At 39.6% G+C, this 57,131-nt stretch carries 50 protein-coding genes; all 50 read left to right on the forward strand.

The window, feature by feature from the left end; genetic code table 11:
* The first annotated feature begins 38 nt into the window (after positions 1-38).
* The 50 genes from pyrH to BSO02S_RS14945 all read left to right on the forward strand — a co-directional run bounded on the left by pyrH (position 39) and on the right by BSO02S_RS14945 (position 57,130).
* Entirely contained in the window at positions 39-764 is a 726-nt protein-coding gene (gene pyrH, locus BSO02S_RS14700; RefSeq protein ID WP_066068786.1) for a UMP kinase, read from the forward strand.
* Positions 764-1,321 carry a ribosome recycling factor gene (gene frr / locus BSO02S_RS14705; RefSeq protein ID WP_066068632.1) on the forward strand — a complete coding sequence of 186 codons (558 nt, stop codon included), beginning with the start codon at positions 764-766 and terminating at the stop codon, positions 1,319-1,321. The genes pyrH and frr overlap by 1 nt, the downstream gene beginning before the upstream one ends.
* 278 nt (positions 1,322-1,599) lie before the next feature.
* Positions 1,600-2,376: an undecaprenyl pyrophosphate synthase gene (uppS, locus tag BSO02S_RS14710; RefSeq protein WP_066068635.1), complete on the forward strand. Its 777-nt coding sequence runs from the start codon at positions 1,600-1,602 to the stop codon at positions 2,374-2,376.
* 25 nt (positions 2,377-2,401) lie between these two features.
* A complete protein-coding gene (locus BSO02S_RS14715; RefSeq protein WP_066068638.1) occupies positions 2,402-3,187 on the forward strand; it encodes a phosphatidate cytidylyltransferase in 786 nt (261 codons plus the stop codon).
* A 35-nt stretch (positions 3,188-3,222) separates the two neighbouring features.
* Positions 3,223-4,365, forward strand: coding sequence for a 1-deoxy-D-xylulose-5-phosphate reductoisomerase (gene dxr / locus BSO02S_RS14720; RefSeq protein WP_066068643.1), 1,143 nt, complete (start codon positions 3,223-3,225; stop codon positions 4,363-4,365).
* Positions 4,366-4,457: 92 nt separating this feature from the next.
* Positions 4,458-5,717, forward strand: a complete 1,260-nt coding sequence (gene rseP / locus BSO02S_RS14725; RefSeq protein WP_066068645.1) for an RIP metalloprotease RseP — start codon at positions 4,458-4,460, stop codon at positions 5,715-5,717.
* A 169-nt stretch (positions 5,718-5,886) separates the two neighbouring features.
* Positions 5,887-10,206 (forward strand): PolC-type DNA polymerase III, encoded by a 4,320-nt coding sequence (locus BSO02S_RS14730; protein ID WP_066068649.1) that lies wholly within the window; start codon positions 5,887-5,889, stop codon positions 10,204-10,206.
* A 214-nt stretch (positions 10,207-10,420) separates the two neighbouring features.
* Positions 10,421-10,891, forward strand: coding sequence for a ribosome maturation factor RimP (rimP, locus tag BSO02S_RS14735; RefSeq protein WP_066068650.1), 471 nt, complete (start codon positions 10,421-10,423; stop codon positions 10,889-10,891).
* A 36-nt stretch (positions 10,892-10,927) separates the two neighbouring features.
* On the forward strand, positions 10,928-12,049 hold the full coding sequence (gene nusA, locus BSO02S_RS14740) for a transcription termination factor NusA (RefSeq protein ID WP_066068653.1): 1,122 nt from the start codon (positions 10,928-10,930) through the stop codon (positions 12,047-12,049).
* A 19-nt stretch (positions 12,050-12,068) separates the two neighbouring features.
* Positions 12,069-12,341: an RNase P modulator RnpM gene (rnpM, locus tag BSO02S_RS14745; protein ID WP_066068656.1), complete on the forward strand. Its 273-nt coding sequence runs from the start codon at positions 12,069-12,071 to the stop codon at positions 12,339-12,341.
* A gap of 8 nt (positions 12,342-12,349) precedes the next feature.
* On the forward strand, positions 12,350-12,652 hold the full coding sequence (locus BSO02S_RS14750) for a YlxQ family RNA-binding protein (protein ID WP_066068659.1): 303 nt from the start codon (positions 12,350-12,352) through the stop codon (positions 12,650-12,652).
* Positions 12,653-12,671: 19 nt separating this feature from the next.
* Entirely contained in the window at positions 12,672-14,963 is a 2,292-nt protein-coding gene (infB, locus tag BSO02S_RS14755; protein WP_066068662.1) for a translation initiation factor IF-2, read from the forward strand.
* Positions 14,964-15,050: 87 nt separating this feature from the next.
* Positions 15,051-15,422, forward strand: coding sequence for a 30S ribosome-binding factor RbfA (gene rbfA, locus BSO02S_RS14760; protein ID WP_066068665.1), 372 nt, complete (start codon positions 15,051-15,053; stop codon positions 15,420-15,422).
* 60 nt (positions 15,423-15,482) lie between these two features.
* On the forward strand, positions 15,483-16,403 hold the full coding sequence (gene truB / locus BSO02S_RS14765; RefSeq protein ID WP_066068788.1) for a tRNA pseudouridine(55) synthase TruB: 921 nt from the start codon (positions 15,483-15,485) through the stop codon (positions 16,401-16,403).
* Positions 16,404-16,432: 29 nt separating this feature from the next.
* Positions 16,433-17,371 (forward strand): bifunctional riboflavin kinase/FAD synthetase, encoded by a 939-nt coding sequence (gene ribF, locus BSO02S_RS14770; protein ID WP_066068668.1) that lies wholly within the window; start codon positions 16,433-16,435, stop codon positions 17,369-17,371.
* A gap of 326 nt (positions 17,372-17,697) precedes the next feature.
* Positions 17,698-17,967 (forward strand): 30S ribosomal protein S15, encoded by a 270-nt coding sequence (rpsO, locus tag BSO02S_RS14775; protein ID WP_066068670.1) that lies wholly within the window; start codon positions 17,698-17,700, stop codon positions 17,965-17,967.
* 202 nt (positions 17,968-18,169) lie between these two features.
* A complete protein-coding gene (gene pnp, locus BSO02S_RS14780) occupies positions 18,170-20,287 on the forward strand; it encodes a polyribonucleotide nucleotidyltransferase (RefSeq protein WP_066068673.1) in 2,118 nt (705 codons plus the stop codon).
* 138 nt (positions 20,288-20,425) lie between these two features.
* Positions 20,426-21,373 carry a polysaccharide deacetylase family protein gene (locus BSO02S_RS14785; protein ID WP_066068675.1) on the forward strand — a complete coding sequence of 316 codons (948 nt, stop codon included), beginning with the start codon at positions 20,426-20,428 and terminating at the stop codon, positions 21,371-21,373.
* A 98-nt stretch (positions 21,374-21,471) separates the two neighbouring features.
* Complete coding sequence (locus tag BSO02S_RS14790) at positions 21,472-22,710, forward strand: M16 family metallopeptidase (protein WP_066068677.1); 1,239 nt, start codon at positions 21,472-21,474, stop codon at positions 22,708-22,710.
* A gap of 100 nt (positions 22,711-22,810) precedes the next feature.
* Complete coding sequence (locus tag BSO02S_RS14795) at positions 22,811-23,053, forward strand: YlmC/YmxH family sporulation protein (protein ID WP_066068680.1); 243 nt, start codon at positions 22,811-22,813, stop codon at positions 23,051-23,053.
* A 207-nt stretch (positions 23,054-23,260) separates the two neighbouring features.
* Positions 23,261-24,163 (forward strand): dipicolinic acid synthetase subunit A, encoded by a 903-nt coding sequence (dpaA, locus tag BSO02S_RS14800; protein ID WP_066068684.1) that lies wholly within the window; start codon positions 23,261-23,263, stop codon positions 24,161-24,163.
* Positions 24,160-24,759 (forward strand): dipicolinate synthase subunit B, encoded by a 600-nt coding sequence (gene dpaB, locus BSO02S_RS14805; protein WP_066068688.1) that lies wholly within the window; start codon positions 24,160-24,162, stop codon positions 24,757-24,759. The genes dpaA and dpaB overlap by 4 nt, the downstream gene beginning before the upstream one ends.
* Before the next feature lie 201 nt (positions 24,760-24,960).
* Positions 24,961-26,010 (forward strand): aspartate-semialdehyde dehydrogenase, encoded by a 1,050-nt coding sequence (gene asd / locus BSO02S_RS14810; protein ID WP_066068691.1) that lies wholly within the window; start codon positions 24,961-24,963, stop codon positions 26,008-26,010.
* Positions 26,011-26,043: 33 nt separating this feature from the next.
* Positions 26,044-27,288: an aspartate kinase gene (dapG, locus tag BSO02S_RS14815; protein ID WP_066068694.1), complete on the forward strand. Its 1,245-nt coding sequence runs from the start codon at positions 26,044-26,046 to the stop codon at positions 27,286-27,288.
* A 93-nt stretch (positions 27,289-27,381) separates the two neighbouring features.
* Positions 27,382-28,254 (forward strand): 4-hydroxy-tetrahydrodipicolinate synthase, encoded by an 873-nt coding sequence (gene dapA, locus BSO02S_RS14820; RefSeq protein WP_066068698.1) that lies wholly within the window; start codon positions 27,382-27,384, stop codon positions 28,252-28,254.
* A 137-nt stretch (positions 28,255-28,391) separates the two neighbouring features.
* Positions 28,392-30,059: a ribonuclease J gene (locus BSO02S_RS14825; RefSeq protein WP_066068704.1), complete on the forward strand. Its 1,668-nt coding sequence runs from the start codon at positions 28,392-28,394 to the stop codon at positions 30,057-30,059.
* Positions 30,060-30,162: 103 nt separating this feature from the next.
* Positions 30,163-30,918, forward strand: a complete 756-nt coding sequence (locus BSO02S_RS14830) for a ClpP family protease (protein WP_066068708.1) — start codon at positions 30,163-30,165, stop codon at positions 30,916-30,918.
* Positions 30,915-31,154, forward strand: coding sequence for a YlzJ-like family protein (locus BSO02S_RS14835; RefSeq protein ID WP_066068710.1), 240 nt, complete (start codon positions 30,915-30,917; stop codon positions 31,152-31,154). Before BSO02S_RS14830 ends, BSO02S_RS14835 begins: the two co-directional genes overlap by 4 nt.
* A gap of 133 nt (positions 31,155-31,287) precedes the next feature.
* Positions 31,288-33,642, forward strand: coding sequence for a DNA translocase FtsK (locus tag BSO02S_RS14840; protein WP_066068712.1), 2,355 nt, complete (start codon positions 31,288-31,290; stop codon positions 33,640-33,642).
* A gap of 370 nt (positions 33,643-34,012) precedes the next feature.
* The gene (locus BSO02S_RS14845; protein WP_066068715.1) at positions 34,013-34,738 is read left to right on the forward strand and encodes a GntR family transcriptional regulator; all 726 of its coding nucleotides are present in this window, start codon (positions 34,013-34,015) and stop codon (positions 34,736-34,738) included.
* Between the two features lie 87 nt (positions 34,739-34,825).
* A complete protein-coding gene (locus BSO02S_RS14850; protein WP_066068718.1) occupies positions 34,826-35,911 on the forward strand; it encodes a BMP family lipoprotein in 1,086 nt (361 codons plus the stop codon).
* Between the two features lie 205 nt (positions 35,912-36,116).
* Entirely contained in the window at positions 36,117-37,652 is a 1,536-nt protein-coding gene (locus BSO02S_RS14855) for an ABC transporter ATP-binding protein (protein ID WP_066068721.1), read from the forward strand.
* Positions 37,645-38,688: an ABC transporter permease gene (locus BSO02S_RS14860; protein WP_066068727.1), complete on the forward strand. Its 1,044-nt coding sequence runs from the start codon at positions 37,645-37,647 to the stop codon at positions 38,686-38,688. The genes BSO02S_RS14855 and BSO02S_RS14860 overlap by 8 nt, the downstream gene beginning before the upstream one ends.
* Positions 38,689-38,761: 73 nt before the next feature.
* A complete protein-coding gene (locus tag BSO02S_RS14865; protein ID WP_066068794.1) occupies positions 38,762-39,712 on the forward strand; it encodes an ABC transporter permease in 951 nt (316 codons plus the stop codon).
* A 186-nt stretch (positions 39,713-39,898) separates the two neighbouring features.
* Positions 39,899-41,179, forward strand: coding sequence for an EF-P 5-aminopentanol modification-associated protein YfmF (gene yfmF, locus BSO02S_RS14870; protein ID WP_066068728.1), 1,281 nt, complete (start codon positions 39,899-39,901; stop codon positions 41,177-41,179).
* On the forward strand, positions 41,179-42,468 hold the full coding sequence (yfmH, locus tag BSO02S_RS14875) for an EF-P 5-aminopentanol modification-associated protein YfmH (protein WP_066068731.1): 1,290 nt from the start codon (positions 41,179-41,181) through the stop codon (positions 42,466-42,468). The genes yfmF and yfmH overlap by 1 nt, the downstream gene beginning before the upstream one ends.
* A gap of 74 nt (positions 42,469-42,542) precedes the next feature.
* Positions 42,543-43,265: an elongation factor P 5-aminopentanone reductase gene (gene ymfI, locus BSO02S_RS14880; protein WP_066068734.1), complete on the forward strand. Its 723-nt coding sequence runs from the start codon at positions 42,543-42,545 to the stop codon at positions 43,263-43,265.
* A gap of 77 nt (positions 43,266-43,342) precedes the next feature.
* A complete protein-coding gene (locus BSO02S_RS14885; protein ID WP_066068736.1) occupies positions 43,343-43,600 on the forward strand; it encodes a DUF3243 domain-containing protein in 258 nt (85 codons plus the stop codon).
* A 162-nt stretch (positions 43,601-43,762) separates the two neighbouring features.
* Complete coding sequence (locus BSO02S_RS14890; protein WP_066068739.1) at positions 43,763-44,554, forward strand: DUF3388 domain-containing protein; 792 nt, start codon at positions 43,763-43,765, stop codon at positions 44,552-44,554.
* A 20-nt stretch (positions 44,555-44,574) separates the two neighbouring features.
* A complete protein-coding gene (locus tag BSO02S_RS14895) occupies positions 44,575-45,474 on the forward strand; it encodes a helix-turn-helix domain-containing protein (RefSeq protein ID WP_066068744.1) in 900 nt (299 codons plus the stop codon).
* 50 nt (positions 45,475-45,524) lie between these two features.
* Positions 45,525-46,109 (forward strand): CDP-diacylglycerol--glycerol-3-phosphate 3-phosphatidyltransferase, encoded by a 585-nt coding sequence (pgsA, locus tag BSO02S_RS14900; protein WP_066068748.1) that lies wholly within the window; start codon positions 45,525-45,527, stop codon positions 46,107-46,109.
* 38 nt (positions 46,110-46,147) lie between these two features.
* Complete coding sequence (locus BSO02S_RS14905; protein ID WP_066068751.1) at positions 46,148-47,401, forward strand: competence/damage-inducible protein A; 1,254 nt, start codon at positions 46,148-46,150, stop codon at positions 47,399-47,401.
* Between the two features lie 259 nt (positions 47,402-47,660).
* Complete coding sequence (gene recA, locus BSO02S_RS14910) at positions 47,661-48,701, forward strand: recombinase RecA (RefSeq protein WP_066068754.1); 1,041 nt, start codon at positions 47,661-47,663, stop codon at positions 48,699-48,701.
* A gap of 310 nt (positions 48,702-49,011) precedes the next feature.
* Positions 49,012-50,571, forward strand: a complete 1,560-nt coding sequence (gene rny, locus BSO02S_RS14915) for a ribonuclease Y (RefSeq protein WP_066068755.1) — start codon at positions 49,012-49,014, stop codon at positions 50,569-50,571.
* A 110-nt stretch (positions 50,572-50,681) separates the two neighbouring features.
* Positions 50,682-51,479, forward strand: coding sequence for a TIGR00282 family metallophosphoesterase (locus BSO02S_RS14920; RefSeq protein ID WP_066068758.1), 798 nt, complete (start codon positions 50,682-50,684; stop codon positions 51,477-51,479).
* A 150-nt stretch (positions 51,480-51,629) separates the two neighbouring features.
* Positions 51,630-51,890 (forward strand): stage V sporulation protein SpoVS, encoded by a 261-nt coding sequence (spoVS, locus tag BSO02S_RS14925; RefSeq protein ID WP_066068761.1) that lies wholly within the window; start codon positions 51,630-51,632, stop codon positions 51,888-51,890.
* A gap of 441 nt (positions 51,891-52,331) precedes the next feature.
* Positions 52,332-54,068 (forward strand): 2-oxoacid:acceptor oxidoreductase subunit alpha, encoded by a 1,737-nt coding sequence (locus BSO02S_RS14930; RefSeq protein WP_066068766.1) that lies wholly within the window; start codon positions 52,332-52,334, stop codon positions 54,066-54,068.
* A complete protein-coding gene (locus BSO02S_RS14935) occupies positions 54,069-54,935 on the forward strand; it encodes a 2-oxoacid:ferredoxin oxidoreductase subunit beta (protein ID WP_066068769.1) in 867 nt (288 codons plus the stop codon). It abuts the gene before it with no gap.
* 196 nt (positions 54,936-55,131) lie between these two features.
* The gene (miaB, locus tag BSO02S_RS14940) at positions 55,132-56,676 is read left to right on the forward strand and encodes a tRNA (N6-isopentenyl adenosine(37)-C2)-methylthiotransferase MiaB (RefSeq protein ID WP_066068773.1); all 1,545 of its coding nucleotides are present in this window, start codon (positions 55,132-55,134) and stop codon (positions 56,674-56,676) included.
* Position 56,677: 1 nt separating this feature from the next.
* Positions 56,678-57,130: a YlbF/YmcA family competence regulator gene (locus BSO02S_RS14945; RefSeq protein WP_066068776.1), complete on the forward strand. Its 453-nt coding sequence runs from the start codon at positions 56,678-56,680 to the stop codon at positions 57,128-57,130.
* Position 57,131 lies beyond the last annotated feature (1 nt).

The following is a 57,131-nucleotide window of genomic DNA, read 5'->3' on the forward strand; positions in this document are numbered from 1 at the left end:
TATTTTTAAAGATTAAATTTACATATCCGGAGGTTTATATGAGCGATCCTAAGTACAAACGCGTTGTATTAAAATTGAGCGGCGAAGCACTTGCTGGTGAATCGAGCTTTGGAATTAAACCTTCTGTCATCAAATCCATCGCCATCCAAGTGAAAGAAATAGCGGAGCTTGGAGTAGAGGTTGCCGTTGTTGTCGGTGGCGGTAATATTTGGCGTGGCAAAATTGGCAGCGAAATGGGTATGGACCGAGCAACAGCCGATTATATGGGAATGCTTGCAACAGTTATGAATTCCTTAGCCCTGCAGGATAGTTTAGAGCACTTAGGGATTGAATCCCGTGTGCAAACATCTATTGAAATGCGTCAGGTGGCGGAACCATATATTAGACGTCGGGCCATTAGGCATTTAGAGAAAAAACGGGTTGTCATTTTTGCGGCGGGTACGGGTAATCCCTATTTCTCAACTGATACAACGGCTGCATTAAGAGCAGCTGAAATTGATGCTGAAGTCATTCTAATGGCAAAAAATAATGTCGATGGCGTTTATTCTGCTGACCCAAGAATAGATCCAAACGCTACTAAATATGAAGATTTATCTTTCCTTGATGTTTTGAAAGAGGGATTAGCAGTCATGGATTCTACTGCCTCTTCGTTATGTATGGATAATGATATTCCGTTGATTGTGTTTTCGATTATGGAACAGGGCAATATTAAACGTGCCGTTTTGGGTGAAAAAATTGGAACGATTGTTAGGGGGAAAAATTAATGCCAAAACAAGTCATTACGAATACAAAAGAACGTATGATAAAAGCAATTCAGTCTTATTCACGTGAACTTGCGAGCATTCGTGCTGGAAGAGCAAGTGCTTCATTGCTGGACAGAATTACCATTGAATATTATGGTGCACCTACTCCTGTGAATCAACTGGCAGGAATTTCAACACCGGAAGCAAGACTACTTGTCATACAACCATATGATAAATCCATTCTTGGTGCTATTGAAAAAGCAATCTTGAAGTCTGATTTAGGGTTAAATCCGACGAACGATGGTCTAGTCATTCGACTTTCCATTCCACAATTGACCGAAGAGCGCCGTAAAGAGCTAGTGAAAGTAGTAAGAAAAGAATCAGAAGAGGCAAAAGTTGCCATTCGGAACATTCGCCGTGATGCCAATGATGATTTGAAAAAGTTGGAGAAAAATGGTGAAATTACGGAAGATGCGCTTCGCGGCTATTCTGATGATATTCAAAAGCTGACGGACGAGAATATTCAAAAAGTTGACCAAGTCACTAAGGACAAAGAAAAAGAAATTTTAGAGGTGTAAGGCACGGTGCATTTCTATGAAAGAACCCTCTTTTCAGGGGGTTTTTTCACTATTTTATAACACATATTTTAATATGAGTGATTGTCCGAGAAAGTAGTCTGAATATTATTCTTAATTCCTTTTATTTTACATAAGTTATAAATAAGAGATATATACTCATTTTTTTGGTATGATAAAAACAACTACCCGAAATCCTCATAACAATGGCACTGGCTCAAAGGGAATATTTTATGATTTATTTTCGGAGGAAACGATTACCTAATTGGAGGAGCAATGTCATGTTTAATAAAATAAGGCTTTGGAAGAACAAAAATAACTCTTCCACACTCCGAGATAAAATAGAAAAAATAAAAAAATTGCCTGTTCCTGAACATGTGGCGATTATTATGGATGGCAACGGGCGTTGGGCGAAGAAACGGGCTTTACCACGGATAGCTGGACACCATGAGGGAATGAAAGTGGTCCGAAAAACAACGAAGCTGGCAAATGAGCTGGGATTAAAAGCCATAACATTATATGCTTTTTCGACGGAAAACTGGAAAAGACCAAAAAATGAAGTGGATTACATTATGAAATTGCCTGATGAATTTTTAGGGACCTTCCTGCCCGAATTAATTGAGGAAAATGTTCAAGTAAAAATGATGGGATATAAAAGTCAGCTTCCAGTACATACACTGAGCGCAATAGAAAAAGCTATAGAAGAAACAAAAAATAATGATGGGCTTGTTTTAAACTTTGCACTGAACTATGGAAGTAGGGCGGAAATTCTCGATGCGGTCAAGCAAGTCGTCAATGATTGCAATAGTGGTAAATTATTGGAGGACCAGCTCGATGAAAAAGTCTTTTCTTCCTATTTAATGACCACCGAATTCACCGATCCGGACCTGTTAATCCGTACTAGTGGAGAAATTCGCTTAAGCAACTTTATGCTTTGGCAATTGGCATACTCGGAGCTTTGGTTTACGGATGTCCTATGGCCTGATTTTAATGAAGAACATTTGCTTGAAGCGGTTGAAGCCTTCCAAAAACGCCAGCGTCGTTTTGGCGGGGTATAGAACATCAAAGGTGTTGAAATATTATATGAAGCAGAGAATCCTAACAGCAGTCGTAGCTGCGGCATTATTTTTGCCAATTGTTTATTATGGTGGTATTCCACTTGTTTTATTAACTTATTTTTTAGCGACCATTGGCTTATATGAACTATTGAAAATGAAAAACCTTAGCCTTTTTTCTGTACATGGAATGCTATCGGTCTTGTTTCTTTGGGTTCTTATTTTTCCCGAGAAGTATAACGATGTATTGGGTACCTTCAATTATTCAAAAACAGAACTGTGTATTGCGTTTATTCTTTTGTTATTAGCCTATACCGTAATTACTAAGAATCAATTTACATTTGAAGATATTTCCTTTACCATCTTGTCCGCCATTTATGTAGGAATTGGTTTTTACTATTTCTATGAGACAAGAGTGGAGGGTGGACTAGTCTATATTTTATATTCTTTATTTATGATTTGGGCGACTGATTCAGGCGCTTATTTCATAGGAAAAGCCTTTGGAAAAAGAAAGCTTTGGCCAGAAATTAGTCCTAATAAGACAATTGAAGGATCATTGGGCGGTGTTGTATGTGCTGTCATTGTGGCCATATTATTTGTATTCCTTACTGATATAAACCGTTCAATTATCGCAATAACTGTTGTGCTTTCTGTTTTTGGACAAATTGGTGATTTAGTCGAATCAGCCTTTAAGCGTCACTTTAATGTGAAAGACTCGGGTAAAATCTTACCAGGGCACGGGGGAATCCTTGATCGATTTGACAGTCTCTTATTTGTTTGGCCGTTATTACATTTTTTTCACCTTTGGGCATAGAGCACATGCGTTGCATTTTTAGGAGTTGACATCTATTGAAAACAATTAGCTTATTGGGAGCAACAGGGTCGATTGGCACCCAAACGTTAGATATTATGCGTGAGCACCCTTCTGAATTTACATTAGCCGCATTTTCTTTTGGTAAGAATATTGATTTGGCCCGAAAAATGATTGTTGAATTTAAACCAGAGCTTGTTTCCGTCCAAGACTATCATGACTGTAATATATTAAAAGCTGAATTTCCACATACAAAATTCACTTTTGGTCATGAAGGACTCATTGAGGTTGCTGTTTATGAAAAGGCAGACATTCTTGTCAATGCTGTTATTGGCAGTGTAGGCTTAAATCCAACTTTACAAGCAATTGAATGCGGAAAAATAATTGCCCTTGCCAATAAAGAAACGCTTGTAACGGCAGGGCATTTAGTCATGGATGCTGCACAAAGGAATAATGTTCCACTTCTTCCCGTCGACAGCGAGCATTCTGCTATTTTCCAGGCCCTGCAGGGGGAAAAGGAAAAAAATATAGAAAGATTAATTTTAACTGCTTCAGGAGGGAGCTTTCGTGATCGCTCGCGGCAAGAGTTAGAAAATGTTACAGTGGAAGAGGCTCTTAACCACCCGAATTGGTCGATGGGGGCAAAAATTACGATTGATTCTGCAACCATGATGAATAAAGGGTTGGAAGTGATTGAGGCACATTGGCTTTTTAAGATGCCTTATGAAAAAATTGATGTACTTCTCCATAAGGAAAGCATCATTCATTCAATGGTAGAATTTCATGATAGCAGTATTATCGCCCAACTAGGAACGCCAGATATGAGAGTACCGATCCAATATGCACTCACCTATCCCGATCGTCTGCCGCTGCCCTCATCGAATCGGTTGAATTTAGCCGAAATTGGAAAATTACATTTCAAGGAAATGGATGTCGAAAGATTCCGTTGCCTCAAGTTTGCATACGAGGCAGGGAAAAAAGGCGGAACGATGCCAACTGTTTTGAATGCCGCGAATGAGGCAGCCGTAGCAGCGTTTTTGGAGGGGAAAATTCGTTTCCTGCAGATTGAAGATTTGATTGAAAAAGCATTAACTACTCACCAAACAGTGGAACACCCCAGCTTAAGCGTAATACAAGAGGTAGATAAAGAAACGAGACAATATGTACATTCACTTCTATAAAGAAAAGCGGAAGCATTCGTAAGGCTGCTAAAAGCTGGATAGTTATTGAAGTTAATAGATACATCCCAATCCTGAAAAAAGGTGGTTTTATTTTGACTACAGTTATTGCCTTTATTGTGATTTTCGGCGCGCTCGTCTTCTTTCATGAATTAGGCCATTTGATTTTTGCGAAAAGAGCTGGAATTTTATGCCGCGAATTTGCAATTGGTTTTGGTCCAAAAGTATTCTCTTATAAAAAGGCAGAGACCACGTATACTATTCGGTTACTTCCGATTGGCGGATTTGTCCGCATGGCCGGTGAAGACCCGGAAATGATTGAAATTAAGCCTGGACATCGGATTGGACTATTGTTTGATAAAAATGAATCAGTAAACAAGATCATTTTAAACAATAAAGAAAAGTATCCTAATTGTCGAATTGTTGAAGTGGAGTATGCTGATATCGAAAAGGATTTAATCATTAAGGGATTTCCCGACGATGAAGACGAGGAATTGAAAACCTTTAGCATTGATCCAAAAGCTGTTATTGTTGAAAATGGAATAGAATCACAAATTGCTCCACTTGATCGTCAATTTGGTTCAAAAACATTAGCGCAGAGAACAATGGCAATTTTTGCAGGTCCGATGATGAACTTCATACTCGCCTTTATTGTATTTATAATTATTGCCTTATTACAGGGTGTGCCAACCAACGAACCAAAATTGGGTGAAATAACCCCTGATGGTGCAGCATATGCTGCTGGCCTTAAAAAAGGAGATAAAGTCCAGACTATTAATGGAGCGGAAATTTCCAGCTGGTCTGATGTTGTTGAAATTATTCGAAAAAACCCAAATGAAAAACTAGATTTTTCTATTCTCCGTGATGGGAAAGAAAATGAAATTAAGATAACACCCATTGAAAAAACAGTCGAAGGTAAGAAAATAGGTATGATTGGAGTATACAGCCCAGTCGAAAAATCACCGTTGAAAGCAGTGACCACTGGAGCAGCAGAAACGTATAACTGGACGAAGCAAATCTTTGTGATGCTTGGAAAGTTGGTTACAGGACAGTTTTCAATCGATGCGTTATCGGGTCCAGTTGGTATTTACCAAGCAACCGATACTGTAGCTAAATCGGGGATTTATTATTTAATGAAATGGGCTGGAATTTTAAGCATTAACTTAGGTATTATGAATTTATTACCAATACCGGCATTAGACGGCGGAAGATTAATGTTCTTTGCAGTCGAGGCCGTTAGAGGGAAGCCAATTGATCGTCAAAAGGAAGGTATGGTTCATTTTATTGGATTTGCCCTCCTGATGCTGCTCATGCTTGTTGTCACATGGAATGACATTCAGCGGTTTTTCTTATAATCTAGAAAGAGTTAATTGGGATCGCAAATGCGGTCCCAATTTATTTTTTTGTTCCGGAATTGGATAACATTTTCTGTCGAATAATCCCGAATCACCTTGTATCATGTGATATAATTATTATTTGACACAGATAAGATAAGTAATTTTTATATAGATGGGAGAGGGAACGATGAGCGAACCTGCCTTAGGCAAAAAAGAGCGATTCCAACTCTTGCTCCAGCAGCTGCAATTGATAGAAGATGCTGTAGTAGTGCATTTCAATAATGCGCAAATTGAAAGACTTTTAGTTGAAAAGAGAGAGAGGAAGTGGCATTTTCACTTTTTATTCGAAAAAATCCTTCCCTACAATGTGTATGTTTTATTTACAACTCAGCTCGAAAGAACTTTCTCAAATATCGCGACGATTTCATACGAAATCCATGTAACAAATCAAACCATCTCACCAGAGTTATTACATGAATATTGGAGTTTTTGCATCCAGCAAATTGACGGAATTGCGCCACCGCTTGTGAAACTATTAAATGAACAACTGCCCGAAGTCAGCGGGAACAAGCTGACGATCATGGTTAGAAACGAAACAGAGGGTTTAGCATTAAAACGAAAATATGGACCAGTGATAGGCGATATTTATCAATCCTTCGGTTTTCCGATTGTTACAATTGAGACGGACTTGAAAAACGAAGAGAAAAATGAAGAGTATGAACAATTTCTATTGGCAAAACAAAAGGAAGATCAAGAACGCGCCTTGTTAGCAATGGTGGAAATGCAAAAGAAAGATGCAGACCAATCTGCTGGAGATGTCCCAGATGGCCCAATTTCCATTGGTCTTACTATTAAAGATAATAACGACCACCGCAGTCTGATTGATATAGTCGATGAAGAGAGAAGAGTAGTGGTTGAGGGGTATATTTTTGATGCTGAGATACGGGAGCTTCGAAGTGGCCGTTCACTGCTTACATTTAAAATAACCGACTATACTAGTTCAATCATCGTGAAAATGTTTTCGAGGGATAAAGAGGATGCTGCCCACTTCCAACGAGTGAAAAAAGGAATTTGGGTAAAGGTACGCGGAAGCATCCAAAACGATACCTTTGTTCGTGACCTTGTGATGATTGGAAACGATATTAATGAAATCAAGCCTGCTCAGCGTAAGGATACAGCACCAGATGATGGAAAACGGGTTGAACTCCATCTTCATACGCCAATGAGCCAAATGGATGCAGTGACGCCAGTAAGTGCACTCGTTGCTCAGGCGAAAAAATGGGGTCACAAAGCCATTGCTGTGACCGACCATGCCGTTGCCCAATCCTTTCCTGAAGCATATGGCGCCGGTAAGAAAAATGATATTAAAATTCTTTACGGTGTGGAAGTGAATTTAGTCGATGATGGGGTACCAATCGCGTATAATGACGCCCATCGACTCCTTGCGGAAGATACGTTTGTCGTCTTCGACGTTGAAACAACCGGACTTTCAGCTGTATATGATACGATTATTGAACTTGCGGCAGTGAAATTGCATGACGGGGAAATCATCGACCGGTTCGAGTCTTTTGCCAACCCGCATCATCGATTATCGGCAACAACGATTAATCTGACAGGAATTACCGATGATATGGTGCAATCTGCACCAGAAATTGAAGATGTCCTAAGGAAGTTTAGCGAATGGGCCGGAAATGATGTGCTTGTTGCCCATAATGCCTCTTTTGATATGGGCTTTCTAAATGTGGGCTATAAAAAGATAGGCTATGAAAAAGCGAAAAATCCTGTTATTGATACACTTGAACTGGGACGATTTCTCTATCCTGAGATGAAAAACCATCGCTTAAATACCCTAACCAAGAAGTTTGATATTGAATTAACCCAGCATCACCGGGCCATTTTTGATGCAGAGGCAACGGGTTATTTACTCCTGAAGATGCTTAAAGATGCTCTTGAAAAAGGGATTGAGTACCATGATGCACTTAATGATAACATGGGAAAAGGGAATGCGTATCAACGGGCTCGGCCGTATCATTGTACACTTTTGGCACAAAACGATGTTGGTTTAAAGAATTTATTTAAACTCGTATCTATTTCACACCTTGAGTACTTTTATCGAGTCCCTCGATTACCTAGATCTGTTCTTCAAAAATATAGAGAAGGCATCTTGGTTGGCTCGGGTTGTAGTAAAGGTGAAGTATTTGAAGGTATGATGCAAAAATCCCCTGAGGAAGTGGAAGCACATGCCCGCTTTTATGACTATCTTGAGGTTATGCCTAAAGAGGTAAATGCACCGTTGATTGAAATGGAATTGGTCCGCAATGAAAATGCTATGGAAGATATTATTAGTAAAATTGTGACGCTTGGTGAAAAATTAGGTCTTCCGGTTGTTGCAACAGGAAATGTTCATTATTTAAATGAAATTGATAAAATCTATCGAAAAATTCTAATTAACTCACAGGGCGGGGCTAACCCGCTGAACCGTCATCAGCTTCCGGATGTTCACTTTCGGACAACCAATGAAATGCTAGAAGCATTCTCATTCTTGGGTAAGGAAAAAGCAAAGGAAATTGTCGTCACCAACACGAATAAGGTAGCAGATATGATTGAGAATATTAAACCAATCAAAGATGACCTATATACCCCGAAAATTGAAGGGGCCGATGAAGAAATGCGTGAAATGAGTTATTCAATGGCCCGAAGCATTTACGGTGATACCCTTCCTGAAATTGTCGAAGCCCGTCTTGAAAAAGAACTGAAAAGCATCATTGGTCATGGTTTCGCGGTTATTTATTTGATTTCGCATAAGCTTGTGAAAAAGTCTCTTAACGATGGTTATCTTGTTGGCTCACGGGGGTCGGTTGGTTCGTCTCTTGTTGCGACAATGACGGAGATAACGGAAGTAAATCCATTGCCGCCGCATTATGTGTGTCCAAGCTGTAAGCATTCCGAGTTCTTTACGGATGGATCGATTGGTTCTGGGTTTGATTTGCCTGATAAAGATTGTCCGCAATGTGGCGGAAAATATAAGAAGGACGGTCACGATATTCCGTTCGAAACGTTCCTTGGCTTTAAAGGGGATAAGGTTCCCGATATTGATTTGAACTTTTCGGGAGAATATCAGCCTCGTGCCCATAACTATACAAAGGTACTATTTGGAGAGGATAAAGTGTTCCGTGCTGGAACGATAGGTACGGTTGCGGAAAAAACTGCCTATGGTTATGTAAAAGCCTATCAGCAGGATAACAATCTGCAAATACGCGGTGCTGAAGTCGACCGGCTAGTTTCCGGCTGTACGGGTGTAAAAAGAACAACGGGTCAGCACCCGGGCGGGATTATCGTTATCCCTGATTACATGGATGTTTATGATTTTTCACCGATTCAATTCCCGGCAGATGACAGGAATTCCGAATGGAAGACAACCCATTTTGATTTCCATTCCATCCATGATAACGTCTTAAAACTGGATATCCTCGGTCATGACGATCCGACGGTCATCAGAATGCTTCAGGACCTGAGCGGAATGGATCCAAAAACAATCCCGACAGATGACCCTGAAGTGATGAAAATCTTTAGCGGTACGGAATCCTTGGGTGTAACAGAACAGCAAATCATGTGTAAAACGGGAACCCTCGGAATTCCAGAATTTGGCACTCGATTTGTCCGGCAGATGCTTGAAGATACAAAGCCAACAACTTTTTCAGAACTTGTTCAGATTTCGGGATTATCGCACGGAACTGACGTATGGCTTGGGAATGCACAGGAATTAATCCATAATCAAACGTGTAACTTAAGTGAAGTAATCGGCTGTCGTGACGATATCATGGTTTACCTTATTTATCAGGGGCTCGATCCATCCTTCGCCTTTAAAATTATGGAATCAGTCCGAAAAGGTAAAGGCTTAAGCGATGAAATGGAAGCGGAAATGCGCAGAAACGAAGTACCAGAATGGTACATTGATTCCTGCAAAAAAATAAAATACATGTTCCCTAAAGCACACGCCGCGGCGTATGTGTTAATGGCGGTTAGGATTGCCTATTTTAAGGTTCACCTCCCACTTCTCTATTACGCTGCCTATTTTACTGTTCGTGCAGAGGATTTTGACATTGAAGCAATGTCGCGCGGTTCAGAATCAATTCGTGCAAAGATTGAAGAAATTAACGCAAAAGGTCTTGAAGCGTCAAATAAAGAGAAAAACTTATTAACGGTTTTGGAACTGGCCCTTGAAATGACGGAAAGGGGATTTGTTTTCCAAAATTACGATTTATACAAATCGGATGCATCAGATTTTATCATTGAAGGGAATACACTAATTCCTCCGTTTAATTCGATTCCAGGCCTTGGTACAAATGCGGCCTTTAACATTGTCAAGGCACGGGGAGAAGGAGAGTTTTTATCAAAAGAAGACCTGCAGCAGCGCGGAAAGGTATCGAAGACCATCCTCGAATATTTAGATAGACAAGGTTGCCTTAAATCCCTGCCAGAGCAAAATCAGCTATCGTTGTTCTAAATAGGGATAACCTTGATATACCGGGTTTGCATTTGCATATAAATCATGGTTATGGTATAGTCTTATTGGAAATACTAAGAAATACTCTCGTGTCTAAGAGTGGGGAAACCCACTCTTTCGTCTTGTTTACGATTTATTTTAAAGTAATAAATTGATAAAACTTTCCGTGAACTACATACAATATGGGTGGAATTATTGAAAAAGGAGGTAGGTCATGAGCAAGGTAACGGAAGTTGTGGAAGCGCTGGCTGAACCAATTTTTCAAGAGCTTGGTTTGGAATTAGTGGAAATTCAATATGTGAAGGAAGGGAAAAACTGGTTTCTTCGCGTATATATTGATTCAGACAATGGTGTTGATATTGAGGATTGCGGAATTGTCAGCGAACGACTCAGCGAAAAACTCGATGAGATTGACCCAATTCCCCATAATTACTTTCTTGAAGTGTCTTCACCTGGAGCAGAACGTCCATTAAAAAAAGATAAAGATTTCGAAAAGGCAATAGGAAAAAATGTGTTTATTAAAACCTATGAGCCATTGGATGGGGAAAAGGGCTTCGAAGGGAAATTGTTAGAATTTGATGGTCAAACCTTGAAAATCGAAGTTAAGATTAAAACCCGTAGGAAAGTGATTGAAATTCCCTATGAAAAAGTAGCAAATGCTCGATTAGCAGTTATTTTTTCTTAAAGAAAAAATTTGAAGTGGATAGGGGGATACAAACAGATGAGCAGCGAATTATTAGATGCTCTTACAATACTGGAAAGAGAAAAGGGTATTTCCAGAGATGTTTTAATTGATGCCATAGAGGCAGCGCTTATTTCGGCTTATCGCCGTAATTTTAACCAGGCCCAGAATGTCCGGATTGATTTAAATTTAAACACCGGCACGATGCGCGTTTTTGCCAGGAAAGAAGTGGTCGATCAAGTTTTTGATCCGCGGCTTGAAATTTCTGTTGAGGATGCTAGACAAATCAATCCAAACTACGTGGTCGAAGATGTTGTCGAAATGGAAGTAACTCCAAAGGACTTTGGCCGGATTGCCGCGCAAACGGCAAAGCAGGTCGTTACCCAACGTGTTAGAGAAGCAGAACGAGGCATTATTTATTCGGAATTTATTGACCGCGAAGAAGATATTATGACTGGTATCGTTCAAAGGCTGGATTCTAAATTTATCTATGTGAGTCTTGGGAAAATAGAGGCATTACTTCCGGTAAACGAGCAAATGCCAAACGAACGTTATAAGCCGCATGATCGAATCAAAGTATTTATTACAAAAGTTGAAAAAACAACCAAGGGTCCGCAAATATTTGTATCTAGGACACATCCGGGGCTTTTAAAACGATTATTTGAAATTGAAGTTCCTGAAATATATGACGGAACCGTTGAAATTAAATCTGTTGCCCGTGAGGCCGGAGACCGCTCGAAAATTTCGGTTCATTCGGACAATCATGAAGTTGACCCAGTTGGGTCTTGTGTTGGTCAAAAGGGAACGAGGGTTCAAGCCGTAGTCAATGAATTGAAGGGTGAGAAGATCGATATTGTTAAATGGTCTGACGATCCCGTTGTATTTGTTGCGAACTCGCTTAGTCCTTCTAAGGTTTTAGATGTCATGATTAACGAAAATGAAAAAGCAACAACCGTGGTTGTTCCAGATTATCAGCTATCATTAGCCATCGGGAAACGAGGACAAAATGCCCGATTAGCTGCGAAATTAACAGGATGGAAAATTGATATCAAATCAGAAACCGAAGCTCGAGAAATTGGTATTTATCCACGTGAGGAAACGATTAGGCTTTTTGATGATCAAGTTGATTCTGATTTCGAGTTTGAAGAAGATTTGGACTAAAATGTGAGGTGAATGATGAGTGAACACTCAAAGAAAAGTTCCTATGCGCAAGTGTGTAGCAACCGGTGAAATGAAGCCGAAAAAAGAACTCGTTCGCATCGTTCGCTCAAAAGAAGGGGATGTATCCATCGACCTGACGGGTAAAAAATCAGGAAGGGGTGCTTACCTTTCAAAGGACAAGGAAGCTGTCTTACTTGCCAAGAAAAAAAATACCCTATCTAATCACTTACAGGTTTCTATAAATGATTCGTTATACGAAGAGCTCTTAGAGCTCATAGAGAAGGAGAACTGACTATCCAAATGAACCAAAAACAATGGATGTCATTGCTTGGCTTGGCCAATCGAGCACGCAAAATCATATCTGGTGAGGAGCTAACCGTGAAGCAGATTCAAAGCGGGAAAGCGCGCCTCATTTTATTATCCGCAGATGCTTCTGCAAATACGACAAAAAAGATTACAGATAAATGTAATTCGTATGAGGTTCCATATAAACTTGTGGAAAATCGTCATCTTCTTGGTCAAGCAATTGGCAAGGAAGCCCGCGTTGTTGTAGCTATTCTGGATGATGGATTCGCCAAAAAACTGGTAACGTTGCTCGATTAAATCTAGCGGGGGTGAAAAGATGAGTAAAATACGTGTATATGAATATGCAAAAAAGCACAACATTTCAAGTAAAGAAATCATCACAAAATTAAAAGAAATGAATATAGAGGTTTCTAACCATATGGCAACAATTGAAGATTCAGAAGTTAAAAAACTTGACGCTACCTACAACAAAAAAGAAAACAGCACACCACAGCAAAAACAAGGGAATGGGCAACAAAATCGCTCGAACGCGCGTCCTGCCCAGCAACGTCCAGCTAATTCAGGGCAAAAGCCACAAACGCAGACGAAAGCAACACCTAAAGCATTTGAGGAAGCGGCTGATAAAACTGCTGCTCCAAGCAAGGTAAAAGTAGTCTCTCCGCCAAAAACGGCTGAAGGGAAAAAACAAAATCAGCAAAATCAATCAAAAGAAAATAAAGTCTTCAGCAATGCTGATAAAGCTAAGGCCAAGCCTTATAATAACAACCAGAATCGTAATAATAATTTTAATAAAAAGAAGAAGGCTCATACGCCAGTTCAGCAAGCACAGCCGCAAAAGCGGAAAGAGAGAGAGCTTCCCGCTAAAATTACCTATAGTGAATCACTAACGGTTGGAGAACTAGCTAAAAAGATCTATCGCGAGCCTTCAGAAATTATTAAAAAGCTTTTTTTACTTGGTGTGATGGCAACCATAAATCAAGTTTTAGATAAAGATGCGATTGAATTGATTGCTGGTGAGTATGGGGTAGAGGTTGAAGAGGAAATCAAGATCGATACAACGGACCTTGAAGTTTATTTTACAGAAGATGCTGCTGAATCCCAAGTGGAACGACCATCTGTTGTTACCATCATGGGTCACGTTGACCACGGTAAAACAACCCTTTTAGACTCAATTAGAAACACAAAGGTAACCGAAGGCGAAGCTGGAGGAATCACACAGCATATCGGGGCCTATCAAGTAGTTGAAAATGGGAAGAAAATAACTTTCCTTGATACACCTGGACATGCTGCCTTCACAACAATGCGTGCCCGCGGTGCAAAAATTACCGATATTACCATACTAGTTGTTGCTGCAGATGACGGTGTCATGCCGCAAACGGTTGAAGCGATTAACCATGCCAAAGCTGCTGAAGTACCAATTATTGTCGCGGTAAATAAAATGGATAAAGAAGCGGCAAATTCAGATCGTGTAATGCAGGAATTAACCGAACATGGATTAGTAGCAGAAGCCTGGGGCGGTGAAACAATCTTTGTACCACTTTCCGCTAAAACAGGTGAAGGAATTGATAATCTGCTTGAAATGATTCTTCTCGTTGGTGAAGTAGAGGAATACAAAGCTAATCCGCAACGGAAAGCTGTTGGGACAGTAATTGAAGCGCAGCTAGACAAAGGGCGTGGATCTGTTGCCACGTTATTAGTTCAAAACGGAACTTTAAAAATAGGCGATCCAATCGTTGTCGGAAACACGTTTGGACGTGTCCGTGCAATGGTAAATGATAAAGGCCGCCGCGTAAAAGAAGCGGGACCATCGACACCTGTTGAAATTACTGGACTAAGCGATGTGCCACAGGCTGGAGACCGTTTTGTTGTCTTTGATGACGAAAAGACAGCTCGTCAGGTAGGAGAAGCACGTGCCCAAACGGCATTGGTGGCCCAGCGTGGTGAAAAATCAATCGTCAGTCTTGAAACACTATTTGATCAGTTGAAGCTAGGTGAAATGAAGGATCTAAACATCATTCTTAAAGCTGATGTTCAAGGTTCAGCTGAAGCCGTAGCAGCTTCTCTGAAGAAAATCGACGTACAGGGTGTTAATATAAAAATTATTCATAGTGGTGCAGGCGCGATTAATGAGTCTGATATTAGTCTTGCTGCTGCTTCGAATGCAATTGTCATTGGCTTTAACGTTCGTCCGGATGTAAATGCGAAGCGTGCTGCAGAAGCCGAGAAAGTAGACGTTCGTCTACACCGTATTATATATAAAGTGATCGAAGAGATTGAAGCAGCAATGAAAGGTATGCTTGACCCCGAATTCCAAGAAAAAGTTATCGGTCAAGCTGAAATTCGCCAAACCTTTAAGGTTTCAAAAGTTGGCACGATTGCCGGCTCTTATGTAACGGATGGTAAAATTACCCGCGACAGCGGAATTCGTTTAATTCGTAACGGTATTGTTACTTTTGAAGGTCAAATCGATGACTTAAAACGATTTAAAGATGATGTAAAAGAAGTGGCGCAAGGTTATGAATGTGGAATAACTATTAAAAACTTTAACGATGTTAAAGAAGGAGATATCATTGAAGCATTCGTAATGGAAGAAATTGAACGTAAATGATCTCAGTTCTTTCTATTTGTGGAAGTCTCCGCAAATAGAAAGAACGATCACCGAGATTGAATGGCTTTAAATAAAGAGGTGAATGTGATGAGCCACAGAGCAAATCGTGTTAGTGAACAAATGAAAAAAGAACTGGGTGACATCATCAGTCGTAAAATCAAAGATCCCCGGATTGGTTTTGTGACAGTTACTGACGTTGAAGTAACTGGTGATCTACAGCAAGCCAAAGTTTATATTTCCGTTCTAGGTGATGAAGAGCAAAGAGAAAATACGTTAAAAGGTCTAGCTAAAGCAAAAGGGTTCATTCGGACTGAAATTGGCCATCGTATTCGTCTCCGTAAAACGCCGGAAATCATCTTTGAATGGGATGAATCAATCGATTACGGACATCGAATTGATACACTTCTTCATCAATTGCAATCGGATGAGAAACCGGTGGAGAAGAAGGAAGAAGAGTAAATGGATAGACAATTGTCTATCCATTTTTTTCGAGAAAAAATGGAGAACGGAGCGAATAAGGTGGAAGGTATTTTACCATTATTTAAACCAGCAGGGTTGACTTCACATGATTGTGTCTTTAAATTAAGAAAGATTTTAAAAACCAAAAAAGTTGGACACACAGGTACACTTGATCCCGATGTCACAGGGGTTCTTCCTATTTGTATTGGTAAAGCGACGAAGGTTGCCGAATACATAACTGATGCTGGTAAAGCGTACGAAGGTGAAGTAACCATTGGTTATGCAACTACAACGGAAGATGCTTCAGGCGAAATTGTTGAACAGAAAAGGATTGATCGGACAATTCAACGCGAAGAAATCCTTCAGATTTTTGATTCCTTAACCGGTGAAATTGAACAAACACCTCCAATGTTCTCAGCGGTAAAAGTGGGAGGGGTGCGTCTCTATGAGTATGCACGTAAAGGGATTGTAGTTGAGCGGCCTTCTAGAAAGGTTACAATCCATTCAATTGAACTTCTAGATGAGAGGGTTGAATTTTCTGGGGAGACGATTAGCTTTCGTTTTAGGGTAAGATGCAGTAAGGGGACCTATATTCGAACTTTAGCCGTCATGATTGGTGAAAGCCTTGGATATCCCGCCCATATGTCGGATTTAAAGAGAATTCAATCAGCATCCTTTAAATTGGAGGATTGTTTAACCTTTGATGAGGTAGAAGCATTGATGAGCGAAGGAACAATCACAACTGTATTAAGGCCTTTAGAAACGGCACTTTCCCATTTGCCGAAATTACTGATTAATGATAAAGTAGCAGAGAAAGTGAAAAATGGGGCATTATTAGCAATGCCCGAACATCTAAAAAACAGTAACGGACCTATTATCGCTGAAACTATAGATGGACTGGCTCTTGCTATTTATGCAAGGCATCCAAACAAGCCAGATCTTCTTAAACCAGTTAAAGTATTGCGAAATAATATAGAATAAACAGGTACGGTATGGAAAAGGTGAGTTTCTTGGAAGTAATAAGGCTTAGTTTCCCACTTAAGATAATGAACAACGAATTTCCGCCCTTGGCTATGGCCCTTGGCTATTTTGACGGCGTCCATAGGGGCCATCAGCAAGTAATCCTTGAGGCAAAGAGACAGGCGGAGGAAAAAGGTTTACATAGCGCCGTGATGACCTTTGATCCACACCCATCAGTTGTATTAGGAAAAAATAAGAGGCATGTGCATTATATAACCCCATTAACAGAAAAAGTTCAAATTTTGGAGAGAATAGGAATTGATTACCTGTTTATCATCCAATTTACATTAGAATTTGCTAACCTTTTACCGCAAGAATTTATTGATGAGTACGTAATCGGGCTTAATGTCCAACACGTTGTCGCTGGATTTGATTTTACTTATGGCAGGATGGGAAAAGGAACAATGGAAACACTGCCCTTCCATTCGAGAGATGTATTTTCTTATTCAGTTGTTCCCAAGTTCACTGAAGGTGACGAAAAGGTTAGTTCTACTAGAATTCGCAATCTTCTAACGGATGGAAGAATGGATGAACTTTCATCTCTCTTAGGCCGTTTCTATACAACCTCAGGAGTCGTCATCCATGGAGATAAACGAGGCAGAACAATTGGATTTCCAACCGCGAACATCGACGTAAATGAGGAGTATATTTTTCCCCCCCTTGGTGTTTACGCAGTCAGAATAAAAATCGATAGTCAATGGCACAAGGGTGTTTGTAATGTGGGGTTTAAACCTACATTTAATAAGGAAGCATTGCGCGTATCCGTTGAAGTTCATATATTTGACTTCAATCAAGACATTTACGGTAAAGATGTGGTCATTGAATGGCATCTTCATTTACGAAAAGAAAAGAAATTCGCAGGGGTCGAAGAACTCGTTACTCAAATTGAAAAGGATAAGCAAAATGTTATTACTTATTTTAAAAGATAAGAGAGTATTTTGAGAATTGTCTAGCTCCAGCGCCCTAGCGGCTAGTGTCCTTCGTTCTCCGTGTTTCCTTTATCTCAGTTGGAGCGCTCCAGGCCATACGCCGCTGAACTGGGAGCTTGCACTTTTCTTATAAAGAATCGACAATCTTCATGATGCCGGTTGTTAATAGGAGTTTTTCCTACAATAAAAGTAGGTATTAACTTGCTTTTTGACGTAAAAAGTTGTATCCTTATTAACGTATTAAAAAATAACCTATACTTGGCAAGACGAATCACCAACGTTTGCTCGGTACCAGGGGATTTGTAAATTTTAGGAGGTGAATCCGGATGGCAATCACTCAAGAACGTAAAAATGAACTGATCTCTGAGTATAAAACTCATGAGAGCGACACTGGATCTGCAGAAGTTCAAATCGCTGTCCTTACTGAATCAATCAACAATTTGAACGAGCACTTACGTACTCATAAGAAAGATCACCACTCACGTCGCGGTCTTTTGAAAATGGTTGGTAAACGTCGTAATCTTTTAACATTCTTACGTAACAAAGATGTTCAACGTTACCGTGTGTTAATTAATAAGCTTGGTCTACGTCGTTAGTTTAAAGAAGCGGGATTTATCCCGCTTTTTTGTTAGGTTAAAAAGGCGCTGACGCTAGACAAAACGAAAATTTTTTATACATATTTTTAAGTCGGAACTTATTTGTGCATACTATAAGTGATTTGAATTTATACAATAAGCTTTTAAAGCTTTTTTTATATTTTAAAGATTTAGTAAGATTTAGATAGAGAGGGGTAAAAAAATGGAACATACGAAACATGAATATTCTATGGATTGGGCAGGTCGTAAGTTAACCGTTGAAATTGGCCAACTAGCTAAACAAGCAAACGGTGCGGTTATGGTACGTTATGGTGATACAGCCGTATTAAGTACAGCAACTGCTTCAAAAGAACCAAAAAATTTAGACTTCTTTCCATTAACAGTTAACTATGAAGAACGGTTGTATGCTGTTGGTAAAATTCCTGGCGGCTTTATTAAACGTGAGGGCCGACCTAGTGAAAAGGCAATTTTAGCAAGCCGTCTGATTGACAGACCGATTCGCCCGCTTTTTGCTGATGGTTTCCGCAATGATGTTCAAGTCATTAGTATTGTTATGAGTGTGGATCAAAATTGTTCCTCGGAAATGGCTGCTATGTTCGGTTCTTCCTTGGCTTTATCTACTTCAGATATTCCGTTTGAAGGGCCAATTGCTGGTGTTGTTGTTGGACGGGTAAACAATGAGTTTGTTATCAATCCAACAGTTGAACAAGCTGAAAAAAGTGATATCCACTTAACCGTTGCTGGTACAAAGGATGCAATCAACATGGTTGAGGCAGGTGCCCTTGAGGTGCCAGAGGAAACAATGCTTGAAGCCATTATGTTTGGTCATGATGAAATCAAAAGTTTAATTGAATTCCAAGAGAAAATTGTCACCGAGATTGGTAAGCAAAAAAGAGAAATTAATCTATATGAGATTGATTTAGGGCTTGAGGCCGCAGTAAGAGAAATGTGTGAAGCTGATATGGTAAATGCCATTCAGGTTCAAGAGAAGCATGCCCGCGAAGATGCAATTAAAGAAGTGAAAAATCGCGTGATTGCAAGCTACGAAGAACAAGAAGCAACTGCGGATGATATGAAACAAGTGAAGCAAATTTTGGACAAGATTGTTAAAGGTGAGGTTCGCCGCTTAATTACAGTTGAGAAGGTTCGTCCGGATGGCCGGAAAATTGATGAAATCCGTCCGTTATCTTCCCAAGTAAGTATTTTGCCTCGTACTCATGGTTCAGGATTATTTACACGTGGACAAACACAGGCCTTAAGTATTTGTACCCTTGGGGCAATGGGTGATGTACAGATTCTGGATGGACTAGGAATTGAGGAAGAAAAACGGTTTATGCATCATTATAACTTCCCATTATTCAGTGTTGGAGAAACAGGTCCGATCCGCGGCCCAGGCCGCCGGGAAATTGGACATGGTGCACTAGGTGAACGTGCTCTTGAACCAATTATTCCATCGGAAAAGGATTTTCCTTATACGATTCGTCTAGTCTCTGAGGTACTTGAATCCAATGGTTCAACATCTCAGGCAAGTATTTGTGCAAGTACATTAGCGATGATGGATGCAGGAGTTCCTATCAAAGCCCCTGTAGCAGGAATTGCGATGGGTCTTGTGAAATCAGGTGAGCATTATACTGTATTATCCGATATTCAAGGGATGGAAGATCATCTTGGAGATATGGATTTTAAAGTAGCTGGAACGGCTAAAGGAGTAACAGCCCTGCAAATGGATATTAAAATCGAGGGTCTTTCCCGCGAAATTTTAGAAGAAGCTTTACAGCAGGCAAAAGTAGGAAGAATGCATATCTTAAACTCAATGCTTGCAACCATTTCAGAATCAAGAGCGGAACTTTCTGAATTTGCACCGAAGATTTTAACAATGACAATCAATCCAGATAAAATCCGTGATGTGATTGGACCGAGCGGAAAACAAATCAATAAGATTATTGAAGAAACTGGTGTTAAGATTGATATTGAACAGGATGGTACTGTATTTATTGCCTCTACAAATCAAGAAATGAACCAAAAGGCTAAGAAAATCATTGAAGATCTTGTTCGTGAGGTTGTAGTAGGTGAAATGTATCTTGGTAAGGTTAAACGAATTGAAAAATTCGGTGCCTTCGTGGAAATTTTTGCCGGTAAAGACGGTCTCGTTCATATTTCCGAACTTGCTGAAGAACGAGTTGGTAAAGTGGAGGATGTTGTTAAAATCGGGGATGAGCTTTTAGTAAAAGTAACCGAAATCGACAAACAAGGCCGCGTGAACTTATCGCGAAAAGCAATTTTGAAAGAACAGCGTGAAAAAGCTGAAGAAAATCAATAATATTTGAGTTTATACTAATAAAAAAGTCAGGGGGGTCCCTGGCTTTTTCTATGTGAACATGTATTCCATAAGCTTTAGTCTTTCCATGTTCTACCTTGTCCTTCACATACATAATCTGTATGAAAGGGGGAAAGGTAGATGAAAAAGGTTTCAATTTTTATCATAATTTGTTTGACTGCATGGATCACAGTGAGCAATCCAATTGTGAATAAATACGTGGCCTCATTAAAAGAATCTGCTCTTCCGGCAGTGAAGCAATCGGATCCACTATATCAACGTATTATAAAAAATGCCTCTACATATGAAATACCACCTTCTGAAGCGACCGTAGACAGGGTCTGGAAGGCCATTCCCGGATATAACGGGCTGAAGGTTGATATTACCGCCTCATATAAAAATATGAAAAAAAAAGGCATCTATGATGAAAAGAAACTAGTGTTTTTCCAGACGAAACCAAAGGTTCATCTCCAGGATTTGCCGCCATCACCCATTTATAAAGGTCATCCAGATAAACCGATGGTAACACTAATTATTAATGTGGCATGGGGGAATGAATATTTATCTGATATGCTTGAAACCCTAAAAAGGCATAGTGTATCTGCTAGCTTTTTTCTAGAAGGTAATTGGGTCAAAAAGAATCCAGAGCTTGCAAAGTTGATTGTCAGTGCAGGACATGAGGTTGGAAATCATTCTTATTCACATCCAGATATGAAAAAGCTGACAGCCACCCAGGCTAGGGAGCAAATCCAGAAAACCAACGAAGTAATCGAAGCAGCAACAGGTAAGAAGTGTGCATGGTTTGCACCGCCTAGTGGCAGCTACCGGGATGAGACAATAAGGATTGCCGCTCAATTAAATATGAAGACAGTTATGTGGACAGTTGATACAGTTGATTGGAGAAAGCCTGCACCTGAAAGGCTCATAGAGCGCGTGATGACAAAAATTGATAAAGGTTCTATCGTACTTATGCATCCAACTGATTCAACGGCAAAATCCCTCGACCGCTTAATTACTTTAATCGAACAGAAAAATTTTAAAATAGGTACACTTTCTGAATTAATGAGCGAAGAAAGAATTATGGAATAATAATTTGATAAAAATATATCAGAAAATTGGTGAAAGTCAACTTTTGTAAGTATAATAATAAATGGAATAGTAGCATCTGTGTTTAGAGGAGGAAGTCGATGATTAATAAATATACTTGTCAAAATGGAGTAAGAATTGTATTGGAGAATATCCCTACCGTACGTTCGGTTGCAATTGGTGTTTGGATTGGAACAGGCTCTAGGGATGAGAATCCACAAAACAATGGGATTTCCCATTTTCTTGAGCACATGTTCTTTAAAGGCACTACAACACGATCAGCCAAGGAAATTGCCGAATCCTTTGATAGTATTGGAGGACAGGTGAATGCGTTTACCTCTAAGGAGTATACCTGTTATTACGCAAAAGTCCTTGATACACATTCCCAATTTGCTTTAGATGTATTAGCTGATATGTTCTTTAATTCCACTTTTGTCGAGGAGGAATTAAACAAGGAAAGAAATGTTGTTTTAGAAGAAATAAAAATGTATGAAGATACACCAGATGACATTGTCCATGATTTACTTAGCCAAGCGGTTTTTGGTGATCACCCGCTGGGATACCCAATTCTTGGCACGGAAGAAACATTAAATACGTTTACGAGCAGCACACTAAAGGAATATATCCATGAAAGATATACGCCTGAAAATGTAGTTATCTCCATAGCAGGGAATGTATCTGAGGCATTTATTCAAGAAGTAGAAAAGTATTTTGGGGCCTATAAAGGTGATAACAAACAGACACCTGAAAATATTCCTGTTTTCCATGCAAATCAAATTTCACGGAAAAAGGAAATTGAGCAGGCTCATTTATGTATAGGTTTCGAAGGGTTAAAGGTTGGACACGAAGACATCTACAGCTTAATAACATTAAATAATATTTTGGGCGGAAGCATGAGCTCACGATTATTCCAGGAAGTTCGTGAGCAAAGAGGCCTTGCTTATTCCGTATTCTCCTACCATTCCGCCTATCAGGACAGCGGAATTGTGACATTGTACGGTGGAACTGGAGCAAAACAGCTGAATGTTTTATTTGAAACCATCCAAGAAACACTCGATACATTAAAGAGGGATGGGATTACAGACAAGGAATTAACGAATAGTAAAGAACAGCTTAAAGGAAGCTTGATGCTTAGCTTAGAAAGTACAAATAGCCGGATGAGCAGGAATGGCAAAAATGAACTTTTATTAAAACGCCATCGTTCACTAGACGAAATCATCGAACAGATTGACTTAGTCTCTAAAAAGAGTGTAGACGAAATGACCAATAGGGTCTTTAATGATAAATACTCCGTTACCTTAATTAGTCCCGACGGAGAATTTCCAAATAAATTAACGTAACATGAAAAAACAGTTCGCTTGCGAACTGTTTTTTTCTATAGTCTATTTTAGGACTTCCCTCTATAAACTAATAGAAAAGGGCTATGAAGGGGGCGTCGGATTGAGGCTGAGTGAATTAAGCGGGAAGGAAATTGTTGATGTGAAAAAGGCGGAGCGTCTTGGAGTACTAGGTCAGACAGATTTAGAAATTAATGAAGGAACAGGGCAAATACAGGCATTGCTTATTCCTTCATTAAAATGGTTTGGTTTCCGGAAACAAGGAGAGGAAATAAGGGTTCCCTGGCAGCATATAAAAAAAATAGGCACTGACATGATCATTATTGATATTCCTGAAGAAGAATAGTAAAAATTCAAAAAGAGCCCAAGCAAAACAAATTTTGCTTGGGCTCTTTCATTTTACTAAAGGTGGAAAACTCACCATATCAAGAAATCTTACATAAGATGTTGGAGTGATATGAAGAAAAGCGGAGCTTACTTTTAGCGGTGCTGTAGCTGGATAATGAAAAAGGAAAAAAAGTTGGATTTTTAAAAGAAGAAGGTGAATGTTTTCATGCTGACAGGGATGCAGATAGCCGTGATTGGCGGAGATGCCAGACAGCTGGAAATCATCCGTAAGTTAACCGAATTGGATGCAAGGTTATCGCTTATTGGTTTCGAACAGCTTGATCACGCCTTCGCTGGTGCGGTCAAGGAAAAGCTGGATGAGGTTGATTTTTCAAATATGGATGCTCTTATCCTCCCGGTGCCCGGTACAAATTTAGAAGGGCAGGTAGAAACAATCTTTTCTAATGAGAGGGTTATTCTGACAGAATCAATACTGGGTAAAACGCCTGAACATTGTTCGATTTATTCAGGGATAAGCAATGCCTATTTAAATGGAATATCGAAGCAGGCAAAACGAACGCTGATTCAGTTATTTGAAAGGGATGATGTTGCCATTTATAATTCGATTCCAACTGTGGAAGGCACAATTATGATGGCAATCCAGCATACCGACTTCACGATTCACGGTGCAAATATTACCGTTTTAGGCTTAGGAAGAGTTGGAATGAGTGTAGCAAGAACCTTTGCCGCGCTCGGAGCAAAGGTAAAGGTTGGGGCCAGAAAAAGCGAACATTTGGCAAGAATCACGGAAATGGGCTTAACGCCCTTCCATTTAAATAATTTAGTAAATGAAGTGACGGATACAGATATATTAATTAACACGGCACCGCATTTAATTGTTACGGCTACGGTCATTTCTAAACTACCTTCACATACGCTCGTTATTGATCTAGCATCAAAGCCTGGCGGGACTGATTTCAGATACGCGGAAAAAAGGGGTATAAAAGCATTGCTTGCTCCGGGATTGCCAGGAATTGTTGCACCGAAAACGGCTGGCCAAATTCTGGCCAATGTTCTCGCCCAACTGCTGCAAGATGACCTGAAAAAGCGAAAGGGGAAAGTGAAATGAGTTTAAAAGGTAAAAGAATTGGCTTTGGTCTAACCGGCTCCCATTGTACGTATGATGCGGTATTTCCAGAAATAGAAAAGCTGGTTCATGCCGGTGCAGAGGTAATGCCGGTTGTGACTTTTACAGTGAAGAATACCGAGACCCGTTTTGGTAAAGGGGAAGACTGGATTCAAAGAATAGAGGATTTAACAGGTAATAAGGTCATTGATTCCATTGTCAAAGCGGAGCCTTTAGGACCAAAAATTCCGCTTGATTGTATGGTTATTGCACCGCTGACAGGTGTATCGATGAGTAAATTTGCGAATGCCATGAACGATAGTCCGGTGTTAATGGCTGCTAAGGCAACACTCCGAAATTTAAAGCCAGTGGTTCTGGGGATATCTACAAATGATGCACTAGGTCTAAATGGAATTAATTTAATGAAATTAATGGCAGCAAAAAATATTTATTTTATTCCCTACGGCCAGGATGACCCAGTAAAAAAGCCTAATTCCATGGTTGCCCGAATGACATTGCTTTCTGAAACAGTTGAAGCAGCAATGGAAGGGAAACAAATTCAACCCGTACTTGTAGAAAGGTATAAAGATTCTGACTAATTCTCCGTTCATTCATCAAAAAAGGTTATTTCTTTTTAGGAATATGTTAAAATAAATTAATCTTTCATCAGTGGGACGTATCTTTTGCCCACTGATGAGATATTAAAAATTATTGACATGCTGGCAGGGTAAATGCCATTTCCTTATAAAAGAATAAATGACCAGCCATGTACACGATGAGTATTGAAAGGGGAACCTGTAATGAAAGAGCAAAATGGATACCATATAGCTGTTGTTGGGGCAACAGGAGCAGTTGGGAAACAAATGATCCAAACATTAATCAATGAGAATTTCCCAATAAGAAAACTTACCCTGTTATCTTCAGCTCGTTCAGCTGGGAAAAAAGTGGATGTTGATGGACAGGAATATATCATTACGGAAGCAAAGCCTGAGAGCTTTGAAGGTGTCGATATAGCTTTATTCAGTGCGGGAGGCAATGTATCAAAAGAGCTGGGACCAGAAGCAGTGAAACGCGGTGCCATCGTTGTGGACAACACAAGTGCGTTCCGGATGGACCCGAATACACCGTTAGTTGTTCCAGAGGTTAATGAAGCGGAATTACACCAACATAATGGAATTATTGCTAACCCTAATTGTTCAACGATTCAAATGGTCGTTGCTCTTGAACCAATTCGTCAAAGATTCGGTTTGAAAAAGGTTATTGTCTCAACTTATCAAGCTGTTTCCGGTGCAGGTGCTGCAGCAGTTGAGGAATTAATGGAACAAACTCAGTCTATCTTAAATGGTCAAGCATATGATCCTAAGATTTTACCAGTAAAGTCTGACAAAAATCACTATCAAATTGCTTTTAACGCGATTCCACAAATCGATATGTTTCAGGATAACGGATATACGTTTGAAGAAATGAAAATGATTAATGAAACAAAGAAAATTATGGATTCACCAGAGTTACAGATTTCTGCAACCTGTGTTCGTCTCCCAGTTGCTGTCGGACATTCAGAATCTGTTTATTTTGAAATAGAATCGGGGGACATTAGTGCTAACGATATTAAAGCATTATTAAAGGATGCTCCAGGTATCGTCTTACAAGATGATCCCGAAAATCAACTTTATCCAATGCCAGCAAATTGTGTTGGGAAAAATGAGGTTTTTGTTGGCCGCATTAGGAAAGACCTCGATGAAGACCTTGGTTTTCATATGTGGGTAGTCTCTGACAACTTGCTCAAAGGAGCAGCATGGAATTCTGTTCAAATTGCAGAAAGTTTAGTTAAACTTGGTTTAGTAAAATAAAGTTACGTCAAAAAGGCAGGTTTTCATGTCACTATGAAAATAATAGTTCAAAAATTTGGGGGTACATCTGTTAAGGATGAGAAAAGCAGAAAGTATGCTCAAGGTCATATCGAAAAATCTTTAGCAGATGGATATAAAGTGGTAGTGGTTGTCTCGGCAATGGGCAGGAAAGGCGACCCTTATGCCACCGATACATTGTTATCATTAATCGGCGGGAATTTAAGCAAAAGCTCCAAACGGGAACATGATTTATTATTATCCTGCGGCGAGGTTATTTCTAGCGTCGTTTTTGCTAATATGTTAGTGGAGAATGGGATCAAGGCTGTGGCTTTAACAGGAGCCCAAGCAGGCTTCCGAACCAACAACGACCATACAAATGCAAAAATTAATGAGATGAAATGCGAACGCCTGCTTCGTGAACTGGAAAAAAATGAGGTCATCGTGGTTGCCGGATTTCAAGGTTCTGCCAAAAACGGTGATATTACCACGATTGGACGTGGCGGAAGTGATACCTCAGCAGCTGCCTTAGGTGCGGCTCTTCATGCCGAATGGATTGATATTTTTACTGATGTAGAAGGAATTATGACAGCCGACCCACGCATTGCCGAAAATGCCCGGCCGCTATCCGTTGTTACGTATACAGAAGTTTGTAATATGGCCTATCAGGGTGCAAAGGTAATTCACCCACGAGCGGTAGAAATAGCGATGCAGGCAAAAATACCGATTCGTATCCGTTCAAACTATACAAATACCCTAGGCACATTGGTAACAACATTAAATAAGGATAATCTTGGTGCTGACATTAAGGAACGGATTGTCACAGGTATTGCGCATGTATCAAATGTCACGCAAATAAAAGTTATTGCTAAAAAAGATCAATATTACTTGCAGGCAGAAGTATTTAAAGCGATGGCCAATGAAAAGATAAGTGTAGATTTTATCAACATTTCTCCAAATGGTGTAATCTATACGGTGACAGAGGAAATGACGGATCGCGCCATCGAAGTCCTAAACGAATTAGGTCATGACCCTGTAGTGGAGCGTCATTGTGCAAAGGTTTCTATTGTCGGCGCGGGAATAGCGGGCGTGCCCGGGGTTACTTCCAAAATCGTAACGGCCTTATCCGAACAGGGAATTCGTATTTTACAATCAGCAGACAGCCATACAACTATTTGGGTCCTGGTAAAGCAGGATGACTTGGTTAAATCAGTCAATGCTCTGCACGATGCCTTTCAATTAGAAGAAGAATCTATTGAATTTTATCATTCAGATTTATAAATGATTTCATAAATTGTTTCTTTCATTGTTAGGAAATTAGCAGAGATACACTTGGTGCATTTAACAGTAGCATGGATTGAAAGGAGAATGGAAATGGCTCATTTCGGGCGATTATCTACGGCAATGGTAACCCCCTTTGATAAAAAAGGGCATATTGACTTCGCCAAGACCACTCAATTAGTAAATTATTTAATTGAAAATGGAACCGATTCTCTTGTGATAGCGGGAACCACAGGGGAATCACCAACCTTATCTAAAGAGGAAAAGCTGGCGTTATTTAATCATGTAGTCAAAGTCGTTAATAAAAGAATTCCAGTGATTGCAGGTACAGGCAGCAATAATACTTATGCATCAATTGAATTGACAAAAAAAGCAGAGCAGCTTGGTGTGGATGCGATTATGGTGGTAGCGCCCTACTATAATAAACCTAATCAAGAAGGTTTGTATCAGCATTTCAAAGCCGTCGCGGAAGCCACAACGCTGCCTGTTATGGTTTACAACATTCCGGGAAGGTCAGCGATAAATATACTTCCTGAAACGGTGATCCGTCTATCAAAGATAACAAATATTGTCGCAGTAAAGGAAGCAAGTGGGGATTTAAATGCAATGACACAAATCATTGCCAATACGGACGACGATTTTGTTTTATATAGTGGGGATGATAGTTTAACAATTCCGGTTCTTGCAATTGGAGGGGCTGGTATAGTCTCAGTTGCTTCCCACGTGATTGGAAATGAGATTCAGGAAATGGTTAAGGCATTTTTTGATGGAGAAAATGCAAAGGCTGCACAATTGCATCAGCACCTTCTCCCAATCATGCAAGGACTATTTGCTGCTCCAAGTCCTGCTCCTGTTAAAACGGCATTACAGGTAGCTGGATTGGATGTAGGATCCGTAAGACTGCCGCTTGTTGGCTTAACCGAACAAGAGCGTGCAGCGTTAATTGCCATTTTAAATAAGAAATAAATAAAAACATAAAAAGGCCAGCCGATTTATATGAATCGGTTGGCTTTTCTTTTTTTGTTGTAAAGGTTTTCTTTTTTCAAGTATAATAACTATAACTGATTTCGATCGGAAAACATCAATATAGGAGGAAACGGAAATTGATTAAGAAAAAAAATAATTCCATTAAGTTAATCACACTTGGTGGCATAGGTGAAATCGGAAAAAATATGTACCTTGTAGAAGTGGACAAGGACATATTTATTATTGATGCCGGTTTAATGTTCCCCGAGGAAGAAATGCTCGGCATTGATATGGTTATTCCTGATATAACGTATCTAAAAGAAAATAAGGAACGGGTAAAGGCAATATTTTTAACACATGGACATGAGGACCATATCGGTGCCCTATCCTATGTACTTCGTCAAATCGAGGTACCAGTTTACGGAACGAAGCTAACCCTTGCCCTTGCAAATGCAAAACTTAAAGAGCAGGATTATTTCGGAAAAACGAATTTTATTGAAGTTGATTCGGATACAATCGTAAATTTGGATGTTGTGGATGTAAGCTTTTTTAGAACAAATCATAGTATCCCTGATTCAGTTGGTGTTTGTATTCATACATCTGAAGGGATTATTGTCTATACGGGTGACTTTAAATTTGATCAGGCGGCAACCAGATTGTATAAACCGGAAATTGGAAAGATGGCAGCAATTGGGGATCAAGGGGTTTTATGTTTGCTTTCTGACAGTACAGAAGCGGAAAAGCCGGGATACACGACGTCTGAAGCAATTGTTGAACGAGATATGTCAAATGCCTTTTATTATGCACCGGGCAGAATTCTTGCCGCCTGTTTTGCATCTGATATTAATAGAATTCAGCATATTTTTGATGCTGCACAAGAAAATCGCCGTAAGGTAGCGGTAGTAGGTAAAAGCCTTGAAAGAATCTATCATATTGCACTTGATTTAGGTTATTTAGAAGCTGCAGAAGATTTAATTATCCCGATTAGCGAGATAAAGGAATATAAAGACAACGAAATTGTAGTGTTAATGACAGGCAGCCAAGGGGAACCAATTGAGGCACTACAGAAAATGGCAAAACAAACACATAAGCTATTGAATATCCAACATGGTGATACGGTTTTAATCGCCGCATCACCACTCAGGGGCAGTGAAGTTTTCTTATACAAGACAGTTGATATGCTATTCAGGGCCGGAGCAAATGTTATCTCTGGCAAACGGAACATCCATGGTTCGAGCCATGGCAGTCAGGAAGAATTGAAATTTATGATTAATTTAATGAAGCCTAAATTCTTGGTTCCTGTTCATGGGGAATACCGAATGCTGAAGGCGCATCGGAAACTAGCAATGGAAACTGGACTTAGGGATGAGCAGATTATCATTCCTGACCGCGGCGATATTCTTGAATTGAAGGAAGGAAGGCTAGCACTTGCTGGCAAGGTTCCATCTGGAAATGTGCTCATCGATGGTATTGGCGTTGGAGATGTAGGAAATATCGTTTTAAGAGATAGAAGGCTTTTATCACAAGATGGAATTCTCATTGTGGTTGTGACCTTAACAAAGCAAGACAAGAAAATAGCCGCAGGTCCTGAGATTATCTCTAGAGGCTTTGTCTATGTGCGTGAGTCTGAAAAATTGATGGAGGACTCAACAAAATTGGTTCGCGATATCGTAGAAAGAGTGACTACAAAGGGCTACTTTGAATGGTCAAGCTTAAAACAGGAAGTCAGGGATGAATTAAATCGTTATTTATATGAAAAAACTAAGAGAAGACCAATGATTCTTCCTATCATTATGGAAGTGTAGAATTTATCCGGCACTGGAGCCATCCAGTGCCTTTTATTTTTCAAGCATGAAATCATATCGTAGGTCAATACTAAACGATATCATGCTTGAAGGGAGTATTAGGATGGATAACGAATTACAAAAAAATGAATCTGAAAACCAAGAGGGCGGGGAACCGCAAAAAGAGGATAAACCTTCATCCGCATTAATAGAAAAAATCCAGCAACTCGGTCAAACAAATGTGCCACAGCTTTCAACAGACTCTAAAATTCATTGTTTGACGATTATTGGTCAAATTGAGGGACATTTAGCACTTCCGCCTCAGAATAAAACAACAAAATACGAACATTTAATTCCACAGCTCGTAGCCATCGAACAAAATCCTAAAATAGAGGGTGTTTTGATTATATTAAATACGGTGGGCGGCGATGTCGAGGCGGGCTTAGCCATATCCGAAATGCTCGCGACCCTATCAAAACCGACTGTTTCCATAGTATTAGGCGGCGGACATTCAATTGGTGTCCCAATTGCGGTTTCCTGTAATTATTCCTTTATTGCTGAAACGGCAACAATGACAATCCATCCAATCCGGTTGACAGGTCTTGTGATTGGAGTCCCTGCAACCTTCGAATATTTGGATAAAATGCAGGAACGTGTAGTTAATTTTGTTACAAAGCATTCCAATATTAGCGAAGAAACATTTAAGGACTTAATGTTTGCTAAGGGTAATTTAACAAGAGATATTGGAACAAATGTGATAGGAATTGAGGCTGTGAAAACAGGTTTAATTGATGAAGTAGGCGGGCTTGGGCAGGCAATGAAAAAGTTAAATGAATTGATGGAACTTCATAAAGAAGAGAACAAGGGGCTGATTCAATGATTTTATATACGATGATGCCTTATGAACTGGTTTTTCCTGATGAAGCAGATTCCGGGATGAAGCAACAACAAATAGTAAATTATCAAGGAATACCCCTTTTAGTAGAACTTACAGACCAGCAAAATGTCCAAGTAATACGGATATTAAGCAGTGACCCGCAGCATTTTATGGATGAGCGGGTATGTCCTGGAGCAAAAATTTCTTTTGGTAACCTAGAGGGAATGTCGGCAATATAGAAAAAAGTTATGGTATAATCAGGATAACGAGACAAGAGCAGCCAATCAGGCTGCTTTCTTCCTTTTTACCTGTTTTATATTAAAGGTAAGAAATCTAGGTAATCTATCAAAACGAAATATACAAGGTGATCAGATGGCAAAAAAGAAAAGAAGGCAACCCAAAAAAAGGGACAACCATTTAAAACGTGCCGTACAATATGAATTATCGGCATTAGCTATTTTAGCATTAGCAATTATTTCGATAGCAAAGCTTGGGGCAGTTGGAAAGGCAACCGTTTTCTTCTTCCGTTTTTGGATGGGAGAATGGTATATGCTAAGTTTAATCGGTTTGGTCGTATTGAGTATTTATTTAATGTGGAAAAGGGAAATCCCTTTTTTCTTCCATATTAAATTAGTGGGCAGCTATTTTATTACGTCAGCAATCCTACTATTGAGTCATGTAACCCTTTTTCATTTGCTTACGAACAATGGAAATTTCAAAAATCCCAGTGTAATCGGAAATACATGGGAACTATTTAAGATGGAACTGAAAGGGGAAACTAGCACAAAAGACCTGGGCGGCGGTATGCTGGGAGCGGTGTTATTTGCTTTATTTCATTATCTATTCGCGGAAACAGGCACGAAAATTATTGCTTTTATCTTCATTCTAATTGGCATCATTTTGCTGACTGGTAAATCCTTTGGTGATTTCGTTGGTAAAATCATAATAACGTTAATTGACTTTTCCAAAAATCAATGGGCAGCATTTATGACGGATATGTCTGAATGGAGACAAAAACAGCAGGATCGTAAAAACGAAAGAACATCACATAAACAACAGGGACAAGAAAACCGTCAAATAGAAAGCATTCCAGTCATCAACACGAATCAGCACCCTATCCAAGAAGAAACTAGACTACCAGAACCGCTTATTTCAAGCTTTGCGGATAAAGCTTATGTTGATGAGATTCCAAAGGATAAGCGCCCAAAAGAAGAAGGAAAAGAAAGAAAAAAAGTGTCTGAAAAAGTCGTGGATGATAACACCCCGCCAATCACATTTACGGAAGTTGAAAATACTGCGTATGAATTGCCGCCGAAAAGGCTGCTAAAACTGCCGAAGCAAACCGATCAAAGCGGGGAATATGAGTTAATTAATAAGAATGCAGCCAAGCTCGAGCGGACTTTTCAAAGCTTTGGCGTTAAAGCCCGCGTAACACAAGTACATTTAGGACCTGCCGTAACAAAATATGAGGTTCATCCTGATGTAGGTGTAAAAGTAAGTAAAATTGTCAGTTTAAGTGATGACTTAGCATTAGCACTAGCTGCTAAAGATATTCGGATTGAAGCGCCAATCCCGGGAAAATCTGCGATAGGGATAGAGGTTCCTAATTCAGAAGTTGCAATGGTTTCCTTGCGTGAGGTACTAGATGCAACCCAAAATGACAAGCCTGAAGCAAAATTGTTAATTGGATTGGGCAGGGATATTACCGGTGAAGCTGTCCTTGCGGAATTGAATAAGATGCCCCATTTACTTGTCGCTGGTGCAACCGGCAGCGGGAAAAGCGTCTGCATAAATGGGATTATCACAAGTATATTAATGAGGGCGAAGCCGCACGAAGTTAAATTAATGATGATTGATCCGAAAATGGTTGAACTCAATGTTTATAATGGAATCCCCCACTTGCTTGCACCGGTTGTAACGGATGCGAAAAAGGCATCCCAAGCTTTGAAAAAGGTAGTAAGTGAAATGGAAAGGCGTTATGAATTATTCTCCTATACTGGAACACGTAATATTGAAGGCTATAATGACCATGTTAGGAGGCATAATCTGGAGGAAGACGACAAACAGCCCTTACTTCCATATATTGTTGTTATTGTCGATGAGTTAGCCGATTTAATGATGGTAGCCTCTTCAGATGTAGAAGATTCGATTACCCGCCTGGCTCAAATGGCCCGGGCAGCAGGAATTCACTTAATCATTGCTACGCAACGACCATCTGTGGATGTTATTACAGGGGTAATAAAAGCTAATATACCATCACGAATTGCTTTTGCAGTATCTAGTGCAACGGATTCAAGAACAATTCTGGATATGGGAGGAGCAGAAAAGCTCCTTGGTCGGGGTGACATGTTATTCTTACCAGTAGGGGAATCTAAACCTGTCCGTGTACAAGGTGCTTTCCTTTCAGACCAAGAAGTAGAGGATACAGTTGAATTTGTTATTTCCCAGCAAAAGGCACAATATCAAGAAGAGATGATCCCCGATGATATTCCTGAAGTTACTGGTGCGGTCGAAGATGATTTATATAATGATGCAGTAGAGTTGATTATTGAAATGCAGACAGCATCCGTTTCCATGTTACAAAGGCGCTTTCGAATAGGCTATACAAGAGCGGCCCGCCTAATTGACGAAATGGAGGCCCGCGGTATTGTCGGACCATACGAAGGAAGTAAACCGCGGGCTGTGTTGCAGACCACCCCTAAAGATAAAGAGGAACAAAGTTCATAGAAAAACGGGAGCGCCCGTTAAGCGAAGTTCACTAATATAATTTACTAAAAAAAGAGCCAACCGGCTCTTTTTTTTATACTAAATTTCGAAAAATTTGATACTATAGTAATAGGAGCTAAACGCCTGTATCAAAGAAAAGGTCCTAACTTTTTACCATAATACTCCATTTATTCATTTTCAATATTCAATTATAACAGATTTTTTCATAAAAATATCGTCGGCATTATGACTTTTTTTATCTTTAGACCTTTTTTCGACAAAATGTTGAAATCCTATTTATTTATCGGATAAAAAATGATAAGATAAATCTCGATTAGTAGGAATGATATCAGATGTCTGATGTCTTAGGAAAAAGGCTGGAGGAAACAGCATGTCAATTAAGTCAGATAGCCGGCATTTATATTTGCAAGTAATCGATCGGTTAAAGCAAGATATTGAAAAAGGGTTCTACAAAGAAAAAGAAAAGTTACCTTCAGAATTCGATCTTGCTAAACAACTGGGTGTAAGCAGGGCCACACTTCGGGAAGCATTACGCATACTTGAAGAGGAAAACGTTATCATAAGGCGCCATGGTGTTGGCACATTTGTTAACTCAAAGCCATTGTTTACTTCAGGGATTGAACAACTTAATAGTGTCACTGACATGATTGAACAGGCTGGAATGAAACCAGGAACAATTTTCCTAAGCTCATCAACGCAAGAACCCACCGAAGAGGATATTCGTCGTTTCTCATGTTCTACTAGTGAGGAAATTTTCGTGATGGAAAGGGTTAGAACCGCAAATGGGGAACCAGTCGTCTACTGTGTCGACAAGGTACCAGAACGCATATTGCCGGAAACATTCTCCCATAAAGAAGAATCCATTTTTCACATCTTAGATGTGGAGGCAAAGCGGAGAATTACATACGCGGTTGCTCAAATCGAGCCAATAGGCTATCATGAAAAGATTTCCCCAATTCTAGAATGTGAACCAGAAACCGCTTTGTTAGTTTTAAAACAAATGCATTTCGATGAAATGGATGAACCTGTTTTATTTTCGGTAAATTATTTTAAAGCAGACAAGTTTAGTTTTCATGTATTAAGGAAAAGAATTTAATTTATTTTTATCCTTTTTGAAAACGCAACCAGACCTGCTTTTTATCATTTCTACTAAATCAACAATATTCATAGGGGGTACAATACCATGAAAAAGCATAAAATTGGAATGGCACTATCACTAGTTCTTGCTGCTGGAACACTTTTAGGTGCTTGTGGAAAAAGTGATGATACAACCAAAGACCAAGCTAAGGGTGGAGACAAAGAAAAAACTACTTTCTCTGTAGCAATGGTTACTGATGTCGGTGGTGTTGATGACAAATCATTCAACCAATCCGCTTGGGAAGGTCTTCAAGGATTTGGTAAAGATAACGGTTTGGAAAAAGGAAAAGGCGGCTATGATTACCTTCAGTCCACTTCTGACGCAGATTACACTACAAACTTAAATACACTTGCACGTCAAGGTTTTAACTTAGTTTATGGTATCGGCTTCCTAATGCATGATGCTGTCGATGGAATTGCAAAGCAACAACCAAAAACAAATTTTGCCATCGTCGATGATGAAGTAAAACAGCCAAACGTAGCAAGTGTTCTTTTCAAAGAGCAAGAAGCGGCATTCCTTGCGGGTGTAGCGGCAGCTCTTACTACAAAATCTAATCATATCGGTTTCATTGGCGGTATGGAAATCCCTGTTATTGAACGTTTTGAATCCGGTTTCTTAGCTGGCGTTAAAGCTGCAAAACCAGAAGCTAAAGTTGATGTTCAATATTCAGGTGCATTCGACAAGGCTGAGCTTGGTCAAACGATTGCTTCTAAAATGTATTCTTCAGGTGCAGACGTAGTATTCCACGCAGCCGGAGCTACAGGAAACGGTTTATTTAAAGAAGCGGGTGACTTAAAGAAAAAAGATCCATCACGTGAAATTTGGGCAATTGGTGTAGACCGTGACCAAAATGACATGGGTCCTGATGTTGTTCTAACTTCTGCAATGAAACGCGTTGACGTTGCTGTTAAAGACCTTTCTACAAAAGCAAAAGATGGGAAATTCCCAGGTGGAGAAACTGCTATCTATGGCTTGCATGAAGATGGTGTTGGTTTAGCTCCTGTAAACAGCAAGGCACCGAACAAAGATGCAATTGATAAAGCTGTTAAAGAATGGGTTGAAAAGATTAAATCAGGTGACGTAAAAGTTCCTGGAACTCGTGATGAATTAAAAACATTTAGCGCAAAATAATTTTAATAAGGAATAAGCAGGATAGTTTACCTGCCTGCTTATTCCATCTTAATGAAAGCTTAACTGAAGTGTAGAATAAATATTCTACTTTTCATTTAAGATTTTAGTGGGGAGAAATTCCCTGTTTTTTTAAAATTCAAAAGGTCTGACCTCTTACTACTATTGGTCATAATTTCCTTTTATCTTGTTGCAGGGAGTGGAAAAAATGGAATATGTAATTGAAATGCTCAACATTCGTAAGGAATTTGGCGGCTTCGTCGCGAATGATAACATTACCCTCCAGTTAAAAAAGGGAGAAATTCATGCATTGCTTGGCGAAAATGGTGCGGGAAAATCCACTTTAATGAATGTGCTATTCGGATTATACCAGCCAGAACAAGGTGAAATTCGTGTAAAGGGGAAACCTGTACACATTTCAAACCCTAACATTGCCAACGATCTTGGAATCGGAATGGTTCATCAGCATTTTATGCTTGTTGACAAGTTTACGGTTACGGAGAACATTATCTTAGGTAAAGAAATTACCTCTGGAGGACAAATAAATCTTAAAAAGGCAGAAAAAGAGGTCCGGGATATTTCTGAGCGTTATGGATTGGCTGTTGACCCACAAGCGAGAATTTCGGATATTACAGTTGGAATGCAGCAACGGGTAGAAATATTAAAAACACTTTACCGTGGTGCTGAGATTTTGATTTTCGACGAACCAACTGCCGTATTAACACCGCAAGAAATAAAAGAACTTATACAAATTATGAAAACACTTATTAAAGAAGGTAAATCAATTATTTTAATTACCCATAAATTGAAAGAAATTATGGAAGTTGCGGACCGTTGTACGGTTATTCGAAAAGGAAAAGGGATTGGAACCGTTAATGTAAGCGAAACGAACCCCAATGAATTGGCAAGTCTTATGGTTGGCCGTGAGGTTGATTTTAAAACAGAAAAGATACAAGCTTCTCCGAAACATGATGTTTTAGATATTAAAGACTTGATAGTAAAGGATTCACGTGGAGTTTCAGCGGTAAGGGGATTAAATTTAACCGTTCGTGCAGGAGAAATTGTAGGTATTGCTGGTATAGATGGAAATGGGCAATCAGAATTTATTGAAGCCATTACTGGATTAAGAAAAGCAGAAAAAGGCAGTATAAAGCTGAATGGGAAAGAGCTTTTTGGACTTCCTTCTCGGAAAATCACCGAAGCTGGGATTGGCCATATTCCTCAAGATCGGCATAAGCATGGGTTAGTTTTAAATTACCCAATCGGAGAGAACATGGTTTTGCAAACCTATTATAAAAAGCCATTTTCAAAAACAGGTATATTAAATTTTAAGGAAATTTACAATAAAGCAAGAACATTAATTAAAGAGTTTGACGTTCGGACACCTAGTGAATATACGTTGGCGCGTGCTCTTTCTGGCGGTAATCAACAAAAAGCAATCATTGGCCGAGAAGTGGACAGGAACCCTGATTTACTTATTGCTGCCCAACCGACACGTGGTCTGGATGTTGGTGCAATTGAGTTTATTCATAAACGTTTAATTGAACAACGTGACAATGGTAAAGCTGTTTTACTAGTGTCTTTCGAACTTGATGAGATTATGAATGTCAGCGATCGGATTGCTGTTATTTATGAAGGTCAAATTGTTGCCGTCGTCAACCCAAAAGAAACGAGTGAGCAAGAGCTCGGGTTGTTGATGGCAGGCTCGAATCGAAAAGAAGCGGGGGAAGGAACACATGTCTAAACGCTTAATCAATTTATTAACACCTATTTTTGCTGTATTGTTAGGAATAATCCTTGGAACCATTATCATGCTAGTGAGCGGCTATAATCCAGTGGATGCATTTATAGCCTTAGGGCAAGGAGCCTTTGGGGATGTGTATCAAACTGGTGAGGTCGTTAGGCAGGTAACCCCATATATTTTGGCTGGTCTTGCCGTTGCCTTTGCCTTTCGGGTTGGTTTATTTAACATTGGGGTTGAAGGACAATTTATCGTTGGCTGGCTGGCGGCTGTATGGGTAGGGGTTACTTTTGAGCTGCCTACAATCATTCACATACCGCTGGCTATATTAGCAGCAATGCTGGCTGGGGGCCTTTGGGCATTCATACCAGGCCTTTTAAAAGCACGTTTTCGTGTTCATGAGGTTATTGTTACCATCATGATGAACTATATTGCTTTGCATGTCGTGAACTATATTGTTAATACGAAAATGAACCAAGGTTCATCAAAAACTGGGAAAATTCATGAAACAGCGTCATTACGTTCTGAATGGCTGTCAAATCTAACAACGGGTTCTTCGATCCACTGGGGAATTATCATTGCAATTATTTGCTGTTTTATCATGTGGTTCCTATTAGAAAAGACAACTAGAGGATTTGAATTACGTGCTGTCGGTTTTAATCAGGATGCTGCACATTATGCTGGTATGAGTGTAAATAAAAATATTATTCTTTCCATGGTTATTTCCGGATGTTTTGCCGGAATCGCCGGTGCAATGGAAGGGTTAGGAACATTTGGCTATATGGCTGTTCAAGGCGGATTTACTGGTGTCGGATTTAACGGGATCGCCGTTGCCTTATTAGGTGGAAATACAGCGATTGGAGTATTTTTCGCAGCGTTATTGTTTGGTATTTTAAAAATTGGTGCCTTGTCGATGCCGCTTGCGGGGGTACCAAAGGAATTAGTTGATATCATTATTGCATTGATTGTATTCTTCGTTGCAGCAAGCTATATGATAAGAATAGTTCTTGAACGATTTAGCAAAAAGGGGGTGAAGTAAGGTGAGTGAATTATTATTTTCTTTATCACACACTGTACTTGCAACAGCAAATGCTCATGAAGGCTTAAGCTTGATGAAAATATTAATGATTGTTGTTCCATCCGCATTGTTGTGGGCAGCACCACTGGTCTTCACTTCATTAGGAGGAGTTTTCTCTGAACGGTCCGGGGTTGTAAATATCGGACTTGAAGGGTTAATGGTTATTGGAGCATTTTCAGCAATCGTATTTAACTTAACATTTGTGGATACATTTGGCAGTGCAACACCGTGGGTTGCATTATTGGTGGCCATGGTAGCCGGTGCCTTATTCTCGATTCTGCATGCCGTCGCTGCAATTACCTTCCGTGCGGATCATACAGTTTCCGGGGTAGCTATTAATTTGCTTGCTGTTGGTCTTACTATGTTCCTTGTCAAATTAATCTATAATAAAGGTGAAACAGATATTATTAAGCAAGGCTTTAGTAAAATTGATATACCAATTCTTAAAGATATACCTGTTCTTGGGAAAATCTTTTTCCAAAACACGTACTGGACTTCTTTTGTTGCTATTTTTGTTGCTTTCATTGCCTGGTACGTTATTTATAAAACTCCATTTGGCCTGCGACTTCGCTCTGTAGGTGAACATCCAATGGCAGCTGATACCATGGGTATTAATGTAACGAAGATGCGTTATTTAGGTGTTATTATCTCTGGTGCACTTGGCGGTATTGGCGGTGGTGTTTATGCACAATCAATTTCCTCCAACTTTAACCATGCCACTATCAGTGGTCAAGGCTTCATGGCGTTAGCTGCCATGATATTTGGTAAATGGCATCCGCTGGGAGCAATGGGCGCAGCATTATTCTTTGGTTTTGCTCAAAGTATCAGTATTATTGGATCCAGCTTGCCTTTCTTAAGCAATATTCCAAATGTCTATTTGTTTATTGCACCATATGTATTAACCATTTTAGCTCTTACTGGCTTTATCGGCCGTGCCGAAGCTCCAAAAGCAGATGGCGTACACTATATTAAGGGTAGCAGATAAGACTAATCCTAGAACCCCCGGTTACCGGGGGTTTTATTTTGCGTTAAAAAGGGGTAATTGCTTGTATTGAACAAGCTTGTCAAATTATAGTATGAAGTATAGGTTTAATCCCGATGGAAAAGATATAAAGAAAAATGGTTACATATTGTTAATGTGAGACCCTTTATTAGTTAAGGAGGAATGTAAATGGACGATGCTGCAGAAAAAATAACAGAAATGCAGGGGTATAAACTCCATGTGATTGAAACAGATAAATACAAAACGAATACATTTGTTTGGAAAATGAAGGCGCCTTTAACTAAGGAAGACGTAACCAAAAGGGCGCTTCTACCTCAAGTAATGCAAAGCAGCTCAGCAAAATACGCTTCAACCACGGCACTTCGTTCCTATCTGGATGAATTGTACGGTGCGATGTTTTATGTTGATTTAGCCAAAAAGGGAGAATACCATATCATCAGTTTCACGTTGGAAATTGCCAATGAAAAATTCTTGAGCGATCCTAGCCCATTATTAAAAAAGGGTTTTGAATTATTAACAGAAATTTTGACCCGTCCTAATATCAATGGAACTGCATTTGACCATGAAACGGTAGAAAAAGAAAAGCGGACACTTAAATCTAGAATTCAATCCGTCTTTGACGATAAAATGCGCTACTCCAGTGTGCGGCTGATTACAGAAATGTGTAAGGGCGAGCCATATGCCTTAGAGGTAAATGGCGAGGCCGCTGATGTGGATACGATTAATCCTGAAAATTTATACGAGTATTTTCAAAAGGCTTTTTTAGAAGATGAAATGGACCTTTATGTCATTGGTGATGTGAACGAAGAAGAAGTAAAAAATCTCGCTGGAGAGCTTCTCAAGTTTGAAAGTAGAAAACCGAAAGAAATAATTAAACAAGAAGGAAACAGAAATGTACAGGTTAATGAAGTAAAAGAGGAACAAGATATTAAGCAAGGGAAATTAAATATCGGTTATCGAACAAATATCGTTTATGGTGACGAAGATTATTTTGCCCTTCAGGTTTTTAATGGCATCTTCGGAGGTTTTTCACATTCTAAGTTATTTATAAATGTGAGAGAAAAAGCCAGCCTTGCTTATTATGCGGCCAGCCGTCTAGAAAGCCACAAAGGATTGATGATGGTGATGTCGGGGATTGATTTAAAAAACTATGATCAGGCGGTAGGAATTATTCATGAGCAAATGGAAGCAATGGGAAAAGGGGATTTCACCGATCAAGAGTTAGCGCAAACAAAAGCAGTCATTCAAAATCAGATGCTTGAAACATTGGATACGACAAGAGGTATTACCGAAGTTCTTTATCATAATGTTGTCGCGAAAACCGATATTAATATTGAAACATGGCTAAATGAAATGCAAAACACAACGAAGGAAGAAATTGTTGCTGTTGCCAATAAAATAGCCCTTGATACGATTTATTTCTTAACGGGAACGGAGGGTGGCCAATAATGGAGACGATTAGCTTTGAGCAGCTTCAGGAAGAGCTTTACCATGAAAAATTGCCTAATGGATTAAATGTCTATATTTTGCCAAAGAAAGGCTTTAATAAAACGTATGCCACCTTTACGACAAAGTATGGATCTGTAGACAATACCTTTGTTCCATTGGGAAAAGACGAGTATGTCAAGGTACCTGATGGGATTGCCCACTTTTTAGAGCATAAACTTTTTGAAAAGGAAGATGGCGATGTCTTTCAGCAATTTAGCCGGCAAGGAGCTTCTGCGAATGCCTTTACATCATTTACCCGAACAGCCTATTTATTTTCAAGTACATCTGATGTGGAAAAAAACCTAGAAACACTGATTGATTTTGTTCAAGAGCCTTATTTTTCCGAAAAAACTGTTGAAAAGGAAAAAGGGATCATCGGCCAAGAAATTACCATGTATGAGGATAATGCTGATTGGCGCTTATATTTTGGATTAATCCAAAACTTATATCAAAATCATCCAGTAAAAATCGATATTGCCGGGACAATCGAGTCCATTTCACATATTACCAAAGAATGGCTTTATGAGTGTTACAATACCTTTTACCATCCGAGCAATATGCTGTTATTTATTGTTGGGCCTGTTGAACCTGAAAAGATTATGAATCAGGTAAGAGACAACCAGTCAAAGAAGGAATATAAGGACCAACCTGAAATTAAACGTAAATTTGAGGCAGAGCCTGCGCAAGCTGCGGAAAAGAAGCAAGTGCTTGAAATGAATGTCCAGACATCTAAATCCCTTGTTGGCATTAAAGCGCTTCACGTCGATCAAAGCGGCACAGATTTATTGAAAAGTGAGCTGACCATGAATGTACTGCTCGATTTATTGTTTGGTAAAAGCTCGGAAAATTATAATCAACTCTATAATGAAGGCCTTATCGATGAAACCTTTTCGTATGATTACACGCAGGAACAAGGTTTTGGCTTTGCAATGATTGGCGGAGATACAAGTGAACCGAGCAAACTTGCTGAAAAGCTTGAGAGAATGCTTTTAGATGCAAAAAACAAAAACGGATTTAGTGAGGAACAATTAGAAAGAGCAAAAAAGAAGAAAATAGGCGGTTTTTTACGGGCTGTAAATTCACCTGAATATATAGCCAATCAATTTACCCGTTATGCGTTTAATGAAATGAACCTTTTTGATGTCGTTCCCACCCTAGAAAAGATTACCTTAATGGATATTCAATCACTTGCCGCTGAAGTTATTTCCGAAGAACGCTTTTCAGTTTGCCAAGTCGTTCCTAAGAAATAGTAGAAACAGAAATTAGAGAAGCGCCGCTTACCTCGGCGCTTTTTCTCCGTATTGCTTAGAGAGAGAGTGGGAAAATGAAGAAATATGCACTGATAACAGGAGCAAGCGGCGGGATTGGGCAAGCGATTGCCTGTAACTTAGCCGCAAAGGGATACAATCTTTATTTACATTACAATAAAAATGAGCAGTCCATTAAAGGTTTAATGAGCAAACTTCAGTCCTATGGCGGTGAGTATGTGCCGATTCATGCTGATTTGGCAGATCTAAATGGATACAAAGCACTTTGTTCACAAATCTTTTCTTTAGATGCCATCATCCATTGCGGCGGAAACAGTCATTATGGCCTTCTTGTCGATTTAACTCATGAAGAAGCAGCATCTTTATTGAACGTTCACGTTTTAAGCCCTTTAATGATGACAAAAGAACTGCTTCCGAAATTACTTAATAAGGGCACAGGTAATATTGTTGTGGTTACATCTATTTGGGGTCAAACAGGTGCTGCCTGTGAGGTTGCTTATTCAACAGCAAAGGGCGCACAGATCTCCTTTGTTAAGGCGCTAAGTAAAGAAACAGCGTTAAATGGGATACGTGTTAATGCGATTGCCCCAGGCGCTGTAGCCACCCCAATGATGGATGGTTTTACGAAAGAGGAAGTGGACCAGATTTCTTTTGAAATTCCGATGGGCAGACTTGGTCTCCCCGAAGAAATAGCGAGTGGAGTCGCCTTTTTGTTGTCCGATGAGTCCTCCTATATTACCGGACAAGTCCTAGCCATAAATGGCGGCTGGTATACATAAATTTCTTAAATTCTTTTGTATAGTTCAAGTGTATTCTTCGCAAAATAACCTTGTACTATTCTAAAGGAGGTAATACAATGTCTGTTTTAGATAACTGGAAACAATGGGAGGACTTTCTAGCTGATCGTCTCCATCATGCTCAAAATGAAGGTATGAGTGAGGGCGCCGTTAGTAACCTGGCCTTTCAAATTGGCGATTATTTAGCAAACCAAGTGGAGCCTAAAAATGAACAAGAGAGAATTCTTTCTGATCTCTGGTCCGTTGCGGACAAACAAGAACAGCAGGCTATTGCGAATATTATGGTTAAACTTATTCAAAATAATGGTGGCAGCTAAAAGAGAGGAGGAATCTCCTCTCTTTTTATATTCCAAAATGCAGATCAATCCTGATAAATGACGGATTATCTTTGTTTTTACTTTCATCTTCATTGAAAATCATTTATTATAAAGTTTAGATATAGATAGGTGAAAAAAATGTCGAAACTTCTTTAGGGGGGTATCATGAAAAAAGAATGGTATTTAGAATATGAGATTCAAAAAAACCGTCCGGGTTTACTAGGCGACATTTCGTCCCTCTTGGGAATGCTTTCTATTAATATTGTTACAATTAATGGCGTCGATGAAGGAAGACGCGGCTTGCTCATTTTAGCAAAAGATGATGACCAAATTAAACGATTAGAGTCAATTTTACATACGATGGATACAATAAAACTAATCAAACTTAGAGAGCCGAAGCTGCGCGACAGACTTGCAGTCAGACACGGGCGATATATTCAAAGGGACGCCGATGACAAAAAGACCTTCCGTTTTGTGAGGGATGAGCTTGGATTATTAGTTGATTTTATGGCAGAATTATTTAAACAAGAGGGACATAAGCTGATTGGTATTCGTGGAATGCCGCGTGTTGGCAAAACAGAATCGCTTGTGGCAGCAAGTGTTTGTGCAAATAAACGCTGGTTATTTGTTTCTTCCACCCTTCTAAAACAAACCATTCGAAATCAGCTGATTGAAGATGAATACAACGAAAATAATTTGTTTATTCTTGATGGAATTGTTTCAACAAGACGAGCAAACGAGCGTCACTGGCAGCTTGTAAGAGAGATCATGCGTTTGCCTTCTGTTAAAGTAGTGGAGCACCCTGATATTTTCGTGCAAAACTCGGAGTACACACTTGATGATTTTGATTATATCATCGAGTTAAGGAACGACGCTGAAGAAATCATTACATATGACGTTGTCGAACAAAATAATTTATTCTCCGGGTCTGATTTTGGAGATTTTGATTTTTAAAAAATTGGAAGGTGTTACAAGTGACTGAATTAGGGAATCGACTTAAGGAAGCCCGAGAAGCAAATGGATTAAGCTTGGATGATGTACAAATCTTGACAAAGATTCAAAAACGCTATTTAACTGGCATTGAAGAGGGAAACTATTCCAGTATGCCGGGTAATTTTTATGTGCGGGCCTTTATCAAGCAGTATGCAGAGGCTCTAAGCCTCAATCCCGATGAAATTTTTGAAACCTATAAAAACGAAATCCCTGCCAGCTATAATGAGGAATTACCGCAGCAATTATCAAGAGTGAAAACACACAAAACGATTACGGAAGGAAATTCAAAAATCTTTGATGTCCTCCCCAAAATATTAATAGCTGTTTTTGTGATTGGCGTAGCCAGTATTGTCTATTATTTTGTTTATAACCATGCGGGAAGTAATTCCAATGACGCTGCAAGTCAAGGAAATGATCCAGTAAAACTTTTTACCAATGAAAAAGCAGAAGACGCTAAAGCAAATGATAAAAAGAATGACACCAATAAAGAAAAAGAGAATCTAAAGCAGGAGGAGAAACAGACTCCAATTGTAGAAACACCGAAACAAGAGTTGGCGGGAGTCCAAAGCGGTGGAAATAATTCTACCTATACCTTAAAAAACGCCGATAAATTTGTTGTGAAATTGGTTTCAAAAGGACAAACTTGGGTTAGTATTAAAAATGGCAAGGGGAAATCCTTCTTTCAGGGGACACTTTCAACTGCTCCTAGTGCCACCGATAGCCATACAGAAGATTTATCTGCAGAAAGCATGGCTGCCATTAGGATTGGTAACGCGGCGGATACTGAAATTTATGTGAATGACGAAAAGCTTGAGTACGCAGTGCCAGCGACTGCAAATGTTCAGAACATAAAGATTCAATATGTTCTGAAAAACGAATAGTCATCAGTTGATGGCTATTTTCGCTTTCAATAATTACACGGAGGAAGATTATGAATATTCCAAACAGAATAACAGTATCAAGAATACTATTAATTCCCATATTCTTGATTATTATGCTGGCACCCTTCGAATGGGGCAGTATGCATCTTCTTGGGACAGACCTTCCAGTTACCCATTTTGTCGGAGCGTTGATTTTTATTATCGCCTCGTCAACCGATTGGGTTGATGGTCATTATGCCCGAAAATATAACCTAGTCACTAATATGGGGAAATTCCTTGATCCGCTTGCCGATAAATTGCTCGTCTCGGCGGCACTGATTGTTCTTGTTGAGCTTAATGATGTCTATGCACCATCATGGATCGTCATTGCTATTATTAGCCGAGAGTTTGCGGTAACGGGTCTGCGCCTTTTGCTTGCAGGTGAAGGTGAAGTTGTCGCAGCTAACATGCTTGGCAAAATTAAAACATGGACGCAGATTATCGCCATTTCAGTGCTTTTGTTACATAATATTATTTTTGCAATGATTCCATTTCGATTTGATGTTCTGTCATTATGGGTAGCCTTATTTTTTACGGTATGGTCTGGCTGGGATTATTTTGCGAAAAATAGTCACGTCCTAAAGAATTCAAAATAAGCTTAATTTTACTTTGTTATCAAAGGGGGGTAATTGGGATGAACGCTGAGATTATTGCTGTTGGTTCAGAATTATTGCTTGGACAAATTGTTAATACGAATGCCCGTTTTTTGTCCCAGCAACTAGCCGGACTTGGCATTGATGTATATTTTCATACGGTTGTTGGCGATAATCCTGACAGACTTAAGTCAGCCATTGATATCGCTGAAAAACGGGCAAAAATCATTATTTTTACTGGCGGACTTGGCCCAACGAAGGATGATTTGACAAAGGAAACGATTGCACGTCACCTTGGAAAAGAACTCGTCATGGACGAAATGGCATTAGCATCGATTGAGCTCTTTTTCAGGCGGACAAACCGGGTTATGACGGAAAACAACCGAAAGCAGGCGCTGGTGTTAGAAGGCTCACATATTCTTCCTAATGACCATGGGATGGCTCCTGGGATGGCGCTGGTGAGCGCTGAACATACCTTTATGCTTTTACCAGGACCGCCTAAGGAAATGGAACCAATGTTCCTTCAGTACGGTGCAAAGGCGCTTGCAGACCATCATCAGGCTAACGAGAAAATTGTCTCGAGAGTGTTACGTTTTTTTGGAATTGGTGAAGCTGCACTGGAAACGGAAATTATCGATTTAATTGATGCGCAAACCAATCCAACGATTGCTCCGCTTGCAGGTGATGGAGAGGTTACTTTAAGGCTGACCGCAAAAAATAAGGATGAAGATAAGGCACATGCCATGCTTGATGAGGTGGAAAATACGATAAATCAGCGTGTCGGCCCATTTTTTTATGGCTATGACAACACATCGCTGTTGGAAGAGTTGACGAAAAGTTTAAAAGAAAGAAACGTAACGATTACGGCAGCCGAGAGTTTAACAGGAGGGTTATTTCAAACGGAAATAACGTCCATTCCTGGTGCCAGTGCCTTCTATAAAGGCGGGGTTGTTTGTTATTCGAATGATGTAAAAAAGCAGATATTACAAGTGAACCAAGAAACGCTTGAAAAATATGGCGCTGTAAGTGAACAATGTGCAATAGAGCTGGCAGAAAATGCAGCAAGGCTCTTCAAAACCGATATTGGGATTAGTTTCACCGGCGTTGCAGGTCCGGAAGAGCTAGAAGGCAACCCCGTCGGAACTGTTTATATTGGGATAGCTATCAAGGGAAAACCCTCGATTGTCGAAAAACTTACCCTTGGTGGAACGAGGGAAGCAAACCGGAACCGTGCCGTGAAATATGGCTGCTATTTCCTGCTTCGACATTTAAAAGAGTCACAGAATACTATTTAGTATTCTGTGATTTTTTTTATTAATGGAAGAAATCTGAAAAAGGGGGAAACCAACCTTTTTCGGACAGTAATATCTTGAAAAAATACAAAAGGCTGGGGGAACTTCACGTTATTGCATTAATAATGTTCGGAAACAAATCGAATGGACGTTCGTTTTTTTACTCGACAAATAAACGAAAAAAGGTTATATTATTAATAGGTTTTAATTTGATAGATTGTGGCAATTAGCTTTTGTTTATATATAAAGGAGGAAATGATTCGTGAGTGATCGTAAAGCGGCCCTAGAGATGGCGTTAAAGCAAATCGAAAAGCAATTTGGTAAAGGCTCCGTCATGAAAATGGGAGAAAAAACGGATACGAGGATTTTAACGAGCCCGAGTGGCTCTTTAGCACTTGATGCAGCACTTGGAGTGGGTGGATATCCGAAAGGTCGTATTATCGAAGTTTATGGCCCTGAGAGCTCTGGTAAAACAACGGTAGCCTTGCATGCGATTGCTGAAGTCCAAGCAAATGGCGGACAAGCAGCATTTATTGATGCAGAACATGCCCTTGACCCAACGTATGCTCAAAAATTGGGTGTTAATATTGATGAGTTATTATTATCACAGCCTGATACGGGTGAACAAGCGCTTGAAATCGCCGAAGCATTAGTACGAAGTGGTGCAATTGATATTATTGTAGTCGACTCAGTAGCAGCATTAGTTCCAAAAGCGGAAATTGAAGGCGAAATGGGAGATTCTCATATGGGTTTACAAGCTCGCTTGATGTCTCAAGCACTTCGTAAACTATCTGGAGCCATTAACAAGTCTAAGACAATCGCTATCTTTATTAACCAAATCCGTGAAAAAATTGGAGTTATGTTTGGGAACCCCGAAACCACACCTGGTGGTCGTGCACTAAAGTTTTATTCAACAGTCCGTATTGAAGTACGCCGTTCGGAAGCGTTGAAGCAAGGAACTGAAATAGTGGGGAATAAAACAAAAATTAAAATTGTAAAGAATAAGGTTGCTCCGCCATTTCGTACTGCGGAGGTAGATATAATGTATGGTGTAGGGATTTCTAAGGAAGGCGAGATTATTGATCTAGGCTCCGACTTAGATATCGTTCAAAAGAGCGGTTCATGGTATTCTTATAACGATGTAAGAATTGGTCAAGGCCGTGAAAACGCAAAGCTGTACTTAAAGGAAAACCCACATATTCGCCTCGAAATTCAATCGAAAATCCGTGAGCATTATGGTTTAGATGGCGAAAAAATAGTTACCGAAACCGATGACGATGAACATTTTGAATTAATTGATTAAAGAAAAAGAGCAAAGCCAAATTATGGTTTTGCTCTTTTTATCAAAATGTATATTAACACAATTATTTTTATTAATATACATTTTAATCAAGCCATTACATGATTAAATAATGTCCAATTCTAAATATTTCAAAAAGCTTATTGGACTAAGCCTTGACAATGAATATTCCCCCCTTTACAATTAACATGTATATTTTACATTTTTGGTAATATTACAATGCGAAAAGCCCTGGTGCTTGCTGTATGTTGAGTCTAAACATGCCGACACTTAAAAAACGTAACAAAAGTTCATAGCAAGAGGAGGTGTAACGATGGACCTAATAACAATCGCCTCCATTTTGCTTGGCCTTATCGTCGGTGCCGTTGTTGGCTATTTTGTTCATAAATCCATTGCTGATGCAAAAGTAGCAGGAGCAAAGAATGCTGCTGAGCAGATTCTTGAAGATGCTAAACGTGATGCTGATTCATTAAAAAAAGAAGCTTTGCTGGAAGCAAAGGATGAAATTCACAAGCTTCGGACAGAAGCAGAACGTGAAGTTCGTGAACGAAGAAATGAAATGCAAAAACAAGAAAACCGTTTACTGCAAAGAGAAGAGAATTTAGATCGAAAAGAGGAGACGTTAAATAAGCGTGAAAATCTTTTAGATAAGAAGGAAGATTCTCTAACCCAAAGACAACAGCATATTGAAGAGATGGAAAGCAAAGTGGACGAGTTGGTAAGGAAACAAAAAACTGAACTCGAACGAATTTCGAGCTTAACACGCGAGGAAGCTAAGTCGATCATTATTGACAAAATGGAGCAGGAACTCACCCATGATACAGCGATAATGATTAAGGAAAGCGAAAACCGTGCGAAAGAGGAAGCCGACAAGAAAGCGAAAGAAATCCTTTCGCTGGCAATCCAGCGTTGCGCTGCTGACCATGTGGCGGAAACGACTGTATCTGTCGTCAACCTTCCAAATGACGAAATGAAGGGCCGGATTATTGGCCGTGAAGGACGAAATATCCGTACGCTTGAAACGCTAACAGGAATTGATTTGATTATTGATGATACTCCTGAAGCTGTTATTCTATCAGGATTCGACCCTATTCGTCGGGAAACAGCCCGTTTGGCACTTGAGAAGTTAGTCCAAGACGGTCGAATCCATCCAGCACGAATTGAGGAAATGGTAGAAAAATCACGCCGCGAAGTGGATGAGTATATCCGTGAAGTTGGTGAGCAAACCACATTTGAAGTGGGTGTTCATGGACTCCATCCGGATCTTATCAAAATTCTTGGCCGCTTGAAGTTCCGTACAAGCTACGGACAAAACGTATTAAAGCATTCAGTAGAAGTGGCACAGCTTTCGGGCTTACTTGCTGCCGAACTTGGTCAAGACGAAACACTAGCTCGTCGTGCAGGTCTTCTCCATGATATTGGTAAAGCAATTGACCATGAAGTAGAAGGAAGCCACGTCGAAATCGGGGTAGAACTTGCTACAAAATACAAGGAACATCCAGTAGTAATCAATAGTATTGCATCACACCATGGAGATACAGAGCCGACATCTATAATCGCTGTTCTAGTCGCAGCAGCTGACGCTTTATCAGCTGCAAGACCTGGTGCACGAAGTGAGACACTTGAGAACTATATCCGTCGTTTAGAAAAGCTGGAAGAGATTTCAGAGTCTTATGAAGGTGTTGAGAAATCCTTTGCTATCCAGGCAGGACGTGAGGTGCGTATTATCGTAAGACCAGATGCGGTTGATGATCTTGCTGCACATCGATTAGCACGCGATATTCGTAAGCGTATTGAAGAAGAACTTGATTATCCAGGGCACATTAAAGTGACAGTCATTCGTGAGACACGGGCTGTAGAATACGCAAAATAAAGCGGTGCGAAAGCACCGCTTTATTTATTGGAAATACGCTAATGATTAAATCGAGGCGAAATGTGATACAATTTAAACTAAATTAATTTTTCAATATGAAAGGGAAGAAAATGAATCTACTTTTTATCGGTGATGTCGTCGGTTCACCGGGCCGTGACATGGTTAAGGAATATTTACCTAAATTAAAAGAAAAGTATCGCCCGCATTTTACCATTATAAATGGAGAAAATGCGGCAGGCGGGAAGGGGATTACAGAAAAAATCTATCGAGAATTTTTGGGATATGGGGCACAAGCTGTTACACTGGGAAATCATACTTGGGATAATCGAGAAATTTTTGAATTTATCGATACTGCGAAAAATATGGTAAGACCAGCAAATTTTCCGGAGGGAACTCCAGGTAAAGGTTTGGCTTTTTTCAAAATTAACGATTTAGAAGTTGCGGTCATAAATCTGCAGGGCCGGACATTTATGGCTCCATTGGATTGCCCTTTTAGAAAGGCCGATGAATTAGTTGAAATTGCCAAGGCAAGAACCCCATTTATTTTTGTTGACTTTCACGCAGAAGTTACAAGTGAAAAGCAGGCGATGGGGTGGTATTTGGATGGAAGAGTTTCAGCCGTTGTTGGGACCCATACGCATGTCCAAACAGCAGACAATAGAGTATTACCAGGCGGCACGGGGTATTTATCTGATGTGGGCATGACAGGGCCGTATGATGGCATTCTTGGTGTGGAGAGAGAAGCAGTCCTTAAAAGGTTTCTAACTAGCCTGCCAGTCCGTTTTGAGGTTCCGACATCAGGAAGAAATCAGTTAAGTGCTGTGGTTATAGAACTAGATCGTAAAACAGGTTTTACCAAAAAGATGATGCCATTATTAATAAATGATGACCATCCGTTTTACAGTTAAAAAACCTTCCATTGGAAGGTTTTTTACTTTTTTTGTCCAAGCCGGAATATGTCTTTTCGCAACTGAATATAGTAGCAGTGGAATGTTATAACCTGATTTGTTCATGAAACTGCTCATGCGGAATCGGGATTTTCTAAGGAGGAGCTAGAAATGGATATATTAAAAGTTTCAGCAAAATCTAATCCTAATTCTGTAGCTGGTGCGCTTGCGGGGGTTCTGCGTGAAAGAGGTACAGCAGAGATACAGGCGATTGGTGCGGGTGCATTAAATCAAGCCGTTAAGGCAGTAGCGATTGCTCGAGGATTTGTGGCACCTAGTGGAGTTGATTTGATCTGTGTCCCAGCGTTTACCGATATTTTAATTGACGGAGAAGAACGCACAGCTATAAAGTTAATTGTAGAACCTCGTTGAAAGAGATAGATTATTTACACGGGTATATACAAAAAGGAATTTATCCTGCCTGCTTGTTTTATACAAGCGGGTTTTTTGGTTATTAAAATACTATTTTGATATATAAGAAAGCGTTAAAAAGTATTTAAATAAAATGGCGAAAAAAAAGGAAAAACAGCGGTAGAATGTATTTAAAAGCAAGTATTTGATTGGTTTTTCCTGAAGGGAAAATCACTAATTCTAAATAATAAAAAAATATTCATATTTTAGACAAAAATTTACTCTAAAGGGTTGCAATTTTTTGTGCATAGGTCTAGAATTGTAAGCGTTTAGTACATATCCTTGTTCAAATCTTTTAGCCTTTAAAGCGTTAACATGGAGGTTAGAGATTTACTTGGAAAAGTGCTACACTTAGAAATGATTCAAACTACTTATTTTTTACATATCCAAAGGGGTGTAGTCATGATCAATCAACTTTCGTGGAAAGTTGGCGGACAACAAGGGGAAGGTATTGAAAGTACTGGGGAAATCTTTGCTATCGCACTGAATCGCCTAGGATATTACCTGTATGGTTATCGTCACTTTTCATCACGTATTAAAGGCGGCCATACAAACAATAAAATCAGAGTAAGTACGACAGAAGTTCGTTCTATTTCTGATGATCTCGATATCCTTGTAGCGTTTGACCAAGAAACTATTGATGTAAATTACAAAGAGCTTCATAGCAAAGGCGTAATCCTTGCTGACTCCAAATTCAATCCAAAGAAACCAGAAGATACAGAAGCATCATTGTATTCGGTTCCATTTACCGAGATTGCTACTGAATTGGGAACTTCTTTAATGAAAAACATGGTTGCAATCGGGGCAACTTCTGCGGTATTAGACTTAGATATTCATGTATTTGAAGTAGTAGTTCGTGAGATTTTTGGCAAAAAGGGCGACAAAGTTGTTGCGAAAAACATGGAAGCCATCCAAGCTGGCTTTGATTATATGAAAGAAAAAATGGATGCAAATGTTCCAACCATGGTCCTTGAAAAAGCAGATGGTAAACGCCGCATGTTTATGATTGGAAATGATGCGATTGCCTTAGGTGCACTTGCTGCCGGCTGCCGTTTCATGGCGGCATATCCAATCACACCTGCTTCAGATATCATGGAATATTTGATTAAGAAATTACCTGCTGTTGGTGGGACGGTTATTCAAACAGAAGATGAAATCGCAGCTGCGACAATGACCATTGGCGCAAGCTACGGCGGTGTTCGGGCAATTACAGCATCTTCAGGTCCTGGCTTATCATTGAAAATGGAAGCAATTGGACTAGCTGGTATTACAGAAACACCGCTTGTTATTGTTGACACACAACGCGGTGGTCCATCAACTGGTTTACCAACCAAACAAGAGCAGTCAGACTTAATGGCAATGATTTATGGTACACATGGTGAAATTCCGAAAATCGTTATGGCTCCAAGTACTGTACAAGAGGCTTTCTATGATACTGCTGAAGCGTTCAACCTTGCTGAAGAGTATCAATGTCCTGTCATTGTTTTATCCGATCTTCAACTATCTTTAGGAAAACAAACAGTAGAACCACTGGATGTTTCTAAAGTTGAAATTAGACGTGGTAAATTAGTAACTGAAGAACTTCCTGAAATTGAAAACAAAGGCTATTTCAAGCGCTATGAAGTAACAGAGGATGGTGTTTCACCTCGTTCGATTCCTGGAATGAAAAATGGTATTCACCATGTTACAGGTGTTGAGCACGCTGAAACTGGTAAACCGTCTGAATCTGCAGCAAACCGGAATGCGCAAATGGATAAACGTTTCCGTAAGGTTGAAAATATCCGCTTTAACACACCTGTTTATAAAAATGCACCACATGAGGATGCAGATTTATTAATCGTTGGATTTAACTCAACTCGCGGAGCAATCGAAGAAGCAATGACTCGCTTAGAAAAAGACGGCTTGAAAGTAAATCATGCACAAATTCGCTTAATTCATCCATTCCCATCGGACGAAGTACTTCCACTTGTTCGTTCTGCGAAAAAAGTAATTGTAGTGGAAAACAATGCAACTGGACAATTAGCGAATATTATGAAAATGAATGTCGGTCATGCAGAAAAAATTACTAAATATCTTAAATATGATGGAAATCCATTCCTGCCTCACGAAGTTCATTCAAAATGTAAGGAGTTGTTCTAAATGGCCACTTTTAAAGACTTTCGAAATGATGTAAAACCGAACTGGTGCCCTGGCTGTGGCGACTTCTCCGTACAAGCGGCAATGCAGCGTGCGGCGGCAAATGTTGGTTTATTACCGGAAAATTTAGCAGTAATTTCCGGGATTGGTTGTTCTGGACGGATCTCTGGTTATATCAATGCCTATGGCTTCCACGGAATCCATGGACGTTCACTACCGATTGCCCAAGGTGTAAAAATGGCTAATCGCGATTTAACTGTTATCGCTTCTGGTGGTGACGGTGACGGATATGCCATCGGGATGGGACATACGATTCATGCGATTCGCCGTAATGTAGATATTACTTATATCGTTATGGATAACCAAATTTATGGTTTAACAAAGGGACAAACATCTCCACGTTCGGCAGTTGGATTTAAAACAAAATCTACACCGATGGGATCTATCGAACAATCGATTTCCCCGATGGAATTGGCATTAACAGTTGGCGCAACATTTGTTGCACAAAGTTTTTCAACAGATTTAAAAGACCTGACTGCCTTAATTGAAGCTGGTTTAAATCACAAAGGTTTCTCTTTAATTAATGTATTCAGCCCATGTGTAACCTATAATAAGGTTAACACCTATGATTGGTTTAAAGAAAACCTAACGAAGCTAAGTGATGTTGAAGGTTATGATGCATCTAACCGTGAAATGGCGATGCAGACATTAATGAAGCATAACGGCTTAGTTACTGGCCTAATTTACCAAAACACGGAGCGTCCTTCTTATCAAGAGTTACTTACTGATTACTCTGAAGAACCGTTGGTAGATTCAGACCTAAACCTTGATCAAGCACACTTCGATAAATTAGTTGCCGAGTTTATGTAAATAAGAAATCCAAAATCCCGAGGAATTCATAGTTCCCCGGGATTTTTTATTGTCTTCAAACAGGTAAACCTTTATACTATAGTAATGTGCAGATAAAGAATATTGCTCCAAATCTTTATTGAGCACACGAAAAATATCATAATTAAATCTAAAAAAGCTACTATGTTATTTTAAAAGAAAGGGGTTTTATGAACAAATGAATGAAGAGCAACGATTAGAAGGTCAACAAGTAGAGTCTGCTAATTCTTCGGACAAAAAATCCGCCAAGGATTACAGCAAATACTTTGAACAAGTAATTACAGCACCTTCATTAACAGAAGCAAAAAAACGCGGAAAAGAAGAAGTGAAATATCATAATGATTTTGCGATTTCTGAAGAATTCCGCGGCATGGGCGAGGGTCGTAAGTTTTATATTCGGACGTATGGCTGTCAAATGAACGAACATGATACAGAAGTTATGGCAGGGATATTTTTAGCATTAGGATATGAACCTACCGACAGTGTGACGAATGCTAACGTCATTTTATTAAATACGTGTGCCATTCGTGAGAACGCTGAGAACAAAGTGTTCGGTGAACTTGGTCATTTAAAATCCCTAAAATTGGAACGACCTGACTTACTTATTGGTGTTTGTGGATGTATGTCCCAGGAAGAATCCGTAGTCAATAAGATTCTAAAAACCTATCATCAGGTTGATATGATTTTTGGTACCCATAATATTCACCGCTTACCAAATATTTTGCATGAAGCATATATGTCAAAGGAAATGGTTGTTGAGGTATGGTCGAAGGAAGGCGATGTTATTGAGAACCTTCCAAAAGTACGCCGTGGCAAGATTAAAGCATGGGTCAACATTATGTATGGCTGTGATAAATTCTGTACGTACTGTATTGTACCTTTCACGCGTGGGAAGGAACGAAGCCGTCGGCCTGAGGAAATTATCCAGGAAGTACGTCAGCTGGCAGCACAGGGCTACAAGGAAGTCACACTGCTTGGTCAAAACGTAAATGCTTATGGGAAAGACTTAGAGGGCGTTAATTACGGACTTGGCGAGCTAATGGATGATTTACGCAAAATTGATATACCAAGGATTCGTTTTACAACCAGCCATCCGCGTGACTTTGACGATCGTCTGATTGAAGTTCTTGCTAAAGGTGGAAACCTAATGGATCATATCCATTTGCCAGTTCAATCTGGTTCGACAGATGTATTAAAAATTATGGCTCGTAAGTATACAAGAGAACAATATTTAGAGCTTGTTAGAAAAATAAAAGCGGCCATTCCTAATGTCGCTTTAACAACCGATATTATTGTGGGTTACCCAAACGAAACGGACAAACAGTTTGAAGAGACCATGTCACTCTATCGTGAAGTGGGTTATGAATTAGCATATACATTTATTTACTCCCCAAGGGAAGGTACTCCTGCAGCAAAAATGGAGGATAATGTTCCGTTAGAAGTGAAGAAAGAACGATTGCAGCGTTTAAATGCGCTTGTTAATGAAATGTCATTAGAAGCAATGAAAAAACATGAAGGTCAAATTGTTGATGTTCTTGTCGAAGGGGAGAGTAAGAACAACCCTGACGTCCTTGCTGGGTACACATCAAAGAGTAAGCTAGTAAACTTTGTGGCTCCAAAAACAGCGATTGGAAAAATTGTGAAAGTAAAAATTACCCAAGCAAAAACATGGTCATTAAACGGAGAAATGGTTGAAGAATTAGAACCAGTAGAGGTGCAGTAAAGTGGCAAACTATACAAAAGACGATATCGTTGCACGTGCTGTGGATTTAGCACGCATGATTGCCGAGACAGATGAAGTGGATTTTTTCAAACGAGCAGAAGCTCAATTAAATGATAATAAAAAAGTTCATACAATGATTGCTGACATTAAAGGATTGCAAAAACAGGCCGTCAACCTGCAGCATTACGGAAAACCGGAAGCGTTGAAAAAGGTAGAAGATAAAATTACTTCTATAGAGCAAGAGTTGGATGAAATTCCTGTCGTTCAGGATTTCAAACAATCACAATTGGAAGTGAATGAATTACTTCAGATCATTGCTTCAACCATTTCTAATACCGTAACTGATGAAATTATTATTTCTACAGGTGGAGATGTATTGTTGGGTGAGACAGGCTCTGGCATGAAAAATGGCGGAGAGGCTTGTGAAGGCCACGACGATTGCGATCACGAATGAG

Source organism: Neobacillus soli NBRC 102451 (assembly GCF_001591665.1).
Classification (GTDB): Bacteria; Bacillota; Bacilli; order Bacillales; family Cytobacillaceae; genus Neobacillus; species Neobacillus soli.

Coding starts and splice junctions, on each gene's coding strand:
- pyrH (WP_066068786.1), top strand. CDS start 39: ATGAGCGATCCTAAGTACAAACGCGTTGTATTAAAATTGAGCGGCGAA.
- frr (WP_066068632.1), top strand. CDS start 764: ATGCCAAAACAAGTCATTACGAATACAAAAGAACGTATGATAAAAGCA.
- uppS (WP_066068635.1), top strand. CDS start 1,600: ATGTTTAATAAAATAAGGCTTTGGAAGAACAAAAATAACTCTTCCACA.
- BSO02S_RS14715 (WP_066068638.1), top strand. CDS start 2,402: ATGAAGCAGAGAATCCTAACAGCAGTCGTAGCTGCGGCATTATTTTTG.
- BSO02S_RS14730 (WP_066068649.1), top strand. CDS start 5,887: ATGAGCGAACCTGCCTTAGGCAAAAAAGAGCGATTCCAACTCTTGCTC.
- rimP (WP_066068650.1), top strand. CDS start 10,421: ATGAGCAAGGTAACGGAAGTTGTGGAAGCGCTGGCTGAACCAATTTTT.
- nusA (WP_066068653.1), top strand. CDS start 10,928: ATGAGCAGCGAATTATTAGATGCTCTTACAATACTGGAAAGAGAAAAG.
- BSO02S_RS14750 (WP_066068659.1), top strand. CDS start 12,350: ATGAACCAAAAACAATGGATGTCATTGCTTGGCTTGGCCAATCGAGCA.
- infB (WP_066068662.1), top strand. CDS start 12,672: ATGAGTAAAATACGTGTATATGAATATGCAAAAAAGCACAACATTTCA.
- rbfA (WP_066068665.1), top strand. CDS start 15,051: ATGAGCCACAGAGCAAATCGTGTTAGTGAACAAATGAAAAAAGAACTG.
- rpsO (WP_066068670.1), top strand. CDS start 17,698: ATGGCAATCACTCAAGAACGTAAAAATGAACTGATCTCTGAGTATAAA.
- pnp (WP_066068673.1), top strand. CDS start 18,170: ATGGAACATACGAAACATGAATATTCTATGGATTGGGCAGGTCGTAAG.
- BSO02S_RS14785 (WP_066068675.1), top strand. CDS start 20,426: ATGAAAAAGGTTTCAATTTTTATCATAATTTGTTTGACTGCATGGATC.
- BSO02S_RS14790 (WP_066068677.1), top strand. CDS start 21,472: ATGATTAATAAATATACTTGTCAAAATGGAGTAAGAATTGTATTGGAG.
- dpaA (WP_066068684.1), top strand. CDS start 23,261: ATGCTGACAGGGATGCAGATAGCCGTGATTGGCGGAGATGCCAGACAG.
- dpaB (WP_066068688.1), top strand. CDS start 24,160: ATGAGTTTAAAAGGTAAAAGAATTGGCTTTGGTCTAACCGGCTCCCAT.
- asd (WP_066068691.1), top strand. CDS start 24,961: ATGAAAGAGCAAAATGGATACCATATAGCTGTTGTTGGGGCAACAGGA.
- dapG (WP_066068694.1), top strand. CDS start 26,044: ATGAAAATAATAGTTCAAAAATTTGGGGGTACATCTGTTAAGGATGAG.
- dapA (WP_066068698.1), top strand. CDS start 27,382: ATGGCTCATTTCGGGCGATTATCTACGGCAATGGTAACCCCCTTTGAT.
- BSO02S_RS14830 (WP_066068708.1), top strand. CDS start 30,163: ATGGATAACGAATTACAAAAAAATGAATCTGAAAACCAAGAGGGCGGG.
- BSO02S_RS14835 (WP_066068710.1), top strand. CDS start 30,915: ATGATTTTATATACGATGATGCCTTATGAACTGGTTTTTCCTGATGAA.
- BSO02S_RS14840 (WP_066068712.1), top strand. CDS start 31,288: ATGGCAAAAAAGAAAAGAAGGCAACCCAAAAAAAGGGACAACCATTTA.
- BSO02S_RS14845 (WP_066068715.1), top strand. CDS start 34,013: ATGTCAATTAAGTCAGATAGCCGGCATTTATATTTGCAAGTAATCGAT.
- BSO02S_RS14850 (WP_066068718.1), top strand. CDS start 34,826: ATGAAAAAGCATAAAATTGGAATGGCACTATCACTAGTTCTTGCTGCT.
- BSO02S_RS14855 (WP_066068721.1), top strand. CDS start 36,117: ATGGAATATGTAATTGAAATGCTCAACATTCGTAAGGAATTTGGCGGC.
- BSO02S_RS14860 (WP_066068727.1), top strand. CDS start 37,645: ATGTCTAAACGCTTAATCAATTTATTAACACCTATTTTTGCTGTATTG.
- BSO02S_RS14865 (WP_066068794.1), top strand. CDS start 38,762: ATGAAAATATTAATGATTGTTGTTCCATCCGCATTGTTGTGGGCAGCA.
- yfmF (WP_066068728.1), top strand. CDS start 39,899: ATGGACGATGCTGCAGAAAAAATAACAGAAATGCAGGGGTATAAACTC.
- yfmH (WP_066068731.1), top strand. CDS start 41,179: ATGGAGACGATTAGCTTTGAGCAGCTTCAGGAAGAGCTTTACCATGAA.
- ymfI (WP_066068734.1), top strand. CDS start 42,543: ATGAAGAAATATGCACTGATAACAGGAGCAAGCGGCGGGATTGGGCAA.
- BSO02S_RS14885 (WP_066068736.1), top strand. CDS start 43,343: ATGTCTGTTTTAGATAACTGGAAACAATGGGAGGACTTTCTAGCTGAT.
- pgsA (WP_066068748.1), top strand. CDS start 45,525: ATGAATATTCCAAACAGAATAACAGTATCAAGAATACTATTAATTCCC.
- BSO02S_RS14905 (WP_066068751.1), top strand. CDS start 46,148: ATGAACGCTGAGATTATTGCTGTTGGTTCAGAATTATTGCTTGGACAA.
- rny (WP_066068755.1), top strand. CDS start 49,012: ATGGACCTAATAACAATCGCCTCCATTTTGCTTGGCCTTATCGTCGGT.
- BSO02S_RS14920 (WP_066068758.1), top strand. CDS start 50,682: ATGAATCTACTTTTTATCGGTGATGTCGTCGGTTCACCGGGCCGTGAC.
- spoVS (WP_066068761.1), top strand. CDS start 51,630: ATGGATATATTAAAAGTTTCAGCAAAATCTAATCCTAATTCTGTAGCT.
- BSO02S_RS14930 (WP_066068766.1), top strand. CDS start 52,332: ATGATCAATCAACTTTCGTGGAAAGTTGGCGGACAACAAGGGGAAGGT.
- BSO02S_RS14935 (WP_066068769.1), top strand. CDS start 54,069: ATGGCCACTTTTAAAGACTTTCGAAATGATGTAAAACCGAACTGGTGC.
- miaB (WP_066068773.1), top strand. CDS start 55,132: ATGAATGAAGAGCAACGATTAGAAGGTCAACAAGTAGAGTCTGCTAAT.